The sequence below is a fragment of the Clostridium polyendosporum genome, assembly GCF_018332455.1.
Lineage (GTDB): Bacteria > Bacillota > Clostridia > Clostridiales > Clostridiaceae > Clostridium_AY > Clostridium_AY polyendosporum.
In genome coordinates this window covers 1-57,671 of sequence record NZ_BOPZ01000010.1, presented here as the reverse complement: position 1 = coordinate 57,671, position 57,671 = coordinate 1, and the positions used below count along the sequence as shown (strand labels likewise).

45 protein-coding genes and 2 rRNA genes (1 of these 47 running past the window's edge) are annotated in these 57,671 nt (G+C 29.7%); 16 read left to right on the top strand and 31 right to left on the bottom strand.

From position 1 onward, the window contains the following. The 7 genes in view from CPJCM30710_RS07545 to CPJCM30710_RS07515 are tightly spaced (at most 38 nt apart) and all read right to left on the bottom strand, a layout consistent with a single transcriptional unit that may run on beyond the window. On the bottom strand, positions 1-396 hold the beginning of the coding sequence (locus tag CPJCM30710_RS07545) for an FtsK/SpoIIIE domain-containing protein (protein ID WP_212903560.1). Its footprint begins 4,785 nt before the window's first position; 396 of the gene's 5,181 nt are visible here — the first part of the coding sequence; its start codon is at positions 394-396; its stop codon lies beyond the left edge, outside the window. A gap of 1 nt (position 397) precedes the next feature. Beyond that, on the bottom strand, positions 398-2,011 hold the full coding sequence (locus CPJCM30710_RS07540; protein ID WP_212903559.1) for a hypothetical protein: 1,614 nt from the start codon (positions 2,009-2,011) through the stop codon (positions 398-400). Positions 2,012-2,021: 10 nt separating this feature from the next. Further along, positions 2,022-3,794: a hypothetical protein gene (locus CPJCM30710_RS07535; protein ID WP_212903558.1), complete on the bottom strand. Its 1,773-nt coding sequence runs from the start codon at positions 3,792-3,794 to the stop codon at positions 2,022-2,024. A 9-nt stretch (positions 3,795-3,803) separates the two neighbouring features. Next, the gene (locus tag CPJCM30710_RS07530; RefSeq protein WP_212903557.1) at positions 3,804-4,955 is read right to left on the bottom strand and encodes an aminotransferase class V-fold PLP-dependent enzyme; all 1,152 of its coding nucleotides are present in this window, start codon (positions 4,953-4,955) and stop codon (positions 3,804-3,806) included. 38 nt (positions 4,956-4,993) lie between these two features. Then, positions 4,994-8,569 (bottom strand): hypothetical protein, encoded by a 3,576-nt coding sequence (locus CPJCM30710_RS07525; RefSeq protein WP_212903556.1) that lies wholly within the window; start codon positions 8,567-8,569, stop codon positions 4,994-4,996. A gap of 13 nt (positions 8,570-8,582) precedes the next feature. After that, positions 8,583-9,503 carry a DUF4007 family protein gene (locus CPJCM30710_RS07520; RefSeq protein WP_212903555.1) on the bottom strand — a complete coding sequence of 307 codons (921 nt, stop codon included), beginning with the start codon at positions 9,501-9,503 and terminating at the stop codon, positions 8,583-8,585. 1 nt (position 9,504) lies between these two features. Then, positions 9,505-11,268: a phosphoadenosine phosphosulfate reductase domain-containing protein gene (locus CPJCM30710_RS07515; protein ID WP_212903554.1), complete on the bottom strand. Its 1,764-nt coding sequence runs from the start codon at positions 11,266-11,268 to the stop codon at positions 9,505-9,507. Positions 11,269-11,534: 266 nt separating this feature from the next. Here CPJCM30710_RS07515 and CPJCM30710_RS07510 point away from each other — a divergent pair, with 266 nt between their 5' ends. After that, on the top strand, positions 11,535-12,257 hold the full coding sequence (locus CPJCM30710_RS07510; RefSeq protein WP_212903553.1) for a hypothetical protein: 723 nt from the start codon (positions 11,535-11,537) through the stop codon (positions 12,255-12,257). A gap of 139 nt (positions 12,258-12,396) precedes the next feature. Here CPJCM30710_RS07510 and CPJCM30710_RS07505 read toward each other — a convergent pair whose 3' ends face one another. After that, positions 12,397-14,466: a penicillin-binding transpeptidase domain-containing protein gene (locus CPJCM30710_RS07505; RefSeq protein WP_212903552.1), complete on the bottom strand. Its 2,070-nt coding sequence runs from the start codon at positions 14,464-14,466 to the stop codon at positions 12,397-12,399. A 421-nt stretch (positions 14,467-14,887) separates the two neighbouring features. Here CPJCM30710_RS07505 and CPJCM30710_RS07500 point away from each other — a divergent pair, with 421 nt between their 5' ends. After that, positions 14,888-15,760 carry a DUF4405 domain-containing protein gene (locus CPJCM30710_RS07500; protein WP_212903551.1) on the top strand — a complete coding sequence of 291 codons (873 nt, stop codon included), beginning with the start codon at positions 14,888-14,890 and terminating at the stop codon, positions 15,758-15,760. 20 nt (positions 15,761-15,780) lie between these two features. After that, a complete protein-coding gene (locus CPJCM30710_RS07495; protein WP_212903550.1) occupies positions 15,781-16,089 on the top strand; it encodes a nitrous oxide-stimulated promoter family protein in 309 nt (102 codons plus the stop codon). Between the two features lie 124 nt (positions 16,090-16,213). On the opposite strand, the gene CPJCM30710_RS07490 is transcribed toward CPJCM30710_RS07495, so the two are convergent. The 6 genes from CPJCM30710_RS07490 to CPJCM30710_RS07465 all read right to left on the bottom strand — a co-directional run bounded on the left by CPJCM30710_RS07490 (position 16,214) and on the right by CPJCM30710_RS07465 (position 24,840). Then, a complete protein-coding gene (locus tag CPJCM30710_RS07490) occupies positions 16,214-17,650 on the bottom strand; it encodes a glycoside hydrolase family 32 protein (protein ID WP_212903549.1) in 1,437 nt (478 codons plus the stop codon). A 55-nt stretch (positions 17,651-17,705) separates the two neighbouring features. Then, complete coding sequence (locus CPJCM30710_RS07485) at positions 17,706-18,500, bottom strand: carbohydrate ABC transporter permease (protein WP_246503489.1); 795 nt, start codon at positions 18,498-18,500, stop codon at positions 17,706-17,708. Positions 18,501-18,601: 101 nt separating this feature from the next. Then, positions 18,602-19,546 (bottom strand): carbohydrate ABC transporter permease, encoded by a 945-nt coding sequence (locus CPJCM30710_RS07480; protein WP_407644979.1) that lies wholly within the window; start codon positions 19,544-19,546, stop codon positions 18,602-18,604. A gap of 106 nt (positions 19,547-19,652) precedes the next feature. Beyond that, positions 19,653-20,954, bottom strand: coding sequence for an ABC transporter substrate-binding protein (locus CPJCM30710_RS07475; protein ID WP_212903547.1), 1,302 nt, complete (start codon positions 20,952-20,954; stop codon positions 19,653-19,655). 536 nt (positions 20,955-21,490) lie between these two features. Further along, on the bottom strand, positions 21,491-23,050 hold the full coding sequence (locus CPJCM30710_RS07470; protein ID WP_212903546.1) for a response regulator: 1,560 nt from the start codon (positions 23,048-23,050) through the stop codon (positions 21,491-21,493). Continuing rightward, on the bottom strand, positions 23,047-24,840 hold the full coding sequence (locus CPJCM30710_RS07465) for a cache domain-containing sensor histidine kinase (protein ID WP_212903545.1): 1,794 nt from the start codon (positions 24,838-24,840) through the stop codon (positions 23,047-23,049). The genes CPJCM30710_RS07470 and CPJCM30710_RS07465 overlap by 4 nt, the downstream gene beginning before the upstream one ends. A gap of 258 nt (positions 24,841-25,098) precedes the next feature. On the opposite strand from CPJCM30710_RS07465, the gene CPJCM30710_RS07460 reads away from it, so the two are divergent. Next, positions 25,099-26,214 (top strand): lipocalin family protein, encoded by a 1,116-nt coding sequence (locus CPJCM30710_RS07460; RefSeq protein ID WP_212903544.1) that lies wholly within the window; start codon positions 25,099-25,101, stop codon positions 26,212-26,214. Between the two features lie 432 nt (positions 26,215-26,646). Here CPJCM30710_RS07460 and CPJCM30710_RS07455 read toward each other — a convergent pair whose 3' ends face one another. The 4 genes from CPJCM30710_RS07455 to CPJCM30710_RS07440 all read right to left on the bottom strand — a co-directional run bounded on the left by CPJCM30710_RS07455 (position 26,647) and on the right by CPJCM30710_RS07440 (position 31,702). After that, positions 26,647-27,696, bottom strand: coding sequence for an aldose epimerase family protein (locus tag CPJCM30710_RS07455; RefSeq protein WP_212903543.1), 1,050 nt, complete (start codon positions 27,694-27,696; stop codon positions 26,647-26,649). Positions 27,697-27,877: 181 nt separating this feature from the next. Beyond that, positions 27,878-28,897 (bottom strand): arabinose ABC transporter substrate-binding protein, encoded by a 1,020-nt coding sequence (locus CPJCM30710_RS07450; protein ID WP_212903542.1) that lies wholly within the window; start codon positions 28,895-28,897, stop codon positions 27,878-27,880. A gap of 272 nt (positions 28,898-29,169) precedes the next feature. After that, positions 29,170-30,195, bottom strand: a complete 1,026-nt coding sequence (locus CPJCM30710_RS07445) for an ABC transporter permease (protein ID WP_212903541.1) — start codon at positions 30,193-30,195, stop codon at positions 29,170-29,172. 1 nt (position 30,196) lies between these two features. Continuing rightward, a complete protein-coding gene (locus CPJCM30710_RS07440; protein ID WP_212903540.1) occupies positions 30,197-31,702 on the bottom strand; it encodes a sugar ABC transporter ATP-binding protein in 1,506 nt (501 codons plus the stop codon). A 340-nt stretch (positions 31,703-32,042) separates the two neighbouring features. Between CPJCM30710_RS07440 and CPJCM30710_RS07435 the strand changes: the two genes are divergently transcribed. The 4 genes from CPJCM30710_RS07435 (at position 32,043) to CPJCM30710_RS07420 (ending at position 37,835) form a co-directional block, all read left to right on the top strand. Continuing rightward, on the top strand, positions 32,043-33,782 hold the full coding sequence (locus CPJCM30710_RS07435) for a sensor histidine kinase (RefSeq protein WP_212903539.1): 1,740 nt from the start codon (positions 32,043-32,045) through the stop codon (positions 33,780-33,782). Positions 33,783-33,807: 25 nt separating this feature from the next. Next, a complete protein-coding gene (locus CPJCM30710_RS07430; RefSeq protein WP_212903538.1) occupies positions 33,808-35,433 on the top strand; it encodes a response regulator transcription factor in 1,626 nt (541 codons plus the stop codon). A gap of 92 nt (positions 35,434-35,525) precedes the next feature. Then, the gene (locus CPJCM30710_RS07425; protein WP_212903537.1) at positions 35,526-36,530 is read left to right on the top strand and encodes an arabinose ABC transporter substrate-binding protein; all 1,005 of its coding nucleotides are present in this window, start codon (positions 35,526-35,528) and stop codon (positions 36,528-36,530) included. A gap of 255 nt (positions 36,531-36,785) precedes the next feature. Continuing rightward, positions 36,786-37,835, top strand: a complete 1,050-nt coding sequence (locus tag CPJCM30710_RS07420) for a 3D domain-containing protein (RefSeq protein WP_212903536.1) — start codon at positions 36,786-36,788, stop codon at positions 37,833-37,835. A gap of 185 nt (positions 37,836-38,020) precedes the next feature. On the opposite strand, the gene CPJCM30710_RS07415 is transcribed toward CPJCM30710_RS07420, so the two are convergent. Beyond that, positions 38,021-38,857 (bottom strand): DUF434 domain-containing protein, encoded by an 837-nt coding sequence (locus CPJCM30710_RS07415; RefSeq protein ID WP_308442612.1) that lies wholly within the window; start codon positions 38,855-38,857, stop codon positions 38,021-38,023. Positions 38,858-39,187: 330 nt separating this feature from the next. On the opposite strand from CPJCM30710_RS07415, the gene CPJCM30710_RS18050 reads away from it, so the two are divergent. Both CPJCM30710_RS18050 and CPJCM30710_RS07405 read left to right on the top strand, forming a co-directional pair. Beyond that, positions 39,188-40,375, top strand: coding sequence for a 3D domain-containing protein (locus CPJCM30710_RS18050; protein WP_281413961.1), 1,188 nt, complete (start codon positions 39,188-39,190; stop codon positions 40,373-40,375). Between the two features lie 299 nt (positions 40,376-40,674). Next, a complete protein-coding gene (locus tag CPJCM30710_RS07405) occupies positions 40,675-41,166 on the top strand; it encodes a CarD family transcriptional regulator (protein WP_246503492.1) in 492 nt (163 codons plus the stop codon). Between the two features lie 206 nt (positions 41,167-41,372). Here the strand turns inward: CPJCM30710_RS07405 and CPJCM30710_RS07400 are convergent, their stop codons facing one another. Beyond that, complete coding sequence (locus CPJCM30710_RS07400) at positions 41,373-41,573, bottom strand: cold-shock protein (RefSeq protein WP_212903534.1); 201 nt, start codon at positions 41,571-41,573, stop codon at positions 41,373-41,375. Between the two features lie 466 nt (positions 41,574-42,039). Here CPJCM30710_RS07400 and CPJCM30710_RS07395 point away from each other — a divergent pair, with 466 nt between their 5' ends. Continuing rightward, the gene (locus tag CPJCM30710_RS07395; protein WP_212903533.1) at positions 42,040-42,972 is read left to right on the top strand and encodes an exonuclease domain-containing protein; all 933 of its coding nucleotides are present in this window, start codon (positions 42,040-42,042) and stop codon (positions 42,970-42,972) included. Positions 42,973-43,063: 91 nt separating this feature from the next. Here CPJCM30710_RS07395 and CPJCM30710_RS07390 read toward each other — a convergent pair whose 3' ends face one another. The 4 genes from CPJCM30710_RS07390 to CPJCM30710_RS07375 all read right to left on the bottom strand — a co-directional run bounded on the left by CPJCM30710_RS07390 (position 43,064) and on the right by CPJCM30710_RS07375 (position 46,120). After that, positions 43,064-44,020 (bottom strand): alpha/beta fold hydrolase, encoded by a 957-nt coding sequence (locus CPJCM30710_RS07390; RefSeq protein ID WP_212903532.1) that lies wholly within the window; start codon positions 44,018-44,020, stop codon positions 43,064-43,066. A gap of 67 nt (positions 44,021-44,087) precedes the next feature. Continuing rightward, positions 44,088-44,510: a HepT-like ribonuclease domain-containing protein gene (locus tag CPJCM30710_RS07385; RefSeq protein WP_212903531.1), complete on the bottom strand. Its 423-nt coding sequence runs from the start codon at positions 44,508-44,510 to the stop codon at positions 44,088-44,090. Then, positions 44,507-44,920, bottom strand: a complete 414-nt coding sequence (gene mntA / locus CPJCM30710_RS07380) for a type VII toxin-antitoxin system MntA family adenylyltransferase antitoxin (protein WP_246503488.1) — start codon at positions 44,918-44,920, stop codon at positions 44,507-44,509. The genes CPJCM30710_RS07385 and mntA overlap by 4 nt, the downstream gene beginning before the upstream one ends. A 108-nt stretch (positions 44,921-45,028) precedes the next feature. Continuing rightward, positions 45,029-46,120 (bottom strand): glycerol dehydrogenase, encoded by a 1,092-nt coding sequence (locus CPJCM30710_RS07375; protein WP_212903530.1) that lies wholly within the window; start codon positions 46,118-46,120, stop codon positions 45,029-45,031. A gap of 337 nt (positions 46,121-46,457) precedes the next feature. On the opposite strand from CPJCM30710_RS07375, the gene CPJCM30710_RS07370 reads away from it, so the two are divergent. After that, on the top strand, positions 46,458-47,705 hold the full coding sequence (locus CPJCM30710_RS07370) for an MFS transporter (protein WP_212903529.1): 1,248 nt from the start codon (positions 46,458-46,460) through the stop codon (positions 47,703-47,705). 229 nt (positions 47,706-47,934) lie between these two features. Further along, positions 47,935-48,423 (top strand): ribose 5-phosphate isomerase B, encoded by a 489-nt coding sequence (gene rpiB / locus CPJCM30710_RS07365; protein WP_407644978.1) that lies wholly within the window; start codon positions 47,935-47,937, stop codon positions 48,421-48,423. A 451-nt stretch (positions 48,424-48,874) separates the two neighbouring features. Here the strand turns inward: rpiB and CPJCM30710_RS07360 are convergent, their stop codons facing one another. The 5 genes from CPJCM30710_RS07360 to CPJCM30710_RS07340 form a co-directional block, all read right to left on the bottom strand. Continuing rightward, positions 48,875-50,617 (bottom strand): PocR ligand-binding domain-containing protein, encoded by a 1,743-nt coding sequence (locus tag CPJCM30710_RS07360; protein WP_212903528.1) that lies wholly within the window; start codon positions 50,615-50,617, stop codon positions 48,875-48,877. Positions 50,618-51,160: 543 nt separating this feature from the next. Beyond that, positions 51,161-51,820 (bottom strand): HAD family hydrolase, encoded by a 660-nt coding sequence (locus tag CPJCM30710_RS07355; protein ID WP_212903527.1) that lies wholly within the window; start codon positions 51,818-51,820, stop codon positions 51,161-51,163. A gap of 96 nt (positions 51,821-51,916) precedes the next feature. Continuing rightward, positions 51,917-52,183, bottom strand: a complete 267-nt coding sequence (locus CPJCM30710_RS07350; RefSeq protein WP_212903526.1) for a zinc ribbon domain-containing protein — start codon at positions 52,181-52,183, stop codon at positions 51,917-51,919. A 74-nt stretch (positions 52,184-52,257) separates the two neighbouring features. Continuing rightward, positions 52,258-53,607: a 6-phospho-beta-glucosidase gene (locus tag CPJCM30710_RS07345; protein ID WP_212903525.1), complete on the bottom strand. Its 1,350-nt coding sequence runs from the start codon at positions 53,605-53,607 to the stop codon at positions 52,258-52,260. Positions 53,608-53,832: 225 nt separating this feature from the next. Further along, complete coding sequence (locus CPJCM30710_RS07340; protein WP_212903524.1) at positions 53,833-54,249, bottom strand: acyl-CoA thioesterase; 417 nt, start codon at positions 54,247-54,249, stop codon at positions 53,833-53,835. 222 nt (positions 54,250-54,471) lie between these two features. Between CPJCM30710_RS07340 and CPJCM30710_RS07335 the strand changes: the two genes are divergently transcribed. The 3 genes from CPJCM30710_RS07335 to CPJCM30710_RS07325 all read left to right on the top strand — a co-directional run bounded on the left by CPJCM30710_RS07335 (position 54,472) and on the right by CPJCM30710_RS07325 (position 57,278). Further along, entirely contained in the window at positions 54,472-55,236 is a 765-nt protein-coding gene (locus tag CPJCM30710_RS07335; RefSeq protein WP_212903523.1) for a hypothetical protein, read from the top strand. A gap of 133 nt (positions 55,237-55,369) precedes the next feature. Then, entirely contained in the window at positions 55,370-55,684 is a 315-nt protein-coding gene (locus tag CPJCM30710_RS07330; RefSeq protein WP_212903522.1) for a hypothetical protein, read from the top strand. Positions 55,685-56,099: 415 nt separating this feature from the next. Then, positions 56,100-57,278, top strand: a complete 1,179-nt coding sequence (locus CPJCM30710_RS07325; RefSeq protein WP_212903521.1) for a cation diffusion facilitator family transporter — start codon at positions 56,100-56,102, stop codon at positions 57,276-57,278. A gap of 143 nt (positions 57,279-57,421) precedes the next feature. Here the strand turns inward: CPJCM30710_RS07325 and rrf are convergent. Then, positions 57,422-57,539, bottom strand: a 5S ribosomal RNA gene (rrf, locus tag CPJCM30710_RS07320). Positions 57,540-57,594: 55 nt separating this feature from the next. Next, positions 57,595-57,671, bottom strand: a 23S ribosomal RNA gene (locus tag CPJCM30710_RS07315); the annotation flags it as partial.

Below are 57,671 nucleotides of genomic sequence, written 5' to 3'. Positions count from 1 at the left end.
AGTTTCTGGACTTGTAGTATAAAATTCTGCTAAACCACCTTGATCCTCTACATCTTCTGTTCCCATTAATATTATTGCTGTATTTTTTTCATTATTAGTAAATGGATAATTTCTCCATTTAGTTAAGTGTTCATTTTTTTCTATCCAGCCATTACTATCTAGCTCTTCTATAAGCTCTTTATAAACATTGATTTTTATCAATTCATTATATTTTTCAAGAGATAGTTTAGCAATAAACTCCATGTCTTTATTGCTAAAATAATCGCTTAAACTTTTACACACCTCAAGGTAAATTTCGGGTGTTGTGAAATTTTCTAACTTAATGAGGTAAAATTTTTTCTCTTGATTAAGAGCCTGATGTAATACTTCTGTTACAACATTAATATATGATTTCATTTTATACCCCCTCAATTCCTTGAACTGTATTATATGGATTGATTACCATAGCAGTTGCATCTGATAGTTCCTTTAAGAATCCATTCTTTTTTAATAATCTTTGGAACTCATCTAGATTGTACTTTAGATATGATGCATCTGTTAGCTTCAAACCTCTATCATTTATATATTTGTTATATTGTTTGGGGCCTATTACAATTCCAAATTGATTGTATAGCTTTCTTAAGAAAGTATCTAATGTCATCTTTGAAGAAGGTGGTATTAATGCTAGTACAAAGAATCTAATTATATCATCACACAATGTAAATCTCATATTATCTCCTTTTAATGGAACAATAATACCAATATCCTTTCCAAGCTTTCTTAAGAGTTTGTATGAATCATCGTAGGCATCCTTTAATAACTGAATATCTGTTTTGTTTTTTCTGATTCCAGTTTCATCTACTACACTATTGCTTTTAATTGAATTTAGCTTATTAGCCAAAGCAATCATCATATCTTCTTCAACTTCTTTATAACATTCAACAGCTAGTCTCTTTATTTTTGTATCAGCATCATTATTTGAATTAAAATGAATAATCCAACATCTATTGTTACCATTAATATCTTGTCTTGATTGAATGTAGGCTGCTTCACTCATCATTCTTAATATTTGAAATACAATCCCTTTTGAAAAAAGGTTGATTTTTTCAAATTCATTTATATCAGCTTCTAATAGATTTATTATTTCTTTCACAGAAAATGCCGCTCTTCTTTCATACTCACCTGCAATCCATTTACATTCACCTTTTTGCATTAATTGCTTTTTTACTACTTCCTCAGAACAATCATCCTCTTTTTTTTCGCTAATAAATCTAATCCAATTATTCTGAATCCATTTTGAAATTCTGCTAAACTCACTATAAGTATCAACTAAGTTAATAATAAGCTTTTCTAATGTATCCCTATAGTGAATTGCTTTTTCGTCTCCTTCAATATTCTTAATATTATTTAACCCTTGAAGTATATGTAAATAATAAACTTCTCCCCCCCTAGCAAGGAATGAGTATTGATTAAACTCAAATCGTTTGTCAGTTTCAATATTAAAGTACCCATCATCATCTAACATACTTAAAGTTTTTCTTTTCGCTTTTAATCCAATGGCCTCGCAAAAAATTGTTTCTCTACAAATTGGCATTAAAGATTGTGCATACCAACCTCTATTTCCTGTAAACATGGAAAATCCACTCAATAAGTCTCTTATTATATTAAGTATAGTTTCATTACTATAACTTTGAGCTTCTATCTTTTTTTCTAATAATCCATTTATCGCATTATCTGCATCAATATCAACAGTAAACCTAGAATCGAGCTTTGTCTTATCAAAGAAAATAAATCTCTTTAAACCTATATTAGGATTTTTTAAATAAGTAATTTTTTCTGAATCCCATAATTTCACTTTTAAGAAGCCAATGCTTTTATCTTCTGTATCTTTTTCTCCTAAAAACACAATCAAAAACTCTAATAAATATTCTTGGACCGTTTGAGAATTAAAAATTCTTCTTCCGAATGTTTGTATTTGAAGATTTTGATCTGAAGGATTAGTATTCTTTATATTTGGAAATATATTTGTCATTTTCCCACCCCTAAGCTTCATATACGACTTCATCATCAATATCTAGTTGAAGTTCTTTCATTGAGTTATTCGTAATTACTAAAATTCTAATTGTTGTATCATCCTCTTTCTTTTTTCCATAGAAGGCTATTAATTCTGACTTGAGCCTTGTTAAATCAAAAGTATAAGATGGATTTAATTTAGTATATACCTTACCCTTACTAATATTATTTAAGTAATCTAATGTCTGATATGAAACCTCAAAGTTTATGTTTCCAAACTTCATTACAACCTTATTACACTTTTCAGTATACTCTATATTATCTGATATCTTTTCTTGTTCTAATTTTATTTCATTCTTCTTTATATTACCTAATATTAATTGAACATTTTGATAATCCATATTATTCTTCTTTAGTGTTAAATATAATTCATCAGTATCAAGAGGATGAACCCCTACTAAATATTTAAACAATCCATTAAATACGATATCCTTAACTCTACTTCTAACTCTTGCACATTTAATCTTAGACTCTGTAATTAATTGATAATATATCGGAAACATTTCACTGAATATTTGTCCAATCATGTTATCAAACTGATCTTCGTCAACTTTACTTAAAAGCATATAAAATCTTCTAAATGCTCTTCTCATATATATTGATTCTTTATTCTTAATTCCTAGCTTATCGTAGTTATACTTCAAAGTATTTTCTAATACTTTTATTGTATTGCCATCAAACATAGAAAAATCTTCTCTTACAAAAAGCTTATAATCTTCTTCTATTAGAGCCTTTTCCTCTAACATTTGTTCATTTAAGTCTCTGATTGCTTTTATATTAAAACTACTCTTTTCAAACTTAGTTCCTATATGACCAAAGAATAAATTAGCAAAATGGTATTTAAATAATCCATCATTATCCTTAACAATCTTTCTGTTTATTTGACTACAATTTAAATTACTTGTAATTGAGTATGATAAATGTGATAACATTTGCCTTATTGTCAATCTTTGTTGGTTATCTGCAAACCAAAAATATAATCTCTCAACAAACCCTATAATTCTCTCTTGATTATTTGAAATCGTTAAGTAATTGATATATGGAGGACATTTCTTACAACAACCGCATGAATGACATGGCTTCCATAATTCTTCCTGCGTTAACTTCCTTATTATTTCTGTCACAAAATATGAGTTATCTATCTTTGCAAGATTAATTACCTTAAATTTAAATTGCTCATTTTTAACTGTTATTTCAACATCTGAACTTTCTACCCTATCAATCTCAGATAATAAATCCACCTCAAAAGCTTCAATTAATTCATCTTTTATAGTTTCATTTTCGTCTTTATAAGTGTTAGCTAATAATCTCTTTGCTGTATTTATTAACGGACCAGTATTAGATATTAATAATGAAGAAACTCCTCTATTAGGTGCTTTAATGAATTCTTCAAACACAGCTTCTTGTCTCTTTTCATTAAGCTCACTCATATCCTTAATATATAGAAATTGCCCATTGTACTCTTCTACTTCTTGTAATTCTTTTAAACCTTTATTAAAGTATCCTATTTTTTTTAGGACTTGAATAAGAATACTAGTTTTACCATCACCAGCATGCCCAGTAAGAACTAAAGCAGTATTATTATTTTGATGAAATAACAAATTAAAGATATAATTAGCAACTTTTCTATCTACTACTATCTTGTCATAATACTCATTTAAGACTTGTGATTCCGCTAATGCATTTTCATTACTTCCACTAGCATTATTTAGCGAATTTAAATATTCAATAAAACTATTCATACTTCCCCCTTATAAATTCTCTAAGCTTTCTATTAAATATTTTATTTGTTCTTTATCATTAAAATAACCTAAACTCACTCTAACGGTTCCTTCATATATATTTATAAAGTCTCTAAAATATGGTGCACAATGATGACCCGCCCTAACAGCAATATTAAACTCTTCATCTAAAACTCTAGCCACATCTTCAGCTGAGTAACCATCTATATTTAAAGCAACAATCCCTATATGTCTTTCTCTATCTTTAGGTATGTATATTTCTATACCATCAAGTTGCTCTAATTCACTCACTAATAAATCTGTTAGTTCCTTTTCCTTTTTGTATATAAAATACACTTTTGTTTGTTTTATCCATTTGATAGCAGCATTAAGCCCTGCAATAGCTTGGATGTTATAACTTCCTGCTTCATACATATATGGTTCTACTTCTGGCATATTTAGATTTATTGAATCACTGCCTGTCCCACCGACTATAAACTCTTTTAAAGCTACTTTGTTAGAATTATTAATATAACCTGCAATTCCAAATGGACCATAAAGTGTCTTATGTCCTGCAAATATAGCATAATCTATATTTAGTTTATTTAAATCAATGTCAATTAGTCCCATAGATTGTGCACAGTCTAGAATTACTATAGGATTGTAGTCACTTAATATTTCAGTTAATTGTTCAATTGGTAAAATATATCCTGTAACATTGCTCACATGCGAAACACACACTAAATCAGGCATATTCTGTGATAAATTTGGCTTTAATGCTTTTGTATTAAGTTCAAAAGTTTCACTATTAAAATCCAATATATGAATTACAAAATCAAACTTTTTATTTAAATAATGAAGTGTTCTCATTATTGCATTATGTTCAAAGGGTGATACATAAACATTCTTAATTGTTGACCAATCTAATCCATTCAATACTTGATTTAGTGCAACTGTGGCAGAAGAAGTAAAGACAACTCTACTTTTATTATTTATCTTTACTAAATCCGTAAGTTCTCTCCTTGTATCATCAATTAAATCATTAGCTATTCTGGAGAGTTTATGTGAGCTCCTTCCTGCATTTACACCATTTTTTCTATAAAATTCATCCATAAAATTATAAACACTCTCTGGCTTCGGAAATGTTGTAGATGCATTATCTAAATAAATAATATCACTCATATTTTTGCCTCCTATAAATAGTACATGTAAGATTTCTCTTACATGTACCTTTGTAATAGTTTCATTAATATATTTCTCTTTTCATTTGCTTCTATTGCATCACCATATTCATCAAGCAGTTCTTCAAGTTCATTCATTAGAGTGACACCAACTTCTGATACAGACTCTTCTTCAAAACTCTTCTCAACCACATCTCCACTTTGATTAATCTCTATTTTGAAAAGACTTTGACTATCATCACTAAAATCAATATCTAACTCAGTTACTACATTTATACTATGTCTTAAATTTTTGAAGTAAAGCTCTATTGTGTACTCTTGCCAATCCTCAACATTTAAACCAGTAACTATACTTGCAAGCTTATTTATACAATAAATATCATCATTACTATCTAGATCATTTATAAACTTCAATATGCTATTTGTAGTTACATCATACAAATGATTCTTTTTGTCTGCATCAAGGTCTATATACCATCTCTTTAAGTTTTGAGTTAAACTACCTTTATAAGATGGATTAATAATATTATTAGTTTTCTTTATCAAATAGCCAATTAGGTTGACTATTGACGAATCCAAATAATTTTTTATATTTCCTATTGACTCAAGGCACTCATAGTAATCGTTACTCTTTGTTAATTTAAGTAATTTATTAAACAAGAAATCCCTATTATTTAAATCAAACTTTAGCAATTCACTTCTATAATTTATAATGCTTGAATCTAGTTCTTTTCCTGTAATATCTACTCTATGTGTTCTTGAATATTGGCTTAATGATTGCAAATATGACTGCATAGCATTACCTAATGCTGTAAATCTATTTGTCTTTAATATTTTTTCACTTATTTGCTTATCAAATAGTTTGATTAAAGAGTTTATATAATCCTCTTTTTCTTTAGTTCCCTTTTCAATTTTTATATAATATTCTCTCGGCTTTTCGTTAATATTATTTAAAGTATCATAGGTAAAATCAACTTCTTTGTTACCTCTGCTACCGAAAGATAATATTAGCTCTTCTTTAAATTCTCTAAGAACATAAGAAAGATAGATTGGTATTACTCCTTTTCTCATGCCTATATCTTCTCCTAGAAGTATGTCATAGAGCTCACCAAAAGATTTCTTCTTTTCTTCACAACTTACTATAAATTCTCTAATAATCTGTAATACATTATTTAAATCACTGTCACTAGAAACAGTAGTATCGCCTAATCTAAAATTAGCTATAGTCACTCTATATATTGTAGCCTCTGGTCCACGTCCACCCAATGATTCAACTGATTTATCATTATAACTATTGATAATGTATTCAACTACCTTCTGTCTAGCTTTTGCAATAACTGTTGTAATATTATTCTTGTTTATCATCTCATTATTTATTTTAGGTGTTTTATAAAAGTGTTTAACACAAATGTCCGATATCTGCTTATTTAAATCAGATTTTCTTGAAATACTATTTTGCTTTCCATAAATATAGTAGTTACAATTTCTATTTTCGGGAATAAAATACTTTTCTAAGTATTCCTTTATATCTTCTATTACATCTTCCTCTATCACTTCAATTAACTGTTCTGCTAATGGCTCGTCACTTAATATGTTCTTATCATTTTTTAAACTTTCAATAGCTATATATTCTTTTACAGTATCTAATTTATCAAATGGTTTTGTAGGAACACATAACACTATTCTGCCATTATTCAATTCTGCAATTTTGTCTATTGCTCTTTGTTTTTCTTCTTCATCAAAATATATTAAGTTAGCAATCACTCCATCTGATTCATAATACTCAAATATGGATTTAATATCTTCAAACGCCTCTAATTGATTTAATGTAACATAAAAATTTTTAAAGAATCTTATCATTTTATAATCATCATTGTATCTTTTGGGTAATATGAACCCTAAATTAAACACTTTCTCCAACTCTTGTGGTACATTAATATTTTTAATCTTAGTATTTTTTATTAACTCTATCTTTTCTCTTATATTAGCCTGAGCTATTGGAGAAAAATTAATATATCCATTGCTTCTTTTAATATAAACAATATTACTTTCAATCATTTGATTCAATATAATGTTTAGCTTGTCTTCTGTATACTCCAATGCTGATGCTAATATATCTTTTGTTGGAGATAACTTCTCGAACTCGTTGATTATATAAATTATTGCTAGTGCCTTTAATACTTTCTTCTCATCAATAGAATGACATTTTCTAATAGCAACATCAGTCCTTAACCATATATCATGTACAGCCTCATTAAAAACTTCCTTCTTAAAAAGATTTTCAAAATAGTCAAAAATCATATCTAAGTTTAACAACTGAAATTTGCCACTATTTTTATTTATAAAATCAGTTAATGTGTGTATTTCATTTTTACATAAAAACGTAAATAGTGTTCTTTCATTTTGAGCTACTTTTTCACTTATTTTTGGCAAAGCAAATGTTGAAATTGGATTTAGTGGGAAGCATCCCACCTCAATCCATTCTTTAAACTCCTCTTCCGAATAAGTTTCTTTAAACAACTCATATGAGTTACTAATTCTTTTATATAATGAGTTTTTACTCAAGTACTCTCTTAATCTAGCCTCATTCTTTATAATTGTACTTGAGATTAAGTCATAGTTTTGTTTAGATGAGGAAATTAAGTATAACTCCTTAAATCTTCCTTCAATCCCTCTCCATGCATTTATAATATCTCTTGGTAGCTTAGAAACATATTCATTTATAGTTTTATGAGTAATGCATGCCAAATGTAATTGTTGTTTACTACTTGTCCTTCCTGAAATTTCAGCAAAATCTTGAAGAACTTTAATATCTTTTATTGTATTGTTTGAAACACTTGCTTCCATGAATTTACTAAATTCATCAAAGACAATAAACATTCCATTGTACCCATATTTATCACACAATAAAAAGTTCGTTTCATCATACAGTCTTACTACATCTGAATTAACAAATGGATTAAACTCAATACCTGAACTGATTGATAGATACACATCCTTAAAGATTTCGTAAGAGTCTTGATCATACTTCTTAATTCTATCCTCTAACTCAGATAGAGTTAAGCCAAAATCTTTTAGACCTTTCTTTAAAACTTTTATTGTACCTTCAAATTCTTCCTTCCACTTATTTATTACATTAATTACAGAATCAAAATAGGTATTAGGCATTAAATCTGTTAAACCATTCTTCTTCAATGAATAATTTAAAGCCATAAAAAAAGACTGCTGTAAATCGGTATAATTACTGTTTATTATTACAGGAAGCAACTTAATATTATTTTCAAAAATCATTCTACAAAGTTGAGCGGTACTCTCATCAATTCTAGAAATCTTATTTATTAATTCTTGTATTGCATCTTTATTTTCTTCTTTATTTTGCAGTAATGTAAGAAGTATAAGTAATAAATGACTTTTTCCTTTTCCGTAAGGTCCTACTAAAACCGTAGCTTTATCTCCAGAACCATCATAGATTGCTTTTAAGTATGACTTTAATATATTTACCGTATTTATAGTTGGTATATATCCTTTTACTTTATTATTACTTCCAAGATCATACTGCAAGTTTATGGAATATTGAAATCCCTCTGAAAGCTTTAAAAAATCAGTATACCTCACTAGTCTTCTCTCCTTAGCTATTTTGATAATATTCGTTCATTAAATCTATACAGTTTATTTCTTTCTTTAGGTATATCGTATCTAAGCCTGCCGTTCTATTAACTGTTAAGTAGCCTCTTCTTTCTAATTCATCTAAGTAATAGTTTATTAAACTTGTATCTAAATTAAAAACTTTACCAATATTGCAATTTTCATTTAACAATTTATCTATTGTTGTGTTCGCTTCACCATTAAGCCTATCAACTATAACATATAAGACCACCCTTGGATCTAAAATATCTACCCTTGGCTTCTTCTTTATGAAAACTTCTTTTTTATCTAAATTTACTTTTCTGTTTAATAAACCAAGTTCAGCTAGGGGACAGCATAAATTTTCCTCTGGATTCTTTAAATCCTCAGTGTTTGTAGAATATGTTTTCACTATGCAAACACAATCGTCATGTAATGACCTTTCCGAGTATTTTAAATTCAAGTCTAACCTAGATAGACCTAATTCTAATCCATTGTATAAGTCATGTCTGCTAAATTCATTTACCTTAAAATCATTAAAAAATAGATACCACGATGTAGCATTTTCTAAGTTAGTTACTAACTTATAATGTATTAACCACAAAGTAAACATTTCCTCAAAGTATGGATCATTTTTATTTACAATATCACCAAATCCACTGCTTAAAATTGATAATCTTCGTCCCTTCTTGGTTCTCCTATCATCAATTAGACCACATGCTTGTAACCAATATTTGATTGACTTAACCATATTGCTTCCTACCCCAAGAGTATCTACTGCATCATCTTCGGAGAACACATCCTTAGCATCTTCATTATCAATATATGGCATATTTTTTTCATATACTACTGAAATCCCCTTCCTCAACCAACCCTCTCTTATGTTAAAACTTTCGTGTCCCTTTAGTCTTATCTTTACTGCCACTCTATTCACCTCGTTTTGTAATAAGTACTTTCCTCATGTAGCAACCACCATCAAAATGATTAACACATTGACCACATCTCACACATTTTTCATCATTAATTTTGTAGTATTCAGTAAATGCTTTTCCTTTTAATTCATTCTCATGTGCACTCTTCTTTATAGTAATCGCATCATATTTACATACACTTTCACATGCTAAACAGCCTAAACACATTTGATATTTCGTAATTTGAGCATCGACCTTTTGCTTTACATCCCTCAAACTTTTTGCTCCCAATACTTTTGTTTTAACTATAGTTACCTTTAACCTTTTATCTCCTAATTTTGCTTCTAGAATAAGAATTGGATGGTTTTTTTTATCTACAATATATACTTGTCCTAGTCTTCTATTGCCCATATCTTTGTTTATCCATCCAAATGGTTTAAAGAGTTCAAATAGCTCTTCAGTAATAGGTTTATTAAGTTCATAGTTAAAGGAATGGTTAGATGTTGCACAAGGCTTAAACTCTATAAATGTATTCTTACCTATCTCAACTCCATTACCACCTTGTCTTGCTTTCCAATTTCCTTCATCAACATAAACTTCCCAATCTGGCTTTCCTATTTTTTTTGCAAAATTGATTAATAAATCCCGCCATTTTTTATATTCTTCAGGTATATATATACTTGATAGATATTGTGCCCATTTAGTGTTATTAGGACAACACCAACATCCTACTCTTGAATATCCCAATCTGTAAGCATCATTAAAATCTATGTTTCTCATTAAAATATATAGCCAAATGTCAAAGTCATACCAATCAATAATTGGTGAAATAACTTGTTGTTTTGTAATCTTCGGACTATCCGAAACTCTTTCATACTTACTTCTGCTATTAGATTCACTTCTCCTAACTCCATAAAAAGTAAGAAGCTTCTTTTTATTTTTAAACATAACATCTAATCTTTTTGTAAGAGCACCTGTTTTAAATACAATACAACACCATCTCATTATTCTACTAGGAGGTCCAACAACTTCACACATATCATAAAAGTTTTTTTCCTTATTTTTAGCGAAAAAAAATGGTACTTTCGGGTTATTTAACTTAAATCTCTTTGCATACTGAATTGTAGAAGGAAATTCTAAAGTAGTATCAGCAAAAATATGGCTTACTTCTATAGTTCCTAAAGATCTCACAACCAAATCACTAACTACAGTACTATCCTTTCCCCCCGAAAATGAGACATACATTCTCCAATCTTCCTTCTTATGTTTTCTTTCAACTTCTTCTATAGTTTCTTTAATAAAATTTCTTGCTTCGGTATCAATTTGGTTAAATCTCTTTTTATTTGCTTCTAAAAATAGTTTTATATATTCGTTAAATTTTTCACAATTATTTTTATGTTTAAGCTCTTCAAGTTCTTCAATAACTATTTGAGGATTCTTTTGCATTAGTTCATCTTGTGAGTACTTTAGCTTTTCACCGTTAACTATATATTTATTTCCAGTTCCATTCCAAACTGAATCATTCATAAATTTGAAAGGCTCTCCAATAAGTACTTCTAACAAAAGTCTTTCTTCTGGAAAAACTGGTCTTATATCAGTTGTTAATGCTGTGGCTTCTTTACCACATAGGCTACAGTGTGTATCATAAAGTGGAATATTACATTCATTGCACCAAAACACTTTAGCTTGTAGAACTTCTGCTCTATATCCACATTGAGGACATACACTTGTCTCACATTCAATATTACATTTATCATTACTACACTTATATTTAATCATTCTCTCACCCTTATAAAAAAATTACACAATTTATCTTGATAGAACTGCCTTATCATTTAAATAGAATATTTATAATATATAAAATCAGGTTATTCTTAAGTTTCTTTAATTTCTTTACTTTATAGCAAATGTATAAACTATAATTTACTTATAATTATATAATAAACTATATATGAAAAAATTGGAACATATATCCTGATTAAATATTGTACATATAAACAATATACTCTTTAACATTTATTAACAGCAAAAAGGGGTGATCAAAAGTGTTACACCAAGTAATTAGAACTTTAATTTGGAATGACGTTGAAAAATATATTGAAGATATTTTTAATATTCCTTGTGATCAATTTGGATTGTTATGGGTAAAAAAGTCATGGAACGGTCTTATAAAACAAGGCCTTGCAGATTATAGAAATGAATTAGAAAGAAATCTTGTCCTTTTTAGACTTTTAACTTTAGCAACTATGTATGGTGAATTCTATGAATTAGTAACTGGAGAAACACCTTCCCCTAGCCATGATGCTTGGATAGAAAGTCTAGATATTAGTCCTATTCGGATTGGGCAAATTATAGGGAGACATTCCTATAATGCTAATCACTATTCTTCTGAAGATTTATTAAAAATATCAATAAGTAGAATTATCAATATTTATAGAAAGCCAATTTTTAATGCCTTAGTAACCGAGTTTGGTAGTGACCGTAAATTGTTTATAGGTATGTGGATTGCCATCAAAAATACTGATAGTATTTTTGATACATTTGATCACTATAGTGATTTGGAAATACAATGTGATTTACTATGTCCAATAGATAATGATACTGACTCTGATGAAGATGACGATATTAATTTGGATAGTTATTTAGAAAAATATGAGCAGGAAATTAAAGAAGAATCTTTTATCTTAATACTTGATGTTAAGGATAGTATGTTACGAGCATTTGACTGGATCACTAGAGGAATGAACTCAAGGAACATCGGATTGTAACTAGCTAGGAGCTGGCTTTCAGTCATCCCCTAACACCACTGAGGCAAAAACTGAAAATAATCTACTAAAAACATAGAAAAAGATTGCCTCAAAATGATTTTAAAAATCATTTTGAGACAATCTCTTTGTAGTAAATTCTTTAGTTTTGTTTATTCTGAACTAAATAGTACTCCATTATATTTCTAACCTTAGGAACAACATAATGGCTTCCTCCACGATCTTTCACATTTTCCATAACCATAGAGACTGCTATTTTAGGATTATCTGTATTCATTGATACAAACCATCCAACTTGTTCTGCATCCTTATCATCATAACTCTTTTTAAGTTCTGCAGTACCAGTTTTTCCTGCTAGTGAAACTCCGTCTATCTTTGCACTATGTCCTGTACCTGATGTATTTTCAACAACTGCTGTAAGTCCATCTATAAGAACTTTTGTGTTTTCTTTAGATATTAAATTCTCCTTCCACACTTTAGAAGGGTTATTTTCATTAACGCTTTCTAGAGTAGGAGACATAATATTACCATCATTAACAACAGAGCTATAAACTAGTGCTATATGAAGAGGACTCATCAATATCTCGCCTTGCCCAAAACCTGAATCCGCTAGCAGTACATCACTCTTAATACTGTCTCCGTTGGCTACTTGAGACTTTGTTATTGGGTAACTTATTGGTAGTTGCTCACCTAATCCAAATTTGGTCACTTCTTTAGTAAAATCATCTTTACCTACATTAAGAGCAGCCTTTCCAAAATATATATTATCAGAATATACAAAGGCATCCTTTAGATTAACGGATCTTCCTGGATCGACCATTCTAGTGATCTTGTACTCTCCCCAAGAAGTATCTGGCTGCCATTCACTTCCCTGTATATTTATCGCTTCTTCTGGTTTTATTATACCTTTATTTAAACCTATAGCTGCAGTAATTAGTTTAAAAGTAGAACCAGGAGAATATACGTTTTTAAATCTATTCGTAAATTCTGTTTCTAAACTATTTTTCCAAGCAACCTTTTGACTCTCAGTAGTATAAGTTGTAAATACGTTCGAATCAAAAGATGGGGAACTTACCATAGCTAATACTTCGCCATTTTTAGGATTTACTGCGGCAGCAGCTCCTGGTTCCCTATTCATCTCTTGATAGATTTTTTTCTGCAAATCAAAGTCAATGGCGAGTTTTATACTCTCACCATGTTTTACTTCCTTTTTAGCTATCTCAATTTTATTTATTTCTTTTCCATCCTTTTGCTTTGAAATGTATATTATTCCTCCATTTTCTCCCTTAAGCTTTTCTTCATAAGTCTGCTCTAAGCCTCTCTTTCCAATTACACTTGCGGAGTTATATCCTTTTCCTTTCAGTTTTTCTAAATCCTCTGCCGTTACTGGACCAATATTGCCTATTAACGAACCAAAAGCTTCTCCGCCTGGATATATTCTTCCATCCTTTTTTTGCTGCAAGACACCCTCTAGTTTCATAACCTCAGATATTCTAGCTTCTTCGCTAGGAGCTATATCAACAATTGGTACAAAAAACTCTGGATTGTTATTAGCATTTAACTTGTTTTCTATAAACTCAGCTTGTATATCTAGTATTTTAGTCATTTCTTTTATATTAGCATTGTTAAACTTACTTGGATGTATCCCCAAAGTAATGATAGGAGCATTTATCGCTAAGCCTTTTCCATTTCTATCATAAAGTTCTCCACGTTTAGCATAAAAGCTTTGAGCTTTAACCTTGTCATCTGGCTCCATATCAGGGAATATCATTTTTTCATTCCACACTATACTCCACTGCTTCTTTTTATCTACTTTCTCCTTTATTAGAGTTACTTCATACTTTGGTATTTTTATATTTCCAGCTAATGTATCCATACTAATACTAAAAGGAATTTTAATAGTATCTTCTTTGCTGTCTTTAGAATCATTGCTGCTATCTACAGTTATTGATATATTTTCTCCATCTATTCCTTTATAAATATTAGAATACCTTTCTATGAAGTCTTTTTCACTTATTGTTTCTTTTGTTTTATTGGAAAGCATACTATACATTTCATCAAACTCTTTTTTCTCCCACTTTTCCTTATAAACCTCAAAAGTTCCATAAGCATCTGGCTCTTTACCACAAGCTGTAAATATAAGAGAAACTGCCATTAATGCTGCTGTTGCAACTAAAAGAGAAAATCTCCTTGTTATATAGGTATTTATCATTTTACCGTCCCCTCCTTCCACTTATTTTAACATATACTTACAAATTATGCATTTATGTGATATTTCTAAATCATTATCATCTCCATAGCTACCTTCGCATATGGCAAACCAATTTGCATTCACAAATTGTTCACTACCTCCGAGGAGGTTAACAAACTAAGATGTAATGTTATATTGAACATTAATGGTATAGGGCTAAGAGATTTATTTGTTACAATTTGTTCACAATTTTCCCATCGATTTGCGACATTTATAGTGTATATTTTTCTTATAGTTTATGTTTTTCAACTTCATAACAAACTTTATAATTTATGAAAAATCACTGCATTTATAGTCTGTTTTCATAAATTGTTTAAGTATTGAAGTAACTTATCTATAAATACTAAAATGATAATACCTAAAAACAAGGAGAGTATAATCTATGAAAAAAATAAACTTTGTTAAAATAACATTAGATTTATTAATGTCAATAGTTTTTGTTTTACTATTCAACAAAATGGCAGTAGCAGGACTTAGATTCCATGAAACTGCTGGTTTATCTCTAGGAGTGGCTTTTATAATTCATATAGCTTTAAATTGGAAATGGGTTAAACAGGTTACTTTAAAGCTTTTTAACCCCAAAATCACTTTTAAAACAAGATTTGGATATATAATTAATGTACTTCTTTTATTTGCTATGGGATATATAATTATCAGTGGTGTTTTAATTTCAAAAGTTCTATTTCCAAATATAAACATTGGTAACAAACAACTTTTAAAAATGCTTCATATATCTGTATCATATTTTTCTCTTTTATTGATAGGAATTCATATTGGACTTCATTGGACTTGGATAAAAAATATGCTTAAAAAAATATTTAGAATAACAAATAAAAATAAACTATCTAAAGTTACTGCTATAATATCTGTTGTTTTAGTATTTAGTTTCGGTGCATATAACATATATTCAGTAAATTATTTTTCTAGGGTATCATCTATAGTAAGCAGCTTTACTGGAGACCCAATGCTAGGACCAGGTAAAGATATGAACAAAGAACCTCAAAATGGTGAGAATAAATTGAGTAATGATACGTCTTCTAGAGAACAAAAAATAAGTGGTAACAATGGAAATCCATCAGAGTTACCAGTAAAAAAAGACGGTGGTCAAGGGGCTCCTCCAAATATGAAAGCCCCTAATTCTTCTAGTTTATTAACAATATTAACCACTTATCTTAGTATCATTGCAGTTTTTTCAATAATAACCTATAATATAGAAAAATTGCTAACAACTAAAGCTTTAAAACCAACTTATTAAAAATTTGTGAGGGAAAATTTTTGAAAGATAAATTGTTAAGAGAACAGAAAACCATACAAACTATGATTAAACTATATTGTAAAAGTACACATAATGCAGAGAACATTCCTTGTGAGGAATGTTCCCTGCTAATTAATTATGCTCTAAAAAGGCTTGATTGCTGTAAATTTGGAGCTAGAAAACCTGTATGTGCTAAATGCAAAATTCACTGCTATAAGCCTGAAATGCGCCAAAGTATTAGAAATGTAATGAGAACAATCGGCCCTAAATTGATTCTAACACATCCTGTTATGACTTTATTTCATCTAATTGATAGTTTGAGATTTTAAAATTTTATCTATATGATTTTAGTATTGTTCTGAAAATACTCCCTCTATAATAGAAAAAATCAAGGATTGCTCCTTGATTCAAATTTTAATAATTATCAAGTTCTTTACTAATACTATTGATTATTTACCAAATAGACTTTAATTCCCAAGCTTTAAAGGAACCAACATTTACGTCTCCATCTTTAGAGAATAAATCAATACTTAGATTTGTTTCATTAGGATAAATTCTATTTGAAAGAACTACCTCTCCTTCATTACAAAATACTTCTAAAGAACTGGAGTCAATAAATGCACGTAACTTAAGTGTACTATTATTAAGTGGTAGTGAAGCTGTTGTTATACAACACTCTCCCTCTCCAGATTTTGCTCTATCTACAATTATCTCCTGAGTGTTCATATCATAAACAATGTAAGTACCTTCACAATGATCTTTTGAAGCTCTTAATAATATACCAAATTTACTAGCAGTACAGTTGCTGATATCAAAGGTAACTTCCATTTCAATATGCTTTCCTTTTACTTCTTTTAAATAACCTTCTTCATTTTCTGTTACTTTAATATCACTAAATTCATAACTAGTTTTTCTTAGAAGCTTAACCTCCTCTATTGGCATAGCTGTAACCGTACCATCCTCTGATAATTTTAACTCTCTAGGTAAAGTAAGTGCTCCTGCCCATCCTTTTCTTTGAGTAGGTATTTTAGTTCTCCACATATTCATCCATCCGATCAAAATTCTACGACCACTGTTATCTAAGAAAGTTTGAGCTGCATAAAAATCTTGTCCATAATCAATTTCATGGTAAGATTCTTTTATAAATTTACCCGTTTCATAATCTAAATCTCCGATAATATAAATATTTTTATGATTTTCCATATTCATTGGTGAAACTACTAGCACATATTTATCTCCAAGCTTAAATAAATCTGGACATTCCCACATATCACCTAGTGTTCCATCACTCTCTGCAATTACTCCTTTATAGTTCCATTCTCTTAAATCCTCTGAATAGTAAAGCAACACTCGTCCTTTTCCATTACTGCTGTTACCCACGACCATATACCACTTATCTTCATGCTTCCATACTTTTGGATCTCTGAAGTCTTGAGTACCGTCTTCTGGTGGATTAGGTATAACAGGATTATTTTCATACTTTGTAAAGTTTATTCCATCTCTGCTCGTAGCAATACATTGAGTTTCTTTAGGATTTTTATCATCATCATGAGCAGTATAAACTAAAGTCAACTCCCCATCATTATCTACTGCACTACCAGAAAAACATCCTTTTTCATATGGTTGATCAGGCGCAAGCGCAACTTGCAGTTGTTCCCAATTAACCAAATCTTTGCTCTTTACATGTCCCCAATGCATTGGCCCCCACTCTGCTCCATAAGGATAATATTGATAAAAAACGTGGTATTCATCATTATATTGGATTAATCCATTAGGATCATTTAACCAACCAACGGGAGGCATAATATGATATCCTAGTTTCCAACAATCATCTTTAACACTTATAGTATTTTCTTTAATATATTCTAAAGCATTTTTAACAGTATACATCCTTATCTCCTTTTAATCTTTATTTACTCTAAAATTTATAAATAATTAAATTACTTTATCCTTTTATACCTGATGATGAAATTCCTTCAACATAATATTTTTGGAAAGCTAAGAATATTACTCCTAACGGTACTGTTGAGAATGTAAGTGCCGCTAAAATATCACCATACCTTATAGGTGGATCGGTGAAGAAGAATTGTAACCCTACTTGGATGTTTCTTATGGAGTCATCAGAGGCTACAATTAATGGCCACATAAAATCTCCCCATTGAGTAACAAATGTAAGTATAAATATCGTTGCAAACATAGTTTTTGATAAAGGTAATACAATTTTTATGAATATTTGTAATACTGAAGCACCATCTATACTAGCAGCTTCTTCTAATTCATCCGGAATTCCTAAAAAGAATTGTCTAAATAAATATATATTGAAGCAATTTGCTATAAAAGGTACTACGAGAGCAATTAATTTATTTGTCCATCCAAAATCATTAATAATTAAATACAATGGTAAAATTATACTTTCAAATGGAATAATAATTAAAGATATAATTAGAGTAACTATATATTTACTTCCTGGTACCTTTAGTTTTGCGAGAGCATACCCGCATAATGAGTTTACAATTAGCCCGAATATAGTTATTAAGCTAACATAAAATATACTATTTCCTATATATCTAAATATTGTAACTCTACTGAAAGCATTTTTGTAATTCTCAATTGTTGGATTGTTTACAATAAAAGCTTTTAACGACTGCATGTCCTTAAAAATTTGCTGCTCAGGCTTAAATGAAGATACAATCATCCATAACAATGGAGAAATAAACAATAAGAAAACAATTGAAATCAAAATCAATTCCACTTTGCTTTTTAGTCTTTTACGTTTAAAGTATGACGAAGACATCATCGTTATCACCTCACAAATTTAATATTAAATAGAGTATAAATGAATTATGCTGTTTTTTCTGTTAAAAGTTTTTGCATTCCTATTGAAATAGTAATAATAATTAAGAAAAATATTATAGCTATTGCCGAAGAGTATCCTGCATTTCTATATTGAAATCCTTCTTTATATATAAGCTGAACTACAGTTTCCGTGCTGCCATTTGGTCCTCCACCAGTCATAATAAATGGTTGTTGGAATAACTTAAAGGCTTGAATTGTTGTCATTAAAATTACAAACTTAAATACATTTTTTAAGCCTGGTAAAGTAACATACCAAAATTCTTGTATTTTATTTGCACCATCAATGGAAGCTGCTTCATATAAATGTTTAGGTATGTCTTGCAATCCAGCCAAGAATATCATCATAAAGTAGCCTGCTGCCTGCCATGCAGACATAAATATAATTGAATTCATAGCTTGTTTTTCACTGGTAAGAAAAGGTTGTGGAGGTATTCCAAATAGACCTAAGAAATTGTTAATTAATCCGGTTTTTGAATATAAGAATGTCCATAGAATTGAAATTACCACTATAGATGTGATCACAGGACTAAAGAAACCTATTCTAAAAACATTAGTAACTTTTGATTTCTTATTTATTAGTATTGCTAAAAATAATGCTAGAGCAGTTTGAAAAGGAACAACAAGTACTACAAAGTAAAAAGTATTTTTCATAGCATTCCAGAATGTCTCATCTTTTAATACTGTTATATAATTTTTCAATCCTATAAAACTCGTTTTTGCAGGCATTAAAATGTTATAATCATAAAAACTATATTTAAATGCCAAAATTGTAGGTAATATTAAAAAAGTAAATAGTAAAATCAATGCAGGTATAATAAACATTATTCCTAATATCATTTTTTCTCTTTCTCGTCCTAGTGATGTAGAATTTGCTGCCAGTCTTTTTTTCTTTTTGTCACTAGGTGCATAAATGCTAACCTCATTTTTCACAATTCTCTCTCCCCTCTAAATATCTTAATATAGCTTCCCCTTCAGAACAGAGCATCTAGGCTTTGTTCTAAAGGGATAAGCTTGTATGCTACAGGGCCCTTATTTACTACTTTTTAAAATATCTATTACTGTTTTCATCAACTTTTTTAGCAGCTTTATCTAGTCTTTCTTTTACATCAGCACCTAAAACTATATCAACAGCAGCTGCTGCAAATTCTTGTGTTAAGACTGGATATGCAGGTGTTTTTGGTCTTGGATGAGCTGTATTTAAAACTTGCTGTTTTAAAACACTTCTTGGATACTGATCCCATTCTGGCATTTTATCAAAAGCTGATTTTTTTGCAGGTGGCTTTCCAGATGTTTTAGCAAAGTCTACTACATTATCTGTGTTTGTAACAAATTTTATAAATTCTGCAGCTTCTTTTACATTTTTTGATTTAGAGCTTACACCCCAAGACCAATCCCCTGATGGTGATGTTTTAGTCTTGCTGTATGGGAAGAAAGTAACACCCCATTTTAAATTTGGATAATTCTTTTCCCAAGTTGGTACTGCCCAAGAACCACTAATTGTGAAGGCTGCTTTTCCTTCTTCAAATTCAGTAGGAGTAGCTTGCCAATTTGCATATTTAGCAGCTTCTTGGAAGAATTTCATTCCCTCTACTGCTTCAGGACTATTAATATAACCATCTGCTTTTAAACCATCTTTTGAAATAATTGAACCATTATTTGACCATACAAATGGTGTTGGCATATAAGTCATCCACTCACCAGTACCAAAGTCTGGATGTATGTTTAATCCATATACTTTTCCAGGTTGATTAACTTTTTTAACTGCATCTAAGAATTGATTCCATGTCCATGCATCTTCTAATTTAGTTGGTGGTTTTATACCTGCAGCATCTAAAATTTCTTTATTATAGAATAATGCTACAGTTGACTCTGTAGGAGCTAATGCATATAACTTTCCATCATAAGTTCCTTGATCAACAGCAGATCCAACAAAGTCAGAAAGATCATCTTTCGTTATATGCTCATCTAATGGTTGAATTATACCTGAATATGCGTAGTTACTAATGTTTGGCCCGTCCATCATGATTACATCTGCTAATGAATTAGAAGCAACAGCAGCACTAATCTTATCTTCGTAAGCAAATGAGTTTCCTCTAGGAATAAACTCATATTCAGCTTTTATTTTTCCTTCATTGACTTTATTAAAATCTTTAAATATTTTCTCTAAAGTAGCATTTTCTTGATCGGAGTGTGCTGGCAACCAGACTTTTAATGTTACATCTTTAGAACTTCCACTTTTTACTTCATTATCACTAGCTTTACTACCACATCCAACTAAGCCCGTAGCTAAACTGATAATTAAAGTTAACATAACTAATTTCTTACTTTTTCTTCCCATTATTCTCCCCCTACCTCGTATAATTTAAATTAAATCTAAATAACTCCATAGTTATAAAATCAGATTAAATATCTATCCCCTCCTTAATAATGACCACTACACCTAATTATACTGTCACCCCTCCAATAAACGTTTACAAGGTAAATGTAAGTTTTTTATAGATACACAACTTCATAACTGAACTTATAATTCATGATATACAAGTTCATATTGAATTAAGAATTGAACTTGTATATCCTAGAAAAAGCATTGCATGTCGAGGCTATTTTCCTGAATTGATTAAGGATTGAAGTTGTTTATCTTTAATAGAACAATATCTATAACTTGGAATGCATTTTTAATCATATATGTTTCCAAATCTTGATTTTATTATAGCCTCACTAGCTATCAAAAAATATAATATTTTTGTTCACTTTTATATAACTTTTTTTACCTTTGTAAAAATAATATTACGTTACCTATAAAGTCACTTAATATTGGTTCCTATAAAAATTAAAAATTGCCTGCAATATATAAGCTGCAGGCAATTAAAATTTCTATATAATATCTTTTTTATATTGACCTGGTGTCATACCATAATAACTTTTAAATGTTTTTATAAAATATGCTATATTATTATAACCAACTAAAGTAGCAATTTCAGATACATTTAGCTTATTTTCAACTAGCAGCTCTTTTGCTTTATTCATACGTAGCTTTAATAGTGCTCCACAAAATGTGTCTCCTGTTTCTTCCTTAAACACTCTACTTAAATACGAAGAATTTACAAAATAAATACCAGATAGCTTTTCTAAAGAAACATCTTCAAAATAGTGCTCTTCTAAATAACTCTGTACTTTTTCTACCACCGACGTTTGCTCACATTTTTTCTGTCTTATAATTGCTTCACAACTCTCCTTGATTAAATTATTCATATGCTCTTGAATTTCTCTTAACTCATTAAAATCTGAAAACCGTATTATTTGGTGCTCTCCTGCTTTTAAAATATATTCATTTCTATCCTGAACATTTTGCCAATTATCATATATTAAATTTATAATTTTTAAACATACGTCTTGAACTATATAAAAATTTGTATTCTTAGCCTGATTTATTTTTTCAAAAATCTTATTAACAGCTTCTATACATAAATCTTCTCTGCCTTCAGAAATCATATGCTTAAAAACTCTATAGTACTCATCAAAGACACTCCTAGAAATCTCTACTTTTTTAGTTTCCTCGTATTCAAATACTTTACCCCATCCTTTAAGATAATGGTTATTTAATGCATAACTAGCCTCTTCGTAGGCACGGGATAAATCATTTAAGTTAGAAAAAGTACTGCTAACTCCAACAACTACGTTATCTTTATTTTGAGAATTAAGATATCTCTTTATGGAAAACAATTGCTTCGGATATTGTAACTCCTCATATTTATTTCTACATTTATCTCCAAAACATATAAGCATTACTTCTTTTGGATTAGAGGAATTAGAAAAAATACGTATACTCTCTTTACCTTTTATTTCATCTATTATTTTTCCTTTGTCAATGGTATTAAAACTATATCTTTGTTTAAATATAACCATACGATAACTAAAATCATGTTCTTTAAGGTTTAGGAGGCTAGATAAATCATCTTTTGTTATAATATTAGTTTTGCTAATAATTTTATTTATTTTTTCTTCAACTAGTATTCTATCAGCCTCTTTTAATCTTTCTTCCATTTGTCTTTCATTTTTTTGAATCACAACCAACTTCTCTAAGGAATCAAATAATTCATATAACTTGCTTTTATTTATAGGCTTTAATAAATATTCTTTTACACCATATTTTATCGCTTTTTGTGCATATTCAAACTCTGCATATCCAGTTATAATTACAGTAATTATATTTTTATTATAGTAGTTTATATGTTCAACTAATGAAATCCCATTCATTTGAGGCATTCTTATATCTGTGATAATAATGTCTGGGGTGTTTTCCTTTATATATTCAACTGCTTTTAACCCATTCTCTACTTCATCAATCACTTCGATGGAATCATACCTATCTGTTAACATTTTAATAAGGGCTTTTCTTGTATAAAATTCATCTTCAACAATTAAAATTTTCATAAAATCTCATCACCCCTTTTCATAACTGGTATTATCAATTGAATTTTTGTACCTTTATTTATTTTTGAAAATACCTTTACCCCATAATTTTCTCCATAGTAATCCTTTATTCTAAAATGTACATTTTCGATTCCTATATGTTCAGATTTATCTTCAATTATGATATTTTCACGAGGCAGATTTAATTTTTCATTTAATCTCTTAAGTATATCTTCATTTATTCCAATTCCGTTATCTTCAATATTTATAATTAAGATGTTGTTTTCTTCTTTGAATTCTATAGATAAGGAGCCTTGTCCATCTTTATTCTCTAAGCCATGGAATACTGCATTCTCTACTAAGGGTTGCAATAAAAACTTTAACATGAAATATTCTTCAATATCCTTACTTATCATATATTGAAAGTCAAATTTCCCTAAAAACCTCATCTTTTGAATAGCTATATAATTCTTTATTTGATTTAACTCATCACCAATTTTAACAATACTTCCTGCTTTTATATTATATCGAAACATCTCAGATAAACTATTTGAAATTATACTTATATCATCAATTCCTTCTAATTCTGCCATAGAACTAATCAAATTTAAGGTATTATATAAAAAATGAGGATTTATTTGCGCCTCTAACATTTTAAATTCTACCTTTTTCTGATTCATCTTAGCTATATAGTTTTGATAAATACTCTCTTTTAATCTACGAACCATCTGATTGTACGAATGAATTAATTCTCCCATTTCATCCTGTTTTAAATTATCTTCTAATACCGTTGTAAATTCCCCTTCTTCTACATTTTTCATAGCTTTTTTCAGTTTATAAACCGGATTAATTATCCTCGCGGATATAAAGTATCCTATAAATATAAATAAACCTAGAATAGGCAACATTGTTAGTATATAAAAATAAGCTGATTCTTTAGACTGCGCGGATATATAACTCATAGGAATATACTGAATTATTTTCCATCCTGTAACTTCATTAGTTGTGCCAACTAACAGATATTGTTCTGAGCCTAATGTTAATTTATATTTATTATTTTCTATTTCTCTCCAGTTGTTATTTACTCTTTTTATGACATCGTCACTACACTCATTTTTAATTAATTCGTGTTCTTTGGAATAATAAATAACATTTTTATCACCTAGAACTATTGTGTTACTAAAAAAATTCTGCTTTTCAATATTACTTCTTAGAAACCTTTGAAAATCCTCCAATCTAATATTAACAAAGGCAAAACCATTCTCTTTAAAATTTATAGAATTTAAAAGCATTCTATTGATAGATATATATTCTGTTCCATTATTTCCCTTATAGATGTCTGTTATCATTTTTTGTCCATTTAACCTTTTAACTATTGGTATCCATTTTTCGATTAAACCTTTATTGGGTGGTGTTGATGGTAAGTTAGAATAATATTGACCGTTTTCCCCTATAAAAATAACTTCATAGTAAAAAGAGTTTAATGTGCTGGAACTACTTATTAAACGATTCATCGTGTTTACATCGTTTACATATTCCTTAGTATTTGGTTTATAATCCTTTCCTAATATATCTTGAACTTCTCTATCGATAATAGATAAAGAAGATACTCTATCTATATCTGATATAACCATATTTATTCTTTCATTTAACTGTGCATTATTCTCCTTCATGAAAGATGTAAAATTATTTTCTATTTGTTTTACAGAACGAAGATAAAAACAAAGTAATAAAATCGTAAAAGGGATTAAGATTAAAAAGCAATAAATCAATACCATTTTTCCATATAGATTTAATTTCTTTTTATGCATAAATTCCATCCTTTTGTAGCAACTTACATTTTTTATGCTAATATTTAACAATATAATACAAAATTATTATATCATGAACAATGTAATTCATGTAGGATTTTATTCCAAATATGTAATCAAATTAACATAGTTAAATCATATAGTGCTCAACGTCAACCTAATAGTATATAAACAAAATCCTAAATTGAAAATTTAAGTAACCTTAATCCAACTTATTTCATAAATATATAAGATAGTGAGTAAGTGGAGAAAAATATCGTGTTCAATGAAAAAAGTAACATACTAAAAAAAGTCTTTCTTCCTAAAGACACAGGATCTCACCTCTGTTCAAACCTAGAATGGTGGTACTGTTTTGCTTTTTTAGATGGTAATGCAGGAAGCAAATATGCAGTAGTAATTTCCTTCTTTAACGTAGGTTATATCCCATTTTTAAAGGGACGCTACTTAATATTTTCACTTATTAATTTAAAAGACAACTCCCGAAAAAACTTTTCATTCTTAAATAAAAATCTAGTTTGTAATTTAAATTCAATGTTCATTCCTTATTACCTGCTTCATTGTACTTTAAACAAGAAACTTTGGAGAATATATCAGGATTATATAAAACTAAACATTTCCCCTGACCAATTAATGGAACCTACATTAATAGAAAAAGACCCTACTCGCTTAATATACAGAGAAAATTCACTTGAATTTATAGATGAAAAAAGTGGCCAATTTAATGTCCATATAAAGGAACAGGGACTTGATATTAACTTGATATTCACACCTACCAAACCTGCCGCCTTAATTGGTGGAGATGGTAAACCTGATGAATTGTACTACTACTCATTTACAAATAATGAGGTACATGGATCAATCGTCAAAAACAATCTAGAGGAAAATGTGTCCGGAAGTGGTTGGTTTGATCATCAATGGGGGTTTTCAAAAGGACTGATTATAAAAACCGGTTGGAATTGGTTTGGGCTTCAATTAGACGATGGTCGTGAACTTGTTATCAACGAGTTCCGTTCAATTAAAACAGGCAAAACATTTTCACCACTGGCCAATCTTATTGAAAAAGACGGAAGTCTAAAATTTACAACCAATGTCTGCATTAAGCCTAGAAGCTTCTGGAAAAGTCCCGATACGGGGGTCGTTTATCCACAAAATTGGTCCATCTTAATACCTGAATTCTCAATGAATGTAAAAATATCACCAAATTTTCCTGAACAAGAAATGCCTGTCGTATTTCCTCTTCAGGCTATATGGGAAGGTGCCTGTTCTGTATCAGTTAGAGAAGCGCTGCCAAATAACTCAATAAAATTAACTAGGGGTAAAGGGTTTATGGAATTGGTGGGATATGCAAACTTCAAATGCAAAACAACTGAATAAAGATAAACAACTTCAATCTTTAAACAATTCATGTTTAATAAAATTTAATAGGCATCGAGCCTATTAAATTTGAGCCAGATTTCACTTTGTGAAATGGCAGCAAATAACCTCGACATGCAATGCTTTTTCATGAATTATAAGTTAATCAAGTCCATCCGTTAGAATTAAAATGGATGGACTTTGCATTATTAATATGTATATTCTCAATTTTCTTTTATATTAAAGAGAGAAGAAAAAATAAAAAAAAGAAATCTTTTTAACAAGAAAAAAACATAAAAACATATAGAAAACATGCAGATTTACAAACTTTCCTGCCCCTTTTCAACCTATATTTCACAAGAACAATTCCTCCTTTCCTCAAACTCCAATAAACTGAAATATAAAAAGACTACCTAAATTTAGATAGCCCTTAATCACTACATTTTCACTCTTTTAATCCTTTTTAACATAGAATTTATAAGTTGTTTCTTTAGCATATTCCTCATTATCTCTTAAAATTGAATATTCAATAAAGCTGTTATTTCTTCCAATAGGAGGACTTTGGGTTTCGAAACAAATAGCATCTCTCTTTTCAGCTTTTCTTCCTGTAAATAGTAGTTCTTCATCAGGAAAATTCATAGAATACACTACTACAGAAACTTGATCAGTATATATATCTAAAGCTCTTCCTGAAGCTTCATGGTATATGTGTACTTTGCAGTTATCATTTTTATTTAAAAACCAAGTGTGATCATAGCCACATCCTATCTTTATCTGTTCACACTCCTTATCTATATCCTGTCCTATTTTTTTTATTGTTGTAAAGTCAAAGGGAGTTTTTTCTACATTTAATAATTTCCCCGTTGGTACCTGTGTTGAATCTAATTCTAATAAATAATCACTATCTATATATAGTGAATGATTTAAGATATTTTCTTTTGCGTTACCACTTAAATTAAAATAAGAATGATTTGTTAGATTAACTAATGTGGTTTTATCACTAACACCTTTATACCTTATAATTAATTCATTATTATTTGTAACCATATATTGTATTTCTACTTTTAAATTTCCAGGATAATTTTCTTCACCATCAACACTTATATAACTGAGATTAAGGATTGCTTTATCACCTTCTACAAAGGTTTTACCTTTCCAAAACTTTTTACTGAAACCTATATTACCTCCGTGTCCTTGGTGTACATCATAATTCTTGTTAAAAACTATAGTATCTCCGTTTAACTCTATTTTTCCTTCACATATTCTTCCTGACGTTCTTCCAATCGTAGCGCCAAAGTAGGAAGGATTTGTCTCATAAGTACATAAATTCTTATACTTTAAAACTACATTTTCTAAAACACCATTTTTATCTGGTGCTAAAATATCTGTAATAATTCCACCATAGTTTAGTATATTAACCTGAAAACCATGATCATTTACAAGTTCATAACTTATAATATCCTTGTTTTGTATCTTTCCAATTACCTTATTTTCTATTCTCATGATACCACCTACAATCAACTAATAAATTTATTTTTAAGATTTTTTTCTTTTTTAAAATTAAAAGAGTAGCAAAGGGTGTGGGGTGAATTTTGCTACTCTTAGGGTTTTATATATTTAATGAAAGGATCTGCTAAATAAAAAGATATATTAAATTAAGTTAACTTTTTAAATAAACATAAACTTAATTGGCATCATCGCCCATTACTTCTTTATAGTTGTCTTTTGTTACTACTGTTGCATCAACAGCTGTTTCCATTGGGATCTCTTTACCATTTAAGATTTTTTCCATCATTAACTTAGCTGAGTTACCTCCTACATCATTAGATGAGAAGTATGTTGCTGCCTTCATAGCTGAAGAGCTTTTCTTAAATTCATCTTTTGCTAAGTAAGCACCGATACCTATTACACAAGATTCATTGTCTAAACCAGCTTGTTCTAATGCTCTTGTAGCACCAACTGCTCCTTCTTCATTAGCACTCATAACCATCCATTTTTTAATCTCTGGATGTGCTGTAAAAATTGCAGCTGCGGAACTAAAACCTTTATCCGTTTGTCCATCATAATCAGCTTTGAAAATCTTTGAATCTGGGTAATTAGGAAGTACTTCTTTAAACTTGTCCAGTTCACCATTAGTTCTTGGCACACAGCTAGATACAGTATCCATAGTTAATACAAGAACTCCTGCCTGATTATCATTTTCTAATTTATTTTCTTTAATATAATTAGCTAGCCATTCACCGTTTGTTTGACCAATTTTATATGCATTTATGCCAACCCATGGCGCTATTTTATTACCACTTTCATCTTGTAGAGCATCATCAGCAGCAATAACTGGTATATTAGCATCTTTCAACTTATCTACAGTAACCTGTGATAACTTTTGATCTGGTATACAAGTTATTACTCCATCAACCTTTTGAGCTATAACGTTATCAATTGCCTGAAGATACGTGTCTGGATTCATCTTAGCATCAATGAGTTGATATTCACTTGCTCCCATTGATTTAGCCATTTTTTCTGCTGCCTTGCCTTCGTTTATAAACCATACTTGGTCTCCAGCCTTATATATACCTGCAATTACTACCTTTTTATTATCTCCTCCTGATGAAGTTTCCTGTGAAGATGGATTTGCTCCACATCCCACAAACATAGAACTTACCAGTAAAGTACCTATTAATAAACCTAAAGTCTTTTTTCTCATAATTAAATCCTCCCCTGTTCTTTATAAATAAGAATTGTTAATTTAATTATAGATACACAACTTCATAACTGAACTTATAATTCATGAAAAAGCATTGCATGTCGAGGTTATTTGCTGCCATTTCACAAAGTGAAATCTGGCTCAAATTTAATAGGCTCGATGCCTATTAAATTTTATTAAACATGAATTGTTTAAAGATTGAAGTTGTTTATCTTTATCAAATCTAGCTATAGAATAATTTATCTAAATTTATGTTCTATCATTTAGCTATTTTAAGAAATCTGCTGCACTGCTATACTATTTGGGCTAGTAGTAGTATTAGACATACTCTGTGCTAATAATTTCTTTTCTCTATTTTTCTTTCTTAAGTAGTCAAATGCTAATGCAATAACTAATAGTAATCCTCTTGCTATATACTGCCAGAATACTGGAACATTAAGCATAATTAATCCTGTATTAAAACCTTGTAATATTAAGACACCTAATACAGTACCAAATATAGTACCAACACCACCACTAAATGCAGTTCCACCTAAAACTGCTGCTGTGATTGCATCGAATTCAAGACCATTTGCAGCAGCTGGTTGTCCAGAACTCATACGTGCTGCTAGTATAAATCCACCTAATGTTGATAGTGCTCCAGTAATCATAAATAGAATAGTTGTTATTCTTTGAGGATTTAAACCAGCAAGTCTTGCAGCTTCCTTGTTTCCACCTATAACATATACACTTCTTCCAAACCTTGTCTTAGCTAATAAAACTCCAAATACTACAAATGCTAATATTAATATAATTACAGGCATTGGAATACCTAAAAATCTGTTTTTACCAAAGTTAATAACAGTTTGATTCGCTATATAAACAGGTTTACCATCACAAATTATATAAGCAACACCTCTTAGTATAGACATCGTTGCCAATGTGGATATAAAAGGTTCTAGTTTTATCTTATTTACACCTAATGCATTTACATAACCTAAGAAAACTCCTGATGCAATTACAACTATTAAAGTTACTCCAAGGTTAACCCCTTTTGATAACAAAACGGCAGCTAAAACACTGGCAAAAGCAGCTACGGAACCTGCTGACAGATCAATCATACCAGCAATAATCAAATATGTTTCCCCAATAGCTACTAATCCAGTAAGAGATGCTGCTATTAGTATGTTCATCATATTTGTATTGCTAAAGTAATTTTTATTAAAAAATGAGAAAATCATAACGATTACAATTAGTGCAATAATAAGACCTATCTTATCATTTGGGATTTTAGACATAAACTTTTTATTATTACTCATATTAATTTCCACCTTCCTCTAACATTGCATATTCAAGTAGTTTATCCTCTGTCGCATCCTTTCTAGCAAATTCACCAGTTATATTTCCTGATTTCATGACAATGATTCTATCACTCAATCCAATTACTTCTGGCAGTTCAGATGATATTAGTATGACACCCATCCCCTCCTTAGCAACATCATTTATTAGATTATAAAATTCAGATTTAGCTCCAATATCTATACCTTTAGTAGGCTCGTCCAAAATAAGAACCTTCGGATTAGTAGCAAGCCACCTGGCCACAATCGCCTTTTGCTGGTTACCCCCACTTAACTCGATTATCTTTTTTTCTGGACTAGATGTTTTAACTTTGAATTTTTTAATTGCCTCTTCTGCAATAGTATCTTCTTGTTTTTTATTTATAAAACCTAATTTATTAATAAGATTATCTAATATTGAAATACTGATATTTTCACCTACACTCATGTTAGGTAATATCCCCTGAGTTTTTCTATCTTCTGGAACCAAAACTATTCCATTTTTCATGGCTTCCTTTGGCGACTTACTTATAACGTCTTTTCCTTCTAGTATAACTTCACCAGACTTTACAGCATCAGCTCCTATTATAGCTCTCATAATTTCTGTTCTTCCTGCTCCAACTAGACCAGAAAATCCTAGAACTTCTCCTTTTCTAAGTTTAAAGGAAATATCTTTTACGGAATCTGAAGATAGGTTTTTAACCTCAAGTAAAGTATCACCAATTTTCTTATTCCTATCTAAATTATTAAATATGTCACCTAAATCCCTGCCAACCATCATCTTAATAAGTTCCTTTTGTGATACCTCACCCTTCTTAACAGTAGTCACATATCTTCCATCTTTAAAAATAGCTATTTTATCTGCTAATTCATCTAGCTCTTTCATTCTATGGGATACATATATAATAATTTTGTTTTCTTTCTTAAGCTTTTCTATAGTTTTAAAGAGAATCTCTATTTCACTATCGCATAAACTTGCAGTAGGTTCATCAAAGGCTATTACTTTTAACTCTTCTCTACTATATGCTTTCATTATTTCTACCATTTGCTGATGAGCAATGCTAATGTCCTTTACTTTACTTCTAGGATCCATTGGCAACCCAAACTCATCAATTATTTTCTGTGCCATAGAATATAGTTCTTGAGTATCTATTAATCCGTTTTTCCCTACTGGCAATCTTCCTAAAAAAATATTTTCTGCAACACTAAGTTCCATTAGAACTTGTCTTTCTTGATAAATTACACTTATACCAGCATCTATGGCTTCTTTAGGATTATTAAAATGCTTTACTTCTCCATTAAGCAAGTATTCACCACTAGTTGGCTGGTAATCACCATTTAGTGTCTTTAACAGTGTAGACTTTCCTGCTCCATTTTCTCCTAAAAAGGCTAGCACTTCTCCACTTTCCACCTTAAAACTAACGTTGTCTAAAGCTTTTACTCCTGGGAAGTACTTCGTTATATTTCTAAACTCTAATACATTGTTCATATCTTTCACCTCTATTAAAGTAAGTTCTGTAAGATTACATTAATAATTAAATTAGTTCACCGTTAACCTTAATATTTATAAATCAAATCAGTACTAATCCACCTCCCATTCATATTTATATTTTAGGAATAAAATATCCGAAAGGACTTCTTTCTAAATTGCTTCATCCAGTACTTTCCTGTAAGTTTTCCCTGATCTTTAATTAAATTATAATGTAATCGTTTATCTGAGAATAATACCAAATATTAACCTTTTTTATAAAATATTAACCTAATTTATAAAACCAAACTAAAACTTTTATGGTAATATTTTTAATGTTATAATTTATTGGGGTGATATAGTGAAGACAATAAGAATTACTAAGATAAGAAATAGAATAACAATATACTTTTCCATAATAATACTTGCGTTAGTGTTAGTGATTACCTCATCTATAAGTTTTATATTTTCACAAGAAATAGTTAAACAATATAATAATGTTACAAAAGAAAAGATAATTGTAGTATCAAAAATGCTTAACGAAAACTTAGATTCTATACGGCATGACTCTTATATGATTCAAAATGACAAGAATGTTTATGAATTTATGACCAAAATCAATAGCAATAAATACGATAAAGCAATAAATGATATTGAATTTTCAAATGCGCTATCTCAATACTGTAGATGGAGCAATTACATAATTTCGATTATTCCTTTAACAATTGACAAAAAAATAGTGGATCCTCTTTATTCAAGGTATCCCTACAATAAATTGATATATGAAAATAAGGAATTGGATAATTTTATAGAAAGTGGTTATTCAAATAAGTTTTCACTACCTAATACTTTTCCATTAAATTATACGAATCCCGATTACGAGAAAAAAACAACTATAACTTATTTCTCTAGATATTTGGACAAGAAAAATTATACTCCTATAGGTTATCTTATGTTGAACATTAAGAAGAAAAATTTATTTAAAAATATAGATACCTATTGTGAAGGTGTTTTTGATAGTACTTTTATAGTTGATAGAAACGGGAATCTTATATATAAAGTAGGCGCTATCCCCTATAACAATGCACTTCTTGAAAAGGTTAACAATGATAAGATAAAAATAAACAATAAAACCTACATTGAATTTAATAGTGTCATAGAAAGTTATCCCGATTGGAGAATAATAGGATTAATCTCTTTAGAGTCCCTAACAAAGAACTTAAATATCATTAGAAACTTAGTTTATTTCATCGGTATTTTTAGTATCATAATAGTAATTTTCATAAGTCATAGAACTTCAAGAAAAATAACAGATCCTATATATGATATAACAAAAGCAATGAATATGTTTGAAAGAGGCCACTGGCCACATAAATTAGAATCTAAAACTGAAGATGAGCTTAAATACCTGGTTAATAGCTTTAATAGGATGGTTACTAGTATAAAAAACTTAATAGAACAAATATATAGAGAAGAAGAAGAGAATAAAAAATTAGAAGTGGAATCTATGAAAACTCAATTAGATTTATTACAATCACAAATAAACCCGCATTTTATACACAATACATTAAATACTATAAATTATTTAGCCATGAAAAATAATCAAGTGGAAATACGAGAAATGATTCAATCATTTAACATGTTACTAAGACAAAGTATATCTACAAATAAAAAGCTTATAACTATAAAAGAAGAACTTAAATGTGTAGAGAATTATTTAAATATACAGAAGTATCGATATGGAGACATAGTAAAATTAATATATACTATACCGAAAGAATTGGAGACATGCCTTATACCTAAACTCATACTTCAACCTCTTATTGAAAACTCTCTTTATCATGGAATTGTACCTAAAAGTTTTTCCGGAACCATTAGGGTAGATATATTACCTCAAAAAGATTTTATAAATATACGAGTAATAGATGATGGAATAGGAATATCCAAACACAAAGTTAACCATGAAGGTTCCAACGGTATTAGCCTCACTAATGTCAGCGAAAGGCTTAGGCTGTACTTTGGAAGTGAATATAAGTTAAATATATACAGCAAGAGCGGCATAGGAACTTGTATAGAATTTAACATCCCATATATTTACTAAAAACATAATAAAGGAGCGTGTTTAGATGTATAAAGTTATGGTTGTTGATGATGAAAAACCGGCAAGGGAAATTCTTTCATATATCATAAATTGGGAAAATACTGATTTTGAGATAGCATGTTATGCATCAAATGGTAAAGAGGCCTTGGATAAATATATTGATATAAAACCTGATCTTATAATTACAGATATACAAATGCCTGTTATGAACGGTCTAGACCTAATAGAAGAAATACAAAAAATAAATAAGAGTCAAAAGTTTTTAATACTAAGTTGTTATGAGGATTTTACTTATGCTCAAAGAGCTATGAAAATGGGTGTAACAGATTATTTAATAAAAGACTTAATATCTTCCAATGACTTATATGGCATACTTTCCAAAACAAAAAGTGAACTAGAGAGTTTAAATAATATATATAGGGAAAATAGCACTACTAAAAAGGAGTCTAACCTATTAAGCTTACTAGAAGAACATAAAGATATAGCACTAAGAAAGCTTATATTTAACTATTTAACTGAAGAAGAGTGTTATAAGCTTATTGAGAATTTTAACCTTAATTTAAAAGGAAAGCTTTACGCGCTGTTTTTCATACAAATAGATAATTTTTTTAAACATATAGAAAACGAAGATTTTTATCAAAAAAAACTCAATGAAATTGTTGAAACTATTAATGGAGTTATAGAAGACTTTAACATTGGCGAAAGCTTTTATAGCGATAATGGTGAGTTTACAGCTATTATACAGCTAACTCCTACTAATAGCCAAGCTGACATAATAAATGAATGCTATTATTTAGCACAAGAAATAAAAAGAAGAGTTTCTCTGATATATGATATCAGCTTAACAATAAGTATAAGCTCAACATTCAAAAAACTTTCTGGAATGAAAAAATATAGGGATGAGGTATTTAAACTTTCTAAAATGAAGGTATTCTTAGGAACTGGAAAAATCATTTTAAACAATACCTTTGTTAGAAACTTTAATTTAGATACTAATATATTAGATAAAAGAATTAACTCTATTAGCAAGGCTATCGAAGAAAGTGATATAGCTAAATTAGAATCTGAAATAACATATTTATATAATAATGACGTAAAAGGATTTATGCAGTTTAATTATCTCAATTATATAAATTCATCTCTTTTAGATTTAATAATAAAAACTTGTAATATATATACCATAAACTATACTGAAATTTTTTCATGTTCTTATATACCTATAGAAACTCTATCATCAAAGGAAACTGTTGAAGAAATAAGCAGCTGGTTTATTGAAGTATTCACTAAAATAATTAAGATTAAATATAATACTTCTTCAAAAAATAAATATAGCAAAAGGGTGTCAGACTCAATAGATTATATAAATAAAAATTTAAGCAACTACTCTCTAAGCTTAACAGATATAGCGGATTATATTAATGTTCATAAAGTTTACCTGTGTAGAATATTTAAAGAAGAAACAGGTGAAAATGTCACACAATATATTTTAAAAGCTAGAATCGAGAAATCTAAGGAATTGATTTTATCAACTAACTATAAACTCTATGAAATATCGGAAAAGTTAGGATTTACTAGCCCTCAACAGTTTAGTATCTTATTTAAAAAAGTTACAGGCATTACTCCAAATCAATTTAGAGATTCTAAATTTTAATAAAGTTTATATATAACTTACAATAATTATTGGCTAACACTATTCTTTATGTTAAGCTAACAATCAATATTAAAGAGGTAGGAAAATTTAATATGAACAAAAAAATATTTTTTATAATAATTACAATTGTTATTATTATAGGTGTATTTAATGCTAATATAAATTACAAGCAAAATAATAAAGTAAGTAAAAAACCAGACATTGTCATTGCTATTATATATAAGACGCTGGATGAATCCTGGTTTGAAGAAGAAGGAAAAGCAGCCAAAAATCAAGCGTTAAAAATGAGTGCAACGGATGTTATTACAATAGATGCTAGAATGAATCCTGATGTATATTTGTCAGCTTTAGATAACTTAATTACTCAAAAAGTAAGTGGAATACTGGTGTGCATTCCTGATCAAAAACTAAGTAAAATTACTGTTGATAGATGTAAAAAATCAAATATTCCTGTTATCGCATGCGATGATCCTCTTACAGATGACAAAGGTAATTACTTAGCTCCTTTTGTAGGAATAGATGCCACCCAAATTGGACAAGATATAGCCAATTATCTAGTGGATTATCTAAACACAAACAATAAGTTAGATGAGCTTCACTCATCTGGACTTTTACTTATGACAATGGATTCTGTATCAAGCTGTATTCCTAGAACTGAAGGACAATTAGAAACTTTTACAAAAAGACTGCCTAATTTTCCAAAGGAAAACATCTTTAGAGCAGATTATAATGGAGAAGCTGAAAAAGCCTTTAATTCTGCAGCTTCTACCATAATTAATAATAAAAATATAAAAAATTGGTTTGTCATGTCTGCTAATGAAGAAGGATGCACTGGAGCCATAAGAGCCTTAGAGCAATCAGGACTTGCTAAAGATGCTATAGCAATTGGCTTAGGAGAATCAATAGCAAAGTATGAATTTGAAAAAGAAATTTCAGGGTTTCTAGCCTCTGCATATATAAATCCTACTGAAGTAGGTGAAACTGCTGCTAAAGAGCTTATGGAAAATCTATTATTTGAAAAAAAGATACCTGATAAATATTTAATAAGGGATAAAATAATTACTCGAGATAACTATAAAAACTTAATGTTAAAATAAGAATTGAAGTTTGTTTATCTTTAATAATTTCATACAAAAAAAGGAATTGTTATTCACACAATAATAATTCCTTTTTTCAAGCAAAAAATTACTACAAACGTTTCCATGCTTATCTATAAACCACTAAAGTTTTCCTTCTTCTAAATCTTTTTCCAAAAATTCCTATAGCATTTTGACATATTATGGTATAATGGTAATTGTTTATAAATTTAGATATGAAAACAAATCAATATCTAATCCAAGGAGGACGATAAATTGAATAAAAAAGCGTTATTTGCTATTATGATGTTAACATTAACTGTCACTATAAATTGTAATGCTTTTGCTGCGCCAAACACTGCTCAATCAACTGAATTAGAGCAAACTCAAGATGCTAAAAAAGATATACAGGCAAAGGTTCAAGAATTGGACAAAGAAATTGATGAAGTATTAAAGAAAATTGATAGCAACAAAAAGGATATGAATATAATTGCTGAAAATATTAAAAATACACAAATTAAATTAGAATCCGCAGAAACCGATCTAAAAGCACATGAAGAATTGTCAAAAACAAGACTGAGAGCTATGTATAAAAGTGATGTGAAGAATAAATATCTTGAAATAATTTTATCATCCAGCAGTTTAAGTGATTTTACATCAAGAGTAAACATGATTACAAAAGTAATAGAGATGGATAAAAATATTATTGCTAAAGCAAAAGAACAACAACAAGCTATATTAAAGCAAAAAGAAGACTTAAATTATGAGAATAGTAAATTAGAATCTTTAAAGTCAAGCAATGAAAGTACTCTAGCTAAATTGAGTAATGATATAAAAGAACAAAAAAACCTTCTTGATAAAGTAACTGCAAAAGAAAATGAATTAATAGCTGCTGAAAAAGCAAAAGAGTTAGCTTCTAATAATAATAGCAGTAATAATAGCAGTAATAATAGTAGTAATAATAGTAGTAATAATAACAGCAATAATAATACAAACTCTACAAGTAGTATTATATCTCGTGGTGCATCAAACTCCATTTCATATTCAAAGGTACTACGTATGGAAGCAACTGCATATTCTGACCATGGTATTACAGCATCAGGAGCTGTAACAAAAAGAAATCCAGATGGCTATAGTACTATAGCTGTAGACCCTAGAGTTATACCACTAGGATCCAAGGTTTATGTAGAAGGATACGGTTATGCTATTGCAGAAGATACTGGTGGAGCTATTAAAGGGAATATAATAGATCTGTTTTTAACATCAAACTCTGAAGCACTAGCTTGGGGAAGAAGATCTGTGAATGTTTATATACTAAACAAGTAAAGCTAGAAGCTTACTTCTAGCACTCTATATCTATCTAAAATTTTTATTTAACTGTATTTAAGGGACCTTATCTAAGAAAAAGCTGTTGATATGATGTCAACAGCTTTTTGTTCTTATTGTTTATTATCATTCCACGAAGTAAAATTACAGCAAATAGTCTCCACATGTGGATCATCTTTAGCATATTAATTATCTTTCTTGACACTTAAATTTACTATCTTTGCATCCTTTATATAATCATTTATTATTTTTCTTGAAATATTGAACCAACTTATACACTCATCAAGTATTATAGAGTCAGTAGTTACAACTCTCTCCATTTTAGCCAAAATAGGATCTGCATTTGGTACCAGCTCAACCTCTGTTGCAAAATTCCAACACTCCCCATGCTGCAGTATTCTAGTTTTAAGCCTACCAGAATTTGAAACTGGAGCATCAAGAAAAAACCTTACATGTGGTGCTTTAAGCTCATTAAACATTTTTCCAATCAACTCAAGGGATTTATCAGTCTTATCGATAAGACGATAAGTACCTCTCAGCCCTGCTAGATCTCTTATGGTTCCATCATTTCCAAGTATCAATGTTCCCCCTGAAAGAGCAACTTCTAGAGTTATAATTAAATTGAATCCATCTATATATATGATTCCATCTTTTACAGCTAAATATGGAAGAAGAGTTAAGTTTCGTTTTTCATATTTATCTTTTATACTTGTTGAACGCTTTAATGCATCCCTTTGACGTGCTGAAAACTGATATTTTCCACCAACAAGATCCATAACTGCATTTACATTATAGCCTCTATTAAGAAGCCATTCTATTTCCTCTTGGGCAATCTGCATTTTAGAAACAGATTCTTCTGAAAACCACTTATCATCTTCTATATTAAAGCCCCTTCTTGCTACTCTTCTTGTTGATATTTCACAATTGCATTTATCCTCATTCTTTTGTTCTTCTAATTTCCATACTTCATCTATTTGACTTCCTATTTTATTATTTAAAAAATATTTTTCATCAAAACTCAATTAATGCACCCTCTTAAAGCTTTAAATATTCGTATTTATTATTAAGATAATTTTTTTGTATTAAGTGTTTACTTACCATTAAATTAATATTAAAAATAAAATAACTTTCAGACTTATTTTATAATACCCAAAATCCATACTAGTCTATACAAGTTTAAAATCACGATAAACATTTGTCGTAATTATCTCTAAATTACTATAGTTTCCTTTCCTTCATAACCCAATTTCCACATTTTGTGCAATTTCAGTGTATTTTATGTTATAATAATATTTATCAATAAATTCAAAGTATAAAAATAAGTTGATATTTAATCCAAGGAGGAATATAAATTGAATAAAAAAGCGTTATTTGGTATTCTGATGCTAGTGTTAAGTATCACTATAAATTGTAATGCTTTTGCTGCATCAAGCACTGAGGAATCAACTGAATTAAAGCAAACTCAAGATACGAAAAAAGATGTACAGGCAAAAGCCCAACAATTGGACAAGGAAATTGATGCTGTACTAAAGAAAATTGATACCAACAAAAAAAATATGAATGCAATTGCTAGAGATATTAAAAATACACAGATTAAATTAGAAGCTGCAGAAAATGACTCAAAAGCGCATGAAGAATTGTTGAATACAAGACTAAGAGCTGTGTATAAAAATGATGTAAATAATACATATATTGGAATGATTTTATCATCCAATAGTTTAAGTGATTTTGTATCAAGATTAAATATGATCACAAAAGTAATCGAAATGGATAAAGATATTATTGCTAAAGCAAAAGAACGAAAAAAAGCTATATTAAAACAAAAAGAAGAATTAAATTATGAGAATGCTAAATTGGTATCTTTAAAGGAAAGTAATGAAAGCATTTTAGTAAAATTGAATAATGATATAAACGAACAAAAAGATCTTCTTGATAAAATAACTCAAAAAGAAAAAGAATTAATAGCTGCAAAAAAGGCAAAAGAATTAGCAGAAGCTGCTGAAAAAGAAAAACAACTAACTAGAGAAAAAGAATTAGCTGCAACTGCTGAAAAAGAAAAACAACTAGCTAGAGAAAAAGAATTAGCCGCAACTGCTGAAAAAGAAAAACAGCTAGCTAGGGAAAAAGAACTAGCTGCAGCTGCTGAAAAGGAGAAAATGTTAGCTTCTAACGATAACAATACTACTAATAATAACAGCAATAATAATACAAACTCTACAAGTAGTATCATATCTCGTGGTACACAAAACTCCATTTCCTACTCGAAAGTAATGCAAATGGAAGCAACTGCATATTCATTAGATGGTATTACAGCATTAGGAGTTCCAACCAAAAGAGATCCAAATGGATATAGTACTATAGCTGTAGACCCTAGAGTTATACCACTAGGATCTAAAGTTTATGTGGAAGGATACGGCTATGCTGTTGCAAATGATACTGGTAGTGCTATTAAAGGAAATATCATAGATGTATATTTTCCATCCCAGTCTGAAGCGATAAATTGGGGAAGAAGATCTGTAACTGTCCGTATATTAAACTAAACAACTACCTAAAGCTGAGTAGGCTCGATCCCTACTCAGCTTTATTTACATTTTACTTTCTAAAATGAGAGCAAATCTAGAAGCTGGCTTATAATCAACACCTAGCACCCCTATAGCCGTATAACATATAGGAAAACAAATTCCACCCTTTATTTTACCCGAAAACCAAAATATTACTCAAAAAAAACTATTGACATAAATATTTAATTTATGATATCATTAAAAATTTGATAAATTTATCAATATGTGTTATCCTTAGATATGTGCTATTTTTAAATATGTATCCTATCTTAATGGAGGTGGATTATTTGTTTCAAATCGGTGATAAAATTGTTTATCCAATGCAAGGTGCCGGTATAATTAAAGGAATAGAGGAAAAAGAAATTTCAGGAACAAAACAAACATACTATTTAATACATATACTAAGTAATAAGATGCAAGTGATGATCCCGTCGGAAAAAATATTAAATACGGGGATACGTTTAGTTGTTGATTCTCCTACTCTTGAGGATGTATTACTCAATTTTCAAGGTAAAGAATTATATACAAATGAATCACTAACACATAAAGAAAGATATCAGATTAACATGGATAAAATAAGAACTGGCAGATTAAAAGAAGGTTTCGAAGTAGTACATGATTTGCTGCTTCTAAATAGCAAAAAACCGCTGAATACTAGTGAAAAACAAATGTTAAGCACTGCCCGAAAAATTTTAGTTGGGGAAATGGCCTTAATCAAAGGAATCACTGAAAACCAAGCTGATGATTTGTTAAATGACAGTTTAAATTAATACTATCCTTGTAAAGTCTTTTTTCAAGATTTCATTTTATACTTTATTATATTATAAGATGAAGCCTTGTTTTTCTTTTTTTCTCCTTTTTCTCCTTTTTCTCCTTTTTCTCCTTTTTCTCTTTTTTCTCTTTAATTGCATCAATAAATCCTATTAAACAAAAAAGCTATTGACATGATGTCAACAGCTTTTTTTGTTGTTATTATTTATAGTATAACCACGTTTTCAGCTTGTGGTCCACGATTACCTTCTACAATATCGAAGCTAACTTTTTGACCTTCTTCAAGAGATCTATATCCTTCTCCCTTAATTGCTGAGAAATGTACAAATACATCTTTTCCACCCTCAACTTCGATAAATCCAAATCCTTTTTCTGCGTTAAACCATTTAATTGTTCCTTGATTCATAAAAAAACCTCCAAAAAATTACTATAATATGTTAGTTAATACCTCTATAAAAGCAAAAAAACACATACTATCACGAACTATATATCATTCAAAATATAATCCCTGATAAAATGTGAATTATAGATATCAATACATACTACTTACTTATTTATGGTATCATACCCTTAAACATATAGCAATATATTTTTTACCTATAATCCATTTTACTGATAAGACATATCAACTCTTACTACATTTTAATATTTGTTTCTACTTCTAATATTCCATCAATCTCCCATTAATATACGAACTTTTTTTGTAATTTAATTATTATTATAGTCACAGTTATAGGTACTTGTGAACTACCGCTGAGACAAACAACGGAGGTTTTTGCGCTATTTATATAAAAAACCTATACTTAAACATAGCTAAATGCTAAAATATCTTAAAACAAAAAATAACTTATATAACAATTTTGGAGGATATAATGGATTTCGTTGCAATAGATTTTGAAACAGCTAATGAAAAAAGAAATAGCCCTTGTTCATTGGGTATAACAGTTATAAAAAATAATGAAATAGTAGAAGAGAAGTATTGGTTAATAAAACCAAAAGAAATGAGATTTGCTCCTATGAATATTTGGATACACGGTATTAGAGAAGAAGACGTAGTAAATGCCAAAGAATTTCATGAGCTATGGGATGAACTTCTGCCTTATTTTGATAATACCCTTGTAATTGCACACAATGCTTCTTTTGATATCAGTGTGTTAAGAAAGACATTAGATTTATATAACTTACAGTATCCTAATTTTAATTATTGCTGTACTATGGTAATGTCTAGGAACTTCTTTCCTTATTTAGATAATGCTAAATTAAACACTGTAAATAATCATTTAGGATATGAATTTAAGCACCATCATGCTAGTGCTGATGCAAGTGCCGCTGCAAACATATTATTAAAAATTGGAGAAGAATTAGAAGTAAATACTATTAAAGAATTAACAAAATTAGTTGGAGTAAAGATAGGTAAAGTTTTTGAAAGAAGCTATACATCAGCAGGAACTTTAGGAAGCGGAGTTACATCTGAAAGAATAAATACACCTGCGAAGTCATCAAAAATAAACAACTCATGCTACTCTTCTAAAACTGATTATTTTAAAAATAAGGTTATTGTCTTTACTGGACCACTATCTACTATGTCTAGAATTGATGCAATAGTTTTAATAAAAAAACTTGGTGGTACCGTAGGAAGTTCAGTTACAAAAAATACTAACATCTTGATTACTGGAGTAAAAAATATCGATTTATTAAAGCCACATCAAATGAGTAGTAAATTAAAAAAAGCATCAGAATTAATACAAAAAGGTCAATCCATTGAATTTTTAACAGAGGAAACACTTTTAACAATACTAAAATGATTTATACAGATATATAAAAAGCAGTTGATACTGCCTTCTCAACTGCTTTTTCACATATTATGTATAACTTTATCAAATCTTAATTACTTGTTTATTTTATTGATTTTTTCTCATTTAATAACAGTGTTTTCTGATCCAGCCAACTTAATATATCATCAATAACTTCATCTTTATTATACTCATGTAACATCTCATGCCTACCATTTTTATATAGCTTGAATTGAACATCTATTAACCCGTAAGTTTTAAATATTTTATATAAATCTTTTATACCTTTTCCAAAACCTCCAAAAGCGTCCCGGTCACCTCCAAAAACTAATACTGGCATCTCTTTTGGCAATTTTTCAAGATTTTTCTTTTTATATATGTTTATAAGACCTCTCAAAAAATCATAATAAAATGATGATGTACATGTAAATCCACAATAATCATCTTCAATAAATTTATCTACCTCTTCCCTTACTGTTGAGAGCCAATCAGCAGATGTTCTTGTAGGTTTGAATTTATTATTATAGCTTTCAAAGGACAACTTTTTTATTAATTTACTTCTGTTTCTTCTTCCTTTTGATATAACTTCATACTTCGCAACCAAAATTCCTAATCTTGTAAGTATAGGGGGATTCCCAGTTGTTCCTGATAATACAAGAGCATCTATATCATCACCACAAACCTGAGCATATCCCTGGCTTAAAAAAGCCCCCATACTGTGACCAAATAGTATTATAGGCATTCCTTCATGTTGATGCTTTATGATTTCGGTAAGTTCATGCATATCTCTAATCATACAGTTAAATCCATCATCATCTTCAATATATCCTAAATCCTCTTTGCTAGCTGCAGTTAATCCATGTCCTCTATGATCGTTAGCATAGACAATATATCCTTCACCAGCAAGCTTTTCAGCAAAGTTACTAAATCTGATAGCTTTTTCTGTCATTCCATGAGATATCTGTACTATGCCTTTTATTTTTTTTGAGCTATCTGGTTCCCATTTATAAGTATTTATACATATTCCCTGACTATCTTTAAATTTAAAATTACTAATCATACATTCCTCATTCTCATTTGTAATATTATAAAGCACTACAGCTTTATGATTATCATTCTCTTAATCTCTACTTTATATAACCCTTTGCCAATTCTAAAACCTTAAAAAAATTATCATTATTATTTTCAATAAACTCTAATAATTCCTCCCTAGACGGTTCCTTGTATCTATGAGATATTCTATTTCTAAGTAACCTAGCCACATTTAAAAAGACGTGTATCTCTGAATTAATAACACCATTATTCTTCAGTATTGATAATGAATCCTTCATATCTATACCTATTTTAAATTCTTTTAATTCCTTTAATATTATGGAAGTTAAACTTTCAACTGTAATGAAAAAACCTACAAAAATTTGCTTTAATCCAAACTCAATAAATATAGTTGTCTTATTTTCTGGACTACACCTTAAAACCTCTTTACAATCTTGTAGATTTTTTATAGACTCAGACATATCTTCTACTATTTTTAATAATCGCTCTTCATTCATGATAATAAATCTAACCTCCTATAGTAAAAGAAATTTTCATTTTCTCTATAATTTATTTCTACTCTATCTATCATTTCTTCTAAACTTTTATTATTATCATTTGTATATACAACTTTAGCTGTATTTAGTATAGTTATTTTTACAAACAAATCTAAATTTGTGCTATTTAAATCAACTACATCAATAGGTCTATTTAACATTTCTTCTAAGAATAATTCTAAGTTTAATATATCATTGAGTTTTAGTTTTTCACTTGATAGAACTGCTATATCAACATCTGAATCTTCATTAAATACATCAGTTATAGTACTACCAAAAATTAAGACAGTATTTACTTTTAGGCCCTCAATAAATTTTATAAATTCATCTGACTTTAGCTTTCCTAAAATCAACAATTGCGAATTATTCACAATAAAAACCTACCTTCTTATATTAATTCCATTTTTATATATTATTAAAGTATTACCTATTTTGGTAATAGTATATCATTTAACTCCCTTAACTGTATTTGCACAAATTTATTTAAATTGTTTACCTAATGTATCAGCAGCTAATATTGCAGCATAAACATCTTCCGGAACAACCCTAAATGGCATATTCTTCATGGAATTCCCTTCTGCACAAGAAGCTACTGCTGCTTTCATTATATCTTCTTCTATTATAGTTTTTATCCCCATATCTTCTAATGTTGTTGGGAGCCCTACGCTTAAGCAGAAATTTATTACTTCTTCAATTTCTTCCATTGGGCTGTTTTCAAGAACTAATTGAACTATTGTTGCAAAAGCCACTTTTTCCCCATGAGATATGTGATTCATTTCTTCAAGTACGGTAAGGCCATTATGAATAGCGTGTGCTGCAGCTAGTCCACCGCTTTCAAAACCTATTCCGCTTAAATAGATATTTGCCTCAACTATATTTTCAAGAGCTTTAGTAACAACTCCTCTTTCAGCTGAAATTTTTGCTTTTACTCCGTCTTCTAAAAGAACACTATAACAAAGTTCTGCAAGAGCTATAGCTGCTTTTGTTGTTTGGTAGCCAGCCATAGTTTTTCCATTAGCTCTAAGACATGCTCTTACTTCAAAGTAAGTTGAAAGTGCATCTCCCATACCAGCCGCTAAGAATCTTACTGGTGCTTTTGCAATTATGTCTGTATCAACTATAACCACGTTAGGGCTTTGTGACAGCACGAGATATTCACTAAACACTCCTTTTTCTGTATATATAGCTGAAAGTGAACTACATGGAGCATCTGTTGACGCTATAGTTGGTACTATAACCACTGGCATTTTAGCATAGTAAGCAACTGCTTTAGCTATGTCTAAAGTTTTCCCTCCACCTATACCGACTATAACGTTACAATTATTTTTGTTTGAAAGCTCTACCAGTCTATCAATCTCAATTCTTGAACATTCACTATTAAACTTTTCAAATATTACTTCAATGTTACTTCCTTGAACTCCTTGTTCAATCTTTTCCACTGCTTGATTAAAAAACCAGGCATCTGATATAACAAAAAAAGAGTTACCTAATTTATCAACATAGTCTTTAAAATTTGTTAATATACCTGAACCCTGTACATATTTACTTGGTGAAATAATAGCTCTTATCATCTTTTGCCCTCCTTGTAAAATCTTCTAATTAATATTTTACCACTCATATATGCCTCTGAATATATTTTCTCAACATTTGAATTTATAAGAATCAACTTCTTTATTACTAAATTCATCTATGAATTTATACAAAAAAACTTTGATGAAACTATCTGAATAATAAGATATGTTTATAAACTCTCTCATTTATGCATCTAATAAAAAAGAAATAATACCATATACATATGAAATAAAGACATTTATCATAATTGCAGTTTAGCTTATAATTAATGTAACTAACTGTAAACATTACCAAATCAATTTTTATACTTATTACTTTGAATTAGGAGAATTGGATATGTATATAACAAGGGCATATAATAGAAATTTCACACTCATGACACTTGAGGGTTCACTATTCTTTTTTGGTATATCATTTTTAGGGGAAAATACGGTGGTCCCAATATTTGTAGATACTTATACTGGCAGCATGCAGCTGCTTGGGTTAACTATAGCTCTTTTAACTGTTGCAAAACTGCTACCCAAATTATTACTCGGACCTTATATTTCCCAAGTAAAAGACGTATCACGTCTTCTTCGTATTGTTATGCTCATACACAGACCGCTGCCTTTGCTAATGATACCAGTTTTTTTAATAGTAAAAGATCCCTTAATAGTATTCTTTATCTTTCTACTAATGTACTGTATCTTTTGGGGCATAAACGGAATTGCTGGGATAGCTTGGTCAGATGTATTTGGAAGAACCATACCCGGAGACCTTAGAGGCAAACTCCATGGTTATCAGCAGTTTATTGGTGGTATCGCGTCTCTTATTGCAGGTTATATAATCAAGCTTTTATTGGATAATAATATATTACCTAACAATATAAAATACCTTATAATATTTGCTCTTGGCGGATTAGTACTCCTTTGTTCAGCTCTAGCTATAGTACCAGTTAAAGATACTCCTAAAAATATACAATGTGAAAAAGTAATGATAATGAAGTATTTTTTGACACTACCTAGTTATCTAAAGAAAAACATAAATTATAGAAACATGAATATAATTCAGTCAATATCAAGATTCGGAGATTTGATTATACCTTTTATAATTCTGCTTTCAAAAGATAATTTAGGTTTTGATTCCTACAAACTCTCAACACTTGTAGTATTTCAAGTAATTGGAGGCATGCTTGGTGGTATTCTTTGGGGAAATATAAGTCATAGATTCGGGAATAAACAGGTTATACTTGCTGTAGAGATAACAGGCTTAATAATATCAGCTGTAACCTTTTTATGTATTTTAATTAATCCCTATGTGATGACCTTTCCAATAATGTGTATTGTATCAACACTTGCTGGGGCAAAAGCAGGTGGATGGCTTGGTTATGTTAATTATCTCATTGATGTCGTTGAAGAAGAAAATAGAATTGATTGCATGATCTTAAATACAATTATATTATTTCCATTATCTTTTGCTAACTATTTTGCTGGGTTGGCTACCGACAAGTTAGGATTTTTACCTCTTGTATTCTTCTCAGTGGTCGTTGGTATAACTACTACAATTTTGTCTATAAAATTAAAATCCGCAAATTATTCACACTGATAAGCAAGAAGTAAATTTATACTGCATATTATTATTTTCACTTTTCTAAAGATTATCAGAATATCTTGACGATTTAAAAAATATAGACTAGAATTATTATTATTTCTCTTCATACTTCTACCTAAGCAAGAAAAACCTGTAAAAGGCCGAAAGTATTCATATGAAGAGAAAAATATTTGTTATATAGAAAAGCTCAAATATTACATTTAACTTTCTAAAATATAATTAAATGGAGGTACGTAAGAAAATGAAAATTGCTGTTGCAAATGATCATGCTGGATTCGCCTTAAAAGAAGAGGTAAAAGCATTTTTAGAAAGCAAAGGACATGAGGTTCAAGATTTTGGAACTTACAATGAAGAGGCTGCTGATTTACCAGATTTTATTTACCCTGCAGCATTAGCTGTTGCAGAAGGAAAAGCTGATCGTGGAATTTTTATCGACGGAGTAGGTTACGGTAGTGCTTTAATTGCAAACAAAATACACGGCTTATACGCAGCAGTCTGCCAAGATCCATTCTGTGCACAATTAGCACGTTCACACTCTAATACTAACGTTCTTTGCATTGGTGCAAAAATAATCGGTTCAGCGATAGCCCTTGAAACTATAAATGTGTGGTTAACTACTGATTTTCTTAGTGATATTGAAAAATATAAGAAACGTGTTGATAAGGTAACTGAAATATCTGAAAAACATTTAAAAAAATTGTCTGAGATTTAAGCTATCTTATTAACAATAGTATTTCAGATATCAATGTCATATTAAATTAGATAATGTTATTGTTTATTACTTTTATAAAGAATGAAAAAAAGACGTCCTCATATATATGAGAACGTCTTTTTTGTTCCTGTATACAACGAATAAAAGCTATTTTATAAAAAATAAAATAAGGCTCGAGAATATTTCTCAAGCCTCTTTGCTTCAATTCTTGTACAATATTTTGTAATAAAAATGCTTTTAAGTAAATATACTTAAACTTTATAATTGGGGTATAAATTATGCACCTTAATTTTACTATTTTATCAACATTCACGCAATGCTGAAAAGTCAGAATTTTTACACTCGACACCCTTAAGTAAACATTACCAACTTACTTTTTCTCCGTTTTTAACAGTTTTAACTATGTTTGGCAGATACTAAATTATAATTGATAATCTTATATCAATATGTATCAATAATATATATCAGAGAATTCAATATTAAGCATTTCTACATAGTCTTGAGTACTTCTTGGAATAATACAATGTTCATTACATTGTTTATGTACCGTCGTTACTGGAAGCTCAATTAAAAATTCACTTCCAACACCTAATTCACTCAATACAGTAATTGTACCGCCGTGCATCTCAACAAAAGACTTAACTATGGAAAGTCCAATACCACTGCCTTCATGACTTTTTATTAATGTATTTTCAACCTGAATAAATCTTTCAAGAATTTTATTTACTTTATCGGATGGTATACCAATACCAGTATCTTTAATGGAAATTAAGATACTTGTCTCCTTGTCATAAATATTTACAAATATATTTCCATTTTTATCTGTAAACTTAATAGCATTAGAGAGTAAATTTAGTATTATCCTTTCCAGTTTGTCTGGATCTAAAGCCATTACTTTTTCTTCAATTTCTGTATCAAACTGAACATATAAACCCTTGGCCTTTGCATATTCAGCTACAGATAAAGTTATATCCTCTACTATACTTACTACGTTCATATCCCTCGGATTCAAATTCATAAATCCTGCTTCTATTTTAGTAACATCAATCTGATTATTAATAATCCTTAATAACCTATGGCAATTTTGCTTCATTGCTTTAATATGCTTACTACTATTATATGAGTTGATATCCAAACTATTTTTTAAGTTTAATTCAAAAAGCTGTATTGCACTTAAAATCACATTTATTGGTGTCCTTAATTCATGGCTCATGTTGGCTATAAAAGTGTTTTTCATATTGTTTACAGCTTCTGCCTCACTTTTTGCCTTCAATAATTCCTTTTCATATTTCTTTTTGTCTGTAATATCCCGAACTACCACAATAATTTCGCCTGTTTTTTTTCCTTCTTCTTTCACTTTACTAACTTGAGCTGAATACCATAAAATTTCATCTCCTATTTTAAGTGAATAATCAAAAGGCTCCACGACCTCTCCCTCTTTAAGCCTAGTTATTACATTAGTAAAAAGAATTGATACCTCAGGCGGCAGAATTTTTTCATATTTTTGTCCTAGAAATACTTCTGGTGTAGCATAAAGTATCATATCTGACGATTGATAACATTCAACAAAGGTTCCTTCCTCATCTATTACAAATACAGTGTCTCTCATTGATTGTAAAAGGTTACGCATCCTTACTTCATTTTTACGTAATTTCTCATCAGCTTCTATTTGTTTAATTCTTGCCATACTGCTTTCAACCAACGTGGTTACAAGTCCTTTATAATACTCCATAATGTGGTTAATCTTTTCCCTTGAAAAGACAGGTATACGTGAAAGTGCTGAAAGATACTCTTCTTCATCAAACCCAAGCTCAGTGGCCTGTTTCCTGAAATATTCAATATCAAGAACTTCATCTTCATAAAAAAATTGACCTACAAACAAAGTAGCAATATGTTCACCTGAAACAATGATTGGTAAGGCAACATCCCTCAGATTATTAAGACACTTATACTCCACATAATGCCCTTCATGGAGATACTTCTTAATATACTCGTCACTTATTCTACAGCGCTCACTTGCCACAGGATGATTCCTATGAAATTTAGAACAGATATCCTGCCAACCAACGTTAACAAGAACATTATCATTCGAATCGATTATCCCAATAGGAACTGCTGATATAGCGTAAAGATGATCTGCCATTGCTTGTAGCGCACTTACATTGACAAGCTCACCCAAAACCCATTTTGCCAAAACCTTCATCCACCCTTCATAAATAAAACTTAATAAGCATAGTCTATTTAACTTTAGCCAGATTTCACTTTGTTAAATGACAACAAATCAAAATAGAGTAAAAATAATATCTATATTCAATAGTTATATCTATCGCTTTTCTACTATAAAAGTATTTCGTTTTTAATAATTATATTGCTATTTAAAGTTTTCATTAAAATTTATGTAAACCTAAACATTTATTCACATTAATTATATATTACATTTTTATATAATTCCACTATTTTAGTATATAAACATAGTTTTTCCCCAAATATAAATACTTTTCCAAAGGGGGTAAATTCAAGCTCACATTCTTCTTATAAATATTGATAAAGTTATAAAGCATCCAGTCTATTAAATATACTTAACTTCAACCGTTAGACAATTTAGTTATGAAGTTGTATATCTATACTTGAGTCAGATTTTACTTTGTGAAATAACAGAAAATTAGAGCTGTCTAACAAACTTAGATAGCTCTAATTGACGTCTTTTAAAATAATTTTCCCATAAGCTTGTACAACCTTATGAAAAAAGATCAGTTAAATTGATAACTTCTATTAAGTTCTTAACCTTTGAATGAGCTAATTTTGTATGTTTTTCAGAAGGTTCAACTAGATCCGGAACCATAATACATCTAATTCCACCAGCAACGGCAGCCTCTAATCCTCTTTCCGAATCTTCAAGTACAATTGCATTTGCAGGATCTACATCCAATTTTTTACATACAGTCACGAAAATCTCTGGATCTGGTTTACCTTTTGTAACTTCATCTCCACATATAACTCTATCATATTTATCTAATACACCAGCAATAGAAAGTAATTTCTCAGCTCTTTCTCTAATACTTGAAGTTGCTACAGCCTTCTTTATCTTCTTCTCGGTCAAATAATCAAGCAGCTCACGAAGTCCTTCCTTAACTCCTAATCCTTCTTCTTCAATAATCCTACTAACACATTTCCCCTGTTCAATATAGATCTCATCAAAAGGAAAATTTTCACCAAATTCTTTTCTAAACTCTTCTGCAATGGATTTTTTATTCATTCCAAGCAATCCTAAAAGAAATTCTTGTGAAATATCATAATTATATATTTTACCAGTTTCCTGCCATGCTCTCTTTGCAAGGGTTTCTGTATCAAACATTAATCCATCCATATCAAAAATTACAAGTTCTACTTTGCTCATTTACTTCCTCCAATAAAATACATTTGTTAATATATAATATACATTAATTATACTATATATCTTACATGTTATGTAACCGCGTGAACCACTCCTACTTTAGAAGTAGGAACTTCCTGTTTCAAAGACCTCGTAACCTACTATCTCCACAGGCTTAAAATCGGATTGTACCAACCCTACTCTTTTTATATTTATAGCTGAATTTATATCTCTATGGCGCTTAGTTTTGCAGTTTGGACATTCCCATGCTCTAATATTTAGATTTTTAACTTCTTCATTTTTAAACCCACAATTACAGCAAAGTTGACTTGAAGGATAGTAAATTGCTATCCATCTCCACCTTAAAGAAGGTTGAGTGTTCCGCAATATTATGGATAAATTTTAGCTAATTTATCTTCAAAATGCAAAAGAAAGTCCTAAAGACTTTCCTTTGCAATTGCTTACTTCAATTCACCATTTTCGATTTTCTCTATTACTTCCTTGAACTGTGGCAAATGCTTCTTATGAGCTACTAGCATTTCATTTAGCAATGTTCTTGCAATGTCTCCTGAAGGTACTAGTGGGTTAATCGTGAACGCTTGTAATGCTTTACCATAATCACCAGTAACGGCCGCTTCAATTGTTATCTCTTCCATTGCTTTCATAACTTGAACTAATCCACGCTGAGCTGGCTTGAATTTCCCAAAATTGTTTGGTCTTGGACCACCCGCTGTTATAATACTACTTACTTCAACAGCACAATCATACGGTAAATCAGCTAAAGCTCCATTGTTTCTAGTACTTACTACCATAGTGCTTCTCTTATCATTGTAAATTGAATTAATAAGCTCACAGGCAGCATCTGAATAATGAGTACCTCCACGTTGGCTTAATTGCTCTGGTTTTTCTTTTAAATCTGGATTTTTATATATCTCAAATAATTCTGCTTCGACTTTCTTAACTGTTTCTGCACGAGTTGCATTCTTTTCAAACTCTTCTAATTCCTTTTGTAACATGTCATTAGTTAGATAGTAATATCTATGATAACCACAAGGTAACATTTCTAAATCACGAATTTGTTCTTGGAAGAATGGAATAAATTTAATATTTTCCATTTCACTATTTTCACTACTGAATATCTTCTCCATAACTAAAGAAGTTACATCATCACCTTCTTTATCATATACCTTATGCCAATGAAGATGATTCAACCCTGCAAATTGGAAATATAATTCTTCAGGATCTTTTCCAAGCAGCTTTGACTCACTCATCATATGATTTATTGGAACATTGCATAATCCAACTACTTTTTCAAAATTACCATATTTAAGTACTGCTTCTGTTACCATTCCTGATGGATTTGTAAAGTTAACAAGCCATGCATCTGGACATAACTCTTTCATATCATTAACTATATCAAGAATTACAGGTATCGTTCTAAAAGCTTTGAACATTCCACCAGCACCATTAGTTTCTTGTCCTAATATTCCATGACTTAAAGGAATACGTTCATCTTTAATTCTAGCATCTAATAATCCCACACGGAACTGAGTAGATACAAAGTCAGCATCCTTTAATGCTTCTCTTCTATCTAATGTTAGATGAACCTCCCAATCTAATCCTGCCTTTTCAACCATACGCTTAGCTAAATTTCCCACTATTTCTAACTTTTCTTTTCCTTCTTCAATATCTACAAGCCAAATTTCTCTTATCGGAAGCTCGTCCTTTCTTTTTATATACCCTTCTATTAATTCTGGAGTATAGCTAGATCCTCCTCCAATAGTAACTATTTTGATTCTATCCTTTTTCATATTAGTCCTCCCATAAATGAATTTTTTAATCATTGGTTATTTTTACAACTTATAACCAATTCCCTTTTTATACCCACAAGATAATTATATTATTGTATAACCTATGGTACAATTATCAGAAATTGCAACTGTATCAATACAGTTTTAGAAGAACTCTATGAAAAATAACAGTTAAAAGTAAAAAATATCCCGCTACTTTTTATGTAACGGGATATTTTTAAAAGCTTACCTGAAAAGTTTTTCTATACTACTCCATATCTCTGGATTCTTCCTTTTAAGGTTTATAATTTTAAATTCTTTATTTACAAAAGCATGAGTGGTACTTCCCTTTGCTAGCTGTGCATTATCTTCTTCTCTTATAACCTCATAGCTAAATACAGCCTTAGCACCATTTAGTTCTTCTATCCATGTTTTTATTATTACTATGTCCTCATAATTTGCGCCTATAATATACTTACATCTGCTCTCAACAAGTGGCATAAGAACATTGTGCGCTTCCATTTCTTTATAAGAAATACCTGATTCTTTTATAAATTCCGTTCTTCCAACCTCAAACCAAGCATAGTAATTTGAGTGATGGACTATCCCCATCTGGTCAGTTTCTACGTATCTTACCTTTAACTTTGTTTCATTTATATACATTTTAAATATTCTCCTCCTATTAAAACCAGTTCATAAGCTTTTCTTTGTTATTTGTAGCATTATTTTCAGAACTTCTGTTACTTTATTATACTAAATTGCATTCTTTTAGCATAGTGCGCAAATATTATTAGATGAACTGAATTTTTTATTTAACTTAAAAATTCATCATATTTTAAAAACACCTCAATATTTATATACAAATATTATAATAGGGAGATTTTTATGCAACGAAAAAAAAAGTATCTTGTTTTTAGTATTCTCACTCTTATAGCTATTTTAAGCAGCCTCTTTATCATATTAGATTGGTCTGGTTTCATTTTTAATACCTACGATATCAATGATCCTGTTTCACTAAATTCATCCCGAATAAAATTACTCGTATCTTTTCTTTGCACACTTCTTGTATGTATAATAGGCAGAGATGGGATTAACAAAAGGGACACCCGAAGACTAACCTTTATATTTATTCTTGTCTTTTTTGCAGATTTTAACTTCTTTATAGGCAATGCTGTATTAGGTATATTAACATTTGGAATTGTTCAAACTCTTTTAATCTTACGTAATGGAACTGGATTTAAAGAATTCTTAATAAATTCAAAGATATCTGATAGGTTACGTTTTATCATTACTGGAATATTTATTCTGATTATTTTAGGAACATTATTTAGATATATTCTCTATCCTCATATAAATTCAAAACCAATATTATATGTTCTGTTAACTTATCAACTTTTGCTTGGATGTTCGTTCTTTACTGCATGGGCTAGCCTTAAAATTAGATACTTTCCTACTATCAACGCCCTTTTTGCTGCATTAGGAATGACTTTCTTTCTTCTATGTGATTTAACTGTTGGAATGAACTTACTATTTAGCCCCAGCATATACAGAACAGTAGCTTCATATTTGACATGGATATTCTACACACCTGCCCTTATTCTTATCGGATTAAGTGGATATGACATCAATAGTCACACTACCCTAAAGTGATAGTGGTCTATATGATGGGAAGATAATTTAGTTTAAAGAATGTTTCTCCATATATTCTCTATATAAGTAATATAGAATGTATTTAAAAGATACTTGATTATAAATTATTAAAAATTTTATTGGAGGGGTAAGTATGAACTGTCATGGAAAAAACAACGAGAAGCGAGGAACTCATAATCATAGCCATAGCCCACTAAAGCATATCCTGCATATGGTTATTTGTTGTGGATTACCTATAGTTATTGTAGGACTTTTACCACTGATAACAAAATTTAGTCCTAGTACTGGAAGTGTAATAACAACGATATTACCATTTTTATGTCCATTAATGATGATTGCAATGCTACCAATGATGTTTAGGGGTAACAAAAAAGCAAATTGTTGCGATAACACAAAAAATCATAATAGTAATAACAAAGCACCTGAACTGGACCAGTCTGCAGAATAATGTGATATGTTATATATAATTACTCGTTTTAATTATAAATATTTATTAATATTATAAGCCTTATGATCTTAAAAAATCATAAGGCTTATCTAGTTATTTAAAGATATTCATTAGTCCTCAATGAAACAAATCATCTATATTAGTAGTTCCATATATATAATTAAAAACGCCTTCACATACATGAAGACGTTAGAATAATTAATAATATTACTTAAACAAAGGTACTTTTGCGTCTATTGAATAAATTATGTGGGTATGATAATCATATAAATGATTCATTTCTGTCGTCCACAATAATAAATATATCACCTATATTTATTTAATATTAATTTATATTAGGTTCATATTAGTTTAATGCAAATCAGTAATAAAAAAACATGAAACCTAACGTCTCTTGAAGAAAGGAAGTATTTTTATGTTATCTAAACTTCTAGTAAAACGATTTGTGAAAAATAGTAATGATACAGAAAATAAAAATACAAGGCAATCCTACGGCTTACTTGCTGGTATAGTAGGTATAGTAGTAAATATAGCACTTTTTTCTATAAAGCTTCTAGTAGGACTTATAGTTGGTAGCATTGCAGTAATGGCTGATGCATTTAATAACTTATCTGATGCTGCTTCTTCTATAATAACTATAGTAGGTTTAAGAATGTCTAATAAACCTGCAGATGAGGAGCATCCATTTGGTCATGGAAGAATAGAATATATATCTGCTCTTATAGTATCCTTCATGGTTATACTTGTTGGCTTCGAATTTGTTAAGTCTTCTTTTGAAAGAATAATTAACCCAGAACCAATCTCCTTTGAGCTTGTTCCTTTTCTTCTTATATTAGTATCTATACTATTGAAATTTTGGTTAAGCAGATTTAACAAATATATATCTAAGATTATAAACTCTTCTGCCTTGAAAGCAGCCTCCTTCGATGCCTTAGGAGATGTTGTAACTTCAAGTTGTGTAGCGTTATCATTATTACTTCCTAAATTCACAACCTTACCATTGGATGGTTATATAGGTATTTTAGTAGCATTAGCAATACTTTACTCAGGGTATTCATTAGTAAAAGAAACAGTTAGTCCTCTTTTGGGAGAAGCACCAGATCCAGAATTAGTTGAAAAAATAAAGAAAAGTACTCTAGAGTATGAACCTATAACAGGAATTCATGACTTAATAATACATAATTATGGCCATGGGAAACATATGGCTTCCATACATGCTGAGATTCCAGCAGATATTGATATAATGAAAATTCACGATATAATTGATAAAGCAGAAAGAGAAATTTCTGAAAAACTTGGTATATATCTAGTAATTCATATGGATCCAGTATGTATAGATTGTAAAGAAATAAATCCTTATAGGGCAGAGGTTGAAAAGATAATAAAATATAATCCTCTTATAAAATCTATGCATGACTTTAGAGTTGTAGGAGATGGAGAAAATAAAAACCTTATTTTTGATATAGTAGTAAATCCAACGCAATTAAATAAGATAATGACAGAGCAAAAGCTTAAAGAACAAATTACACAGGATATAAAAGCTATCCATCCTAATTATAACTGTATTATTACAGTAGATACTGACTTTATGTAGAAAAAAGATATGAATATCTAAATGTGTACTAGTAAAATAAAACTGAGCAGGTATCAACCTGCTCAGTTTTAGATAGATTTGATTTTATGTGAGAATGACAGCACAAAATAAAAAAGCCTCGCAGCAATGCTGCGGGGCTTTTTACCTGGCAACCTCCTACTCTCCCACACAGTCGCCCGTGCAGTACCATCGGCCTCTTAGAGCTTAACCATCGTGTTCGGTATGGGAACGGGTGTATCCTCTAAAAGCATCATCACCAGATTTGTTGATGAAATTTTTGTTCCATCAAAATTGCACATAAGTTTTAGCCTTTTTATTGGTCAAGCCCTCGACCTATTAGTATCAGTCAGCTCAACATGTTACCATGCTTACACCTCTGACCTATCAACCTTG

Coding starts and splice junctions, on each gene's coding strand:
- CPJCM30710_RS07425 (WP_212903537.1), top strand. CDS start 35,526: ATGAACAAAAAAATATTTTTTATAATAATTACAATTGTTATTATTATA.
- CPJCM30710_RS07455 (WP_212903543.1), bottom strand. CDS start 27,696: ATGAGAATAGAAAATAAGGTAATTGGAAAGATACAAAACAAGGATATT.
- CPJCM30710_RS07395 (WP_212903533.1), top strand. CDS start 42,040: ATGGATTTCGTTGCAATAGATTTTGAAACAGCTAATGAAAAAAGAAAT.
- CPJCM30710_RS07355 (WP_212903527.1), bottom strand. CDS start 51,820: ATGAGCAAAGTAGAACTTGTAATTTTTGATATGGATGGATTAATGTTT.
- CPJCM30710_RS07385 (WP_212903531.1), bottom strand. CDS start 44,510: ATGAATGAAGAGCGATTATTAAAAATAGTAGAAGATATGTCTGAGTCT.
- CPJCM30710_RS07325 (WP_212903521.1), top strand. CDS start 56,100: ATGTTATCTAAACTTCTAGTAAAACGATTTGTGAAAAATAGTAATGAT.
- CPJCM30710_RS07500 (WP_212903551.1), top strand. CDS start 14,888: ATGAAAAAAATAAACTTTGTTAAAATAACATTAGATTTATTAATGTCA.
- CPJCM30710_RS07540 (WP_212903559.1), bottom strand. CDS start 2,011: ATGACAAATATATTTCCAAATATAAAGAATACTAATCCTTCAGATCAA.
- CPJCM30710_RS07475 (WP_212903547.1), bottom strand. CDS start 20,954: ATGGGAAGAAAAAGTAAGAAATTAGTTATGTTAACTTTAATTATCAGT.
- CPJCM30710_RS07400 (WP_212903534.1), bottom strand. CDS start 41,573: ATGAATCAAGGAACAATTAAATGGTTTAACGCAGAAAAAGGATTTGGA.
- CPJCM30710_RS07490 (WP_212903549.1), bottom strand. CDS start 17,650: ATGTATACTGTTAAAAATGCTTTAGAATATATTAAAGAAAATACTATA.
- CPJCM30710_RS07465 (WP_212903545.1), bottom strand. CDS start 24,840: ATGCATAAAAAGAAATTAAATCTATATGGAAAAATGGTATTGATTTAT.
- CPJCM30710_RS07535 (WP_212903558.1), bottom strand. CDS start 3,794: ATGAATAGTTTTATTGAATATTTAAATTCGCTAAATAATGCTAGTGGA.
- CPJCM30710_RS07530 (WP_212903557.1), bottom strand. CDS start 4,955: ATGAGTGATATTATTTATTTAGATAATGCATCTACAACATTTCCGAAG.
- CPJCM30710_RS07375 (WP_212903530.1), bottom strand. CDS start 46,120: ATGATAAGAGCTATTATTTCACCAAGTAAATATGTACAGGGTTCAGGT.
- CPJCM30710_RS07340 (WP_212903524.1), bottom strand. CDS start 54,249: ATGTATATAAATGAAACAAAGTTAAAGGTAAGATACGTAGAAACTGAC.
- CPJCM30710_RS07470 (WP_212903546.1), bottom strand. CDS start 23,050: ATGAAAATTTTAATTGTTGAAGATGAATTTTATACAAGAAAAGCCCTT.
- CPJCM30710_RS07445 (WP_212903541.1), bottom strand. CDS start 30,195: ATGAGTAATAATAAAAAGTTTATGTCTAAAATCCCAAATGATAAGATA.
- CPJCM30710_RS07370 (WP_212903529.1), top strand. CDS start 46,458: ATGTATATAACAAGGGCATATAATAGAAATTTCACACTCATGACACTT.
- CPJCM30710_RS07450 (WP_212903542.1), bottom strand. CDS start 28,897: ATGAGAAAAAAGACTTTAGGTTTATTAATAGGTACTTTACTGGTAAGT.
- rpiB (WP_407644978.1), top strand. CDS start 47,935: ATGGAGGTACGTAAGAAAATGAAAATTGCTGTTGCAAATGATCATGCT.
- CPJCM30710_RS07390 (WP_212903532.1), bottom strand. CDS start 44,020: ATGATTAGTAATTTTAAATTTAAAGATAGTCAGGGAATATGTATAAAT.
- CPJCM30710_RS07505 (WP_212903552.1), bottom strand. CDS start 14,466: ATGATAAATACCTATATAACAAGGAGATTTTCTCTTTTAGTTGCAACA.
- CPJCM30710_RS07345 (WP_212903525.1), bottom strand. CDS start 53,607: ATGAAAAAGGATAGAATCAAAATAGTTACTATTGGAGGAGGATCTAGC.
- CPJCM30710_RS07330 (WP_212903522.1), top strand. CDS start 55,370: ATGAACTGTCATGGAAAAAACAACGAGAAGCGAGGAACTCATAATCAT.
- CPJCM30710_RS07515 (WP_212903554.1), bottom strand. CDS start 11,268: ATGATTAAATATAAGTGTAGTAATGATAAATGTAATATTGAATGTGAG.
- CPJCM30710_RS07430 (WP_212903538.1), top strand. CDS start 33,808: ATGTATAAAGTTATGGTTGTTGATGATGAAAAACCGGCAAGGGAAATT.
- CPJCM30710_RS07440 (WP_212903540.1), bottom strand. CDS start 31,702: ATGAACAATGTATTAGAGTTTAGAAATATAACGAAGTACTTCCCAGGA.
- CPJCM30710_RS07335 (WP_212903523.1), top strand. CDS start 54,472: ATGCAACGAAAAAAAAAGTATCTTGTTTTTAGTATTCTCACTCTTATA.